Source organism: Streptomyces mirabilis (genome assembly GCF_018310535.1).
Taxonomy (GTDB): domain Bacteria; phylum Actinomycetota; class Actinomycetes; order Streptomycetales; family Streptomycetaceae; genus Streptomyces.
In genome coordinates this window covers 8,075,267-8,131,648 of the sequence record NZ_CP074102.1, presented here as the reverse complement: position 1 = coordinate 8,131,648, position 56,382 = coordinate 8,075,267, and the positions used below count along the sequence as shown (strand labels likewise).

54 protein-coding genes and 2 pseudogenes (2 of these 56 only partly in view) are annotated in these 56,382 nt (G+C 71.0%); 24 read left to right on the top strand and 32 right to left on the bottom strand.

Features of this window, described 5'->3' with window-relative positions; translation table 11 throughout:
- The 4 genes from SMIR_RS35995 to SMIR_RS35980 form a co-directional block, all read left to right on the top strand.
- Positions 1–817, top strand: the 3' portion of a protein-coding gene (locus tag SMIR_RS35995) for an FAD-binding oxidoreductase (RefSeq protein WP_212727897.1). Its footprint begins 554 nt before the window's first position; the window shows 817 of its 1,371 coding nt (coding positions 555–1,371); the start codon falls outside the window, past its left edge; it ends in the stop codon at positions 815–817.
- A 3-nt stretch (positions 818–820) separates the two neighbouring features.
- A complete protein-coding gene (locus SMIR_RS35990) occupies positions 821–1,777 on the top strand; it encodes a fumarylacetoacetate hydrolase family protein (protein WP_212727896.1) in 957 nt (318 codons plus the stop codon).
- 154 nt (positions 1,778–1,931) lie between these two features.
- Positions 1,932–2,912 carry a LysR family transcriptional regulator gene (locus tag SMIR_RS35985; protein WP_212727895.1) on the top strand — a complete coding sequence of 327 codons (981 nt, stop codon included), beginning with the start codon at positions 1,932–1,934 and terminating at the stop codon, positions 2,910–2,912.
- 36 nt (positions 2,913–2,948) lie between these two features.
- Positions 2,949–3,719 (top strand): SDR family NAD(P)-dependent oxidoreductase, encoded by a 771-nt coding sequence (locus SMIR_RS35980; RefSeq protein WP_212727894.1) that lies wholly within the window; start codon positions 2,949–2,951, stop codon positions 3,717–3,719.
- A gap of 34 nt (positions 3,720–3,753) precedes the next feature.
- Here SMIR_RS35980 and SMIR_RS35975 read toward each other — a convergent pair whose 3' ends face one another.
- From SMIR_RS35975 to SMIR_RS35945, 7 genes are all read right to left on the bottom strand, one after another.
- Positions 3,754–5,004 (bottom strand): RNA polymerase sigma factor, encoded by a 1,251-nt coding sequence (locus SMIR_RS35975; RefSeq protein WP_422664535.1) that lies wholly within the window; start codon positions 5,002–5,004, stop codon positions 3,754–3,756.
- 5 nt (positions 5,005–5,009) lie between these two features.
- Positions 5,010–5,351: a YciI family protein gene (locus tag SMIR_RS35970; RefSeq protein WP_168489548.1), complete on the bottom strand. Its 342-nt coding sequence runs from the start codon at positions 5,349–5,351 to the stop codon at positions 5,010–5,012.
- Positions 5,348–6,085 (bottom strand): nuclear transport factor 2 family protein, encoded by a 738-nt coding sequence (locus tag SMIR_RS35965; protein WP_168489549.1) that lies wholly within the window; start codon positions 6,083–6,085, stop codon positions 5,348–5,350. Before SMIR_RS35965 ends, SMIR_RS35970 begins: the two co-directional genes overlap by 4 nt.
- Positions 6,086–6,207: 122 nt before the next feature.
- Positions 6,208–7,752: an MFS transporter gene (locus SMIR_RS35960; RefSeq protein WP_212727892.1), complete on the bottom strand. Its 1,545-nt coding sequence runs from the start codon at positions 7,750–7,752 to the stop codon at positions 6,208–6,210.
- A gap of 11 nt (positions 7,753–7,763) precedes the next feature.
- The gene (locus SMIR_RS35955) at positions 7,764–8,177 is read right to left on the bottom strand and encodes a VOC family protein (protein WP_212727891.1); all 414 of its coding nucleotides are present in this window, start codon (positions 8,175–8,177) and stop codon (positions 7,764–7,766) included.
- Between the two features lie 6 nt (positions 8,178–8,183).
- Positions 8,184–8,963 carry an SDR family NAD(P)-dependent oxidoreductase gene (locus SMIR_RS35950; RefSeq protein ID WP_248002820.1) on the bottom strand — a complete coding sequence of 260 codons (780 nt, stop codon included), beginning with the start codon at positions 8,961–8,963 and terminating at the stop codon, positions 8,184–8,186.
- A 143-nt stretch (positions 8,964–9,106) separates the two neighbouring features.
- Entirely contained in the window at positions 9,107–10,336 is a 1,230-nt protein-coding gene (locus SMIR_RS35945) for a cytochrome P450 family protein (RefSeq protein ID WP_180362782.1), read from the bottom strand.
- A gap of 190 nt (positions 10,337–10,526) precedes the next feature.
- Here SMIR_RS35945 and SMIR_RS35940 point away from each other — a divergent pair, with 190 nt between their 5' ends.
- The 3 genes and pseudogenes from SMIR_RS35940 to SMIR_RS43815 form a co-directional block, all read left to right on the top strand.
- Positions 10,527–11,357, top strand: coding sequence for a class I SAM-dependent methyltransferase (locus SMIR_RS35940; RefSeq protein ID WP_212727890.1), 831 nt, complete (start codon positions 10,527–10,529; stop codon positions 11,355–11,357).
- Between the two features lie 286 nt (positions 11,358–11,643).
- Complete coding sequence (rho, locus tag SMIR_RS35935; protein WP_212727889.1) at positions 11,644–12,786, top strand: transcription termination factor Rho; 1,143 nt, start codon at positions 11,644–11,646, stop codon at positions 12,784–12,786.
- A 124-nt stretch (positions 12,787–12,910) separates the two neighbouring features.
- Positions 12,911–13,744: pseudogene (locus SMIR_RS43815) on the top strand (D-alanyl-D-alanine carboxypeptidase family protein); the annotation flags it as partial.
- Between the two features lie 59 nt (positions 13,745–13,803).
- Here SMIR_RS43815 and SMIR_RS44655 read toward each other — a convergent pair.
- The 13 genes from SMIR_RS44655 to SMIR_RS35870 form a co-directional block, all read right to left on the bottom strand.
- Positions 13,804–15,189 (bottom strand): glycosyltransferase 87 family protein, encoded by a 1,386-nt coding sequence (locus SMIR_RS44655; protein ID WP_212727888.1) that lies wholly within the window; start codon positions 15,187–15,189, stop codon positions 13,804–13,806.
- Positions 15,186–16,598 (bottom strand): polyprenol phosphomannose-dependent alpha 1,6 mannosyltransferase MptB, encoded by a 1,413-nt coding sequence (mptB, locus tag SMIR_RS35925; protein WP_212727887.1) that lies wholly within the window; start codon positions 16,596–16,598, stop codon positions 15,186–15,188. Before mptB ends, SMIR_RS44655 begins: the two co-directional genes overlap by 4 nt.
- A 207-nt stretch (positions 16,599–16,805) precedes the next feature.
- Positions 16,806–17,753 (bottom strand): glutaminase, encoded by a 948-nt coding sequence (locus SMIR_RS35920; RefSeq protein WP_168489554.1) that lies wholly within the window; start codon positions 17,751–17,753, stop codon positions 16,806–16,808.
- Positions 17,754–17,786: 33 nt separating this feature from the next.
- A complete protein-coding gene (gene aspA / locus SMIR_RS35915; protein WP_168489555.1) occupies positions 17,787–19,205 on the bottom strand; it encodes an aspartate ammonia-lyase in 1,419 nt (472 codons plus the stop codon).
- 185 nt (positions 19,206–19,390) lie between these two features.
- On the bottom strand, positions 19,391–20,398 hold the full coding sequence (locus SMIR_RS35910; RefSeq protein ID WP_212728458.1) for an asparaginase: 1,008 nt from the start codon (positions 20,396–20,398) through the stop codon (positions 19,391–19,393).
- Between the two features lie 8 nt (positions 20,399–20,406).
- A complete protein-coding gene (locus SMIR_RS35905; protein ID WP_212727886.1) occupies positions 20,407–21,855 on the bottom strand; it encodes an amino acid permease in 1,449 nt (482 codons plus the stop codon).
- Positions 21,852–22,529: a FadR/GntR family transcriptional regulator gene (locus tag SMIR_RS35900; RefSeq protein WP_101407454.1), complete on the bottom strand. Its 678-nt coding sequence runs from the start codon at positions 22,527–22,529 to the stop codon at positions 21,852–21,854. The genes SMIR_RS35905 and SMIR_RS35900 overlap by 4 nt, the downstream gene beginning before the upstream one ends.
- A 170-nt stretch (positions 22,530–22,699) precedes the next feature.
- Positions 22,700–23,536: an undecaprenyl-diphosphate phosphatase gene (locus SMIR_RS35895; protein ID WP_075025643.1), complete on the bottom strand. Its 837-nt coding sequence runs from the start codon at positions 23,534–23,536 to the stop codon at positions 22,700–22,702.
- A gap of 93 nt (positions 23,537–23,629) precedes the next feature.
- Positions 23,630–24,004: a fluoride efflux transporter CrcB gene (gene crcB / locus SMIR_RS35890; protein ID WP_168489557.1), complete on the bottom strand. Its 375-nt coding sequence runs from the start codon at positions 24,002–24,004 to the stop codon at positions 23,630–23,632.
- 2 nt (positions 24,005–24,006) lie between these two features.
- Positions 24,007–24,381, bottom strand: a complete 375-nt coding sequence (locus SMIR_RS35885; protein WP_101407457.1) for a putative PII-like signaling protein — start codon at positions 24,379–24,381, stop codon at positions 24,007–24,009.
- Positions 24,378–24,854: a fluoride efflux transporter CrcB gene (gene crcB, locus SMIR_RS35880; RefSeq protein ID WP_168489558.1), complete on the bottom strand. Its 477-nt coding sequence runs from the start codon at positions 24,852–24,854 to the stop codon at positions 24,378–24,380. Before crcB (SMIR_RS35880) ends, SMIR_RS35885 begins: the two co-directional genes overlap by 4 nt.
- A 393-nt stretch (positions 24,855–25,247) precedes the next feature.
- Complete coding sequence (locus SMIR_RS35875; protein WP_212727885.1) at positions 25,248–26,810, bottom strand: glycosyl hydrolase 53 family protein; 1,563 nt, start codon at positions 26,808–26,810, stop codon at positions 25,248–25,250.
- A 155-nt stretch (positions 26,811–26,965) separates the two neighbouring features.
- Positions 26,966–28,987 (bottom strand): beta-galactosidase, encoded by a 2,022-nt coding sequence (locus tag SMIR_RS35870; RefSeq protein WP_212727884.1) that lies wholly within the window; start codon positions 28,985–28,987, stop codon positions 26,966–26,968.
- A 186-nt stretch (positions 28,988–29,173) separates the two neighbouring features.
- On the opposite strand from SMIR_RS35870, the gene SMIR_RS35865 reads away from it, so the two are divergent.
- The 7 genes from SMIR_RS35865 to SMIR_RS35835 all read left to right on the top strand — a co-directional run bounded on the left by SMIR_RS35865 (position 29,174) and on the right by SMIR_RS35835 (position 35,492).
- Positions 29,174–30,493: an extracellular solute-binding protein gene (locus tag SMIR_RS35865; protein WP_212727883.1), complete on the top strand. Its 1,320-nt coding sequence runs from the start codon at positions 29,174–29,176 to the stop codon at positions 30,491–30,493.
- Positions 30,490–31,413: a carbohydrate ABC transporter permease gene (locus tag SMIR_RS35860; RefSeq protein WP_168489561.1), complete on the top strand. Its 924-nt coding sequence runs from the start codon at positions 30,490–30,492 to the stop codon at positions 31,411–31,413. The genes SMIR_RS35865 and SMIR_RS35860 overlap by 4 nt, the downstream gene beginning before the upstream one ends.
- Positions 31,410–32,315, top strand: a complete 906-nt coding sequence (locus tag SMIR_RS35855) for a carbohydrate ABC transporter permease (RefSeq protein ID WP_168489562.1) — start codon at positions 31,410–31,412, stop codon at positions 32,313–32,315. The genes SMIR_RS35860 and SMIR_RS35855 overlap by 4 nt, the downstream gene beginning before the upstream one ends.
- Positions 32,312–33,343, top strand: a complete 1,032-nt coding sequence (locus SMIR_RS35850) for a LacI family DNA-binding transcriptional regulator (protein ID WP_099924312.1) — start codon at positions 32,312–32,314, stop codon at positions 33,341–33,343. Before SMIR_RS35855 ends, SMIR_RS35850 begins: the two co-directional genes overlap by 4 nt.
- A 108-nt stretch (positions 33,344–33,451) precedes the next feature.
- Positions 33,452–33,805 carry a VOC family protein gene (locus SMIR_RS35845; protein WP_168489563.1) on the top strand — a complete coding sequence of 118 codons (354 nt, stop codon included), beginning with the start codon at positions 33,452–33,454 and terminating at the stop codon, positions 33,803–33,805.
- Between the two features lie 71 nt (positions 33,806–33,876).
- Complete coding sequence (locus SMIR_RS35840) at positions 33,877–34,272, top strand: MarR family winged helix-turn-helix transcriptional regulator (RefSeq protein ID WP_168489564.1); 396 nt, start codon at positions 33,877–33,879, stop codon at positions 34,270–34,272.
- A gap of 98 nt (positions 34,273–34,370) precedes the next feature.
- Positions 34,371–35,492 carry an IS630 family transposase gene (locus SMIR_RS35835; protein ID WP_249938521.1) on the top strand — a complete coding sequence of 374 codons (1,122 nt, stop codon included), beginning with the start codon at positions 34,371–34,373 and terminating at the stop codon, positions 35,490–35,492.
- A gap of 45 nt (positions 35,493–35,537) precedes the next feature.
- On the opposite strand, the gene cpt is transcribed toward SMIR_RS35835, so the two are convergent.
- The 3 genes from cpt to SMIR_RS35820 form a co-directional block, all read right to left on the bottom strand.
- Positions 35,538–36,068 (bottom strand): chloramphenicol phosphotransferase CPT, encoded by a 531-nt coding sequence (gene cpt, locus SMIR_RS35830; protein WP_168499318.1) that lies wholly within the window; start codon positions 36,066–36,068, stop codon positions 35,538–35,540.
- A 142-nt stretch (positions 36,069–36,210) separates the two neighbouring features.
- Positions 36,211–37,098 (bottom strand): pyrroloquinoline quinone biosynthesis protein PqqB, encoded by an 888-nt coding sequence (gene pqqB / locus SMIR_RS35825; protein WP_168500855.1) that lies wholly within the window; start codon positions 37,096–37,098, stop codon positions 36,211–36,213.
- Positions 37,099–37,161: 63 nt separating this feature from the next.
- Positions 37,162–38,274, bottom strand: coding sequence for a hypothetical protein (locus tag SMIR_RS35820; RefSeq protein WP_211118629.1), 1,113 nt, complete (start codon positions 38,272–38,274; stop codon positions 37,162–37,164).
- A gap of 68 nt (positions 38,275–38,342) precedes the next feature.
- Here SMIR_RS35820 and SMIR_RS35815 point away from each other — a divergent pair, with 68 nt between their 5' ends.
- Positions 38,343–38,852 (top strand): FAD-linked oxidase C-terminal domain-containing protein, encoded by a 510-nt coding sequence (locus tag SMIR_RS35815; protein ID WP_249938520.1) that lies wholly within the window; start codon positions 38,343–38,345, stop codon positions 38,850–38,852.
- Positions 38,853–38,865: 13 nt separating this feature from the next.
- On the opposite strand, the gene SMIR_RS35810 is transcribed toward SMIR_RS35815, so the two are convergent.
- Both SMIR_RS35810 and SMIR_RS35805 read right to left on the bottom strand, forming a co-directional pair.
- The gene (locus SMIR_RS35810) at positions 38,866–39,288 is read right to left on the bottom strand and encodes an SseB family protein (protein ID WP_168489565.1); all 423 of its coding nucleotides are present in this window, start codon (positions 39,286–39,288) and stop codon (positions 38,866–38,868) included.
- 151 nt (positions 39,289–39,439) lie between these two features.
- Positions 39,440–40,681: an acyl-CoA dehydrogenase family protein gene (locus SMIR_RS35805; RefSeq protein WP_212727881.1), complete on the bottom strand. Its 1,242-nt coding sequence runs from the start codon at positions 40,679–40,681 to the stop codon at positions 39,440–39,442.
- A gap of 266 nt (positions 40,682–40,947) precedes the next feature.
- Here SMIR_RS35805 and SMIR_RS35800 point away from each other — a divergent pair, with 266 nt between their 5' ends.
- Positions 40,948–42,210: an alpha-L-fucosidase gene (locus tag SMIR_RS35800; RefSeq protein ID WP_212727880.1), complete on the top strand. Its 1,263-nt coding sequence runs from the start codon at positions 40,948–40,950 to the stop codon at positions 42,208–42,210.
- A gap of 13 nt (positions 42,211–42,223) precedes the next feature.
- Here the strand turns inward: SMIR_RS35800 and SMIR_RS35795 are convergent, their stop codons facing one another.
- Positions 42,224–44,221: an ArnT family glycosyltransferase gene (locus SMIR_RS35795; RefSeq protein ID WP_212727879.1), complete on the bottom strand. Its 1,998-nt coding sequence runs from the start codon at positions 44,219–44,221 to the stop codon at positions 42,224–42,226.
- Between the two features lie 154 nt (positions 44,222–44,375).
- Positions 44,376–44,573, bottom strand: a complete 198-nt coding sequence (locus SMIR_RS35790) for a DUF2180 family protein (RefSeq protein WP_054228718.1) — start codon at positions 44,571–44,573, stop codon at positions 44,376–44,378.
- 173 nt (positions 44,574–44,746) lie between these two features.
- Between SMIR_RS35790 and SMIR_RS45015 the strand changes: the two are divergent.
- Together SMIR_RS45015 and SMIR_RS45010 are read left to right on the top strand one after the other, a co-directional pair.
- Positions 44,747–45,115: pseudogene (locus SMIR_RS45015) on the top strand (PAS domain-containing protein); the annotation flags it as partial.
- 166 nt (positions 45,116–45,281) lie between these two features.
- Positions 45,282–45,503: a SpoIIE family protein phosphatase gene (locus tag SMIR_RS45010; RefSeq protein WP_422664486.1), complete on the top strand. Its 222-nt coding sequence runs from the start codon at positions 45,282–45,284 to the stop codon at positions 45,501–45,503.
- 27 nt (positions 45,504–45,530) lie between these two features.
- Here the strand turns inward: SMIR_RS45010 and SMIR_RS35780 are convergent, their stop codons facing one another.
- Positions 45,531–46,004, bottom strand: coding sequence for an NUDIX hydrolase (locus SMIR_RS35780; RefSeq protein ID WP_168489568.1), 474 nt, complete (start codon positions 46,002–46,004; stop codon positions 45,531–45,533).
- Between the two features lie 40 nt (positions 46,005–46,044).
- Positions 46,045–47,673, bottom strand: a complete 1,629-nt coding sequence (gene lnt / locus SMIR_RS35775; protein WP_212727878.1) for an apolipoprotein N-acyltransferase — start codon at positions 47,671–47,673, stop codon at positions 46,045–46,047.
- A gap of 253 nt (positions 47,674–47,926) precedes the next feature.
- Between lnt and SMIR_RS35770 the strand changes: the two genes are divergently transcribed.
- Complete coding sequence (locus SMIR_RS35770) at positions 47,927–49,000, top strand: O-antigen ligase family protein (RefSeq protein WP_212727877.1); 1,074 nt, start codon at positions 47,927–47,929, stop codon at positions 48,998–49,000.
- A 12-nt stretch (positions 49,001–49,012) separates the two neighbouring features.
- Here the strand turns inward: SMIR_RS35770 and SMIR_RS35765 are convergent, their stop codons facing one another.
- Positions 49,013–49,558, bottom strand: a complete 546-nt coding sequence (locus tag SMIR_RS35765; protein WP_168489570.1) for a hypothetical protein — start codon at positions 49,556–49,558, stop codon at positions 49,013–49,015.
- Between the two features lie 139 nt (positions 49,559–49,697).
- A complete protein-coding gene (locus SMIR_RS35760; RefSeq protein ID WP_168489571.1) occupies positions 49,698–50,483 on the bottom strand; it encodes a glutamate racemase in 786 nt (261 codons plus the stop codon).
- A gap of 58 nt (positions 50,484–50,541) precedes the next feature.
- Between SMIR_RS35760 and SMIR_RS35755 the strand changes: the two genes are divergently transcribed.
- Positions 50,542–51,717 (top strand): glycosyltransferase, encoded by a 1,176-nt coding sequence (locus SMIR_RS35755; RefSeq protein ID WP_212727876.1) that lies wholly within the window; start codon positions 50,542–50,544, stop codon positions 51,715–51,717.
- A gap of 4 nt (positions 51,718–51,721) precedes the next feature.
- Here the strand turns inward: SMIR_RS35755 and SMIR_RS35750 are convergent, their stop codons facing one another.
- On the bottom strand, positions 51,722–53,134 hold the full coding sequence (locus SMIR_RS35750; protein ID WP_212727875.1) for a TerD family protein: 1,413 nt from the start codon (positions 53,132–53,134) through the stop codon (positions 51,722–51,724).
- A 302-nt stretch (positions 53,135–53,436) separates the two neighbouring features.
- Here SMIR_RS35750 and SMIR_RS35745 point away from each other — a divergent pair, with 302 nt between their 5' ends.
- The 4 genes from SMIR_RS35745 to SMIR_RS35730 all read left to right on the top strand — a co-directional run.
- Entirely contained in the window at positions 53,437–53,880 is a 444-nt protein-coding gene (locus SMIR_RS35745) for a DUF6643 family protein (protein ID WP_075025618.1), read from the top strand.
- 68 nt (positions 53,881–53,948) lie between these two features.
- Positions 53,949–54,773: an MOSC domain-containing protein gene (locus SMIR_RS35740; RefSeq protein WP_212727874.1), complete on the top strand. Its 825-nt coding sequence runs from the start codon at positions 53,949–53,951 to the stop codon at positions 54,771–54,773.
- 161 nt (positions 54,774–54,934) lie between these two features.
- Positions 54,935–55,540 (top strand): Rv1733c family protein, encoded by a 606-nt coding sequence (locus tag SMIR_RS35735; RefSeq protein ID WP_212727873.1) that lies wholly within the window; start codon positions 54,935–54,937, stop codon positions 55,538–55,540.
- Positions 55,541–55,698: 158 nt separating this feature from the next.
- On the top strand, positions 55,699–56,382 hold the 5' end (the start) of the coding sequence (locus SMIR_RS35730) for a right-handed parallel beta-helix repeat-containing protein (RefSeq protein ID WP_212727872.1). It continues 1,752 nt past the right edge of the window; only the first 684 of its 2,436 coding nucleotides appear in the window; its start codon is at positions 55,699–55,701; its stop codon lies beyond the right edge, outside the window.

Genomic DNA, 56,382 nt, shown 5'->3' with positions numbered 1-56,382 from the left:
CGGCGCGGGCCCGGGGTTCTTCGGGGTCGTGACCCGCTTCCATCTGCGCACCCGCCCGCTGCCGAAACATCTGGCGCACACCGTGTACGCGTACCCGCTCGCCCTCTTCGACGAGGTCATGACCTGGCTGCACGGCATGCACCACACCGTCTCCGACCTGGTCGAGATCGTCGCCCTGACACAGACCCCGCCCGCCGGGGACGGGCCGGTGCTGCTGGTCACGGGCGTGTCGATGACCGACACCGCCGAGCAGGCCGCCGAGGCACTGGCCCCGCTGCACGCCAACCCGTACGCGGACCGGGCGCTGTTGCGGATCGAGGCGCAGCCGACGACCCTCGCCGAGCAGCTTCAGGGCCAGCGTCTCGCCAACCCCGAGGGGCACCGCTATCTCGTCGACAACGCCTGGCTGACCGGGTCCGCCGACGAGGTCGTGCCGGCGATCCGGAAGGCGTTCACCGAGCAGCCGACCCGGCAGACCTTCACCATCTGGTTCTCGATGGCCCCGCTGCGTGAACTCCCGGACATGGCCTTCTCCTTGCAGTCCGAGATCTACTGCGCCACCTACGTCATCCACGACGATCCCGGGCGCGACGCCGAACTGCGCGGCTGGCTCGACGAGGCGATGGCGGCGATGCGGCCGGTGACCGCGGGCCAGTACCTCGGGGACTCCGACTTCACCGTGCGGCAGCTGAGGTTCATGGGTGACGCGCAGTGGGAGCGGCTTCGGGAGATCCGGGCGGCTCGCGACCCGAAGGGCCTCTTCGTGGGCCATCTGAGCGCCGGGACCGTCACCAACACCAACGACTGGGAGCGATAGGGCATGCGGTTCACGACATACGCGTACGAGGGCGTGGAGCGCGCCGGGGTCGTCCAGGAGGGGATCATCCATCCGCTGCCGCCCGGCACCACCGTCCTGTCGCTCGTCGAACAGGAGGCGCTGCATGCCGCCGGCAGCGAAGCGCTCTCCGTCGAGAGCGACTTGACGGTGGATCAGGTACGGCTGCTGCCCCCGCTGAAGCCGCCGTCCATCCGGGACTTCGTCGGTTTCGAGGCGCACATCGAGGGTGTCGCCAAGTCGCTGGACGGTCTGGAGCAGGTGCCCGAGGAGTGGTATCGGGCGCCGAACTTCTACTTCACCAACCCGCACGCGGCCTACGGCGCGCACGACGACGTTCCGGTACCGGCGGGCTGCTCGGTGCTCGACTTCGAGCTGGAGGTGGGCGCGGTCGTCGGCCGTGCGGGCCGGGACCTCACGCCCCAGCGGGCCCGCGAGCACATCGTCGGCTATCTCGTCTTCAACGACTGGTCGGCGCGCGATCTGCAGAAACCGGAGAAGAACCTCGGGCTCGGCTTCTCCAAGGGCAAGGACTTCGCGAACACCCTCGGCCCGTATCTGGTCACGGCCGACGAGGTGGCGGACCGGCGCGACCCGGACGGCTTCCTCGACCTGGAGATGACGGTCGCCCTCAACGGCGAGCTGATCGGCCGCGACACCCTCGCCAACGTCTCCTGGACCTTCGAGGAGATGGTCGCCTACGCCGCCCGCGACACCTGGGTGCGCCCCGGCGACATCCTCGGCTCGGGCACCTGCGGCTGGGGGGCGCTCGCGGAGTTCTGGGGGCGCGTCGGGGAACGTACGCCGCCGCCCCTGAAGCCCGGCGACGAGGTGACGCTCACCGTGGAGCGCCTCGGCAGCGTCTCCAACCGGATCGTCCCCGGGCGCACGGACGTGTACCTGCCACGGGCCCGCAAACGCGGCCGTACGCCCCGGCCGTAACCCTCCGTACCCCTTTCGACCTGCACACATCCGGGGATCCGATGGCTGCCATCGGATCCCTGTGAGTTGCCTCCCGGACCCTTCCTCGGCGGGAACCCGGTCGTTACGCTCCCGTTTCACCGAGCTTCAACGACGCGGCCGGAAGGAGACACACATGGGTCTCGGAGCGATCGACCTGAATCTCCTGGTGGCGCTGGAAGCCCTCCTGGAGGAGAAGAACGTCACCCACGCGGGGGTGCGGCTGTCCACCAGCCAGTCCGCGATGAGCGGCTCACTGGCCCGGCTGCGGCGGCACTTCAACGACGAGCTGCTGGTGCGGGTGGGGCGTGAGTACGAGCTGACGCCGCTCGCGGAGCGCCTGCTGCCGGTCGTCCAGGCCTCCCTGCACAAGGCCGAGGAGGCACTCTCGCTGACCCGGCACTTCGAGCCCGCACGCAGCCGGCAGCGCTTCTCGGTGGTGATGTCGGACTATGTGATGACGGTGTTCGTGGAGCCGCTGCTGCGGGCCATCGCGCAGGAGGCGCCGGGCGTCCGTATCGACTTCCACCCCATCGTGGACGGGCAGCTGGAGACGGAGACCCATCTGCGCTGTCACGACCTGATGATCGTGCCGCTCGGGTACCAGCTGCCGGGCGTCAGCGAGGCCGTGATGCACGACCGGTTCGTGTGTCTCGTCGACCCCGACAACCCGCGCCTGGTGGACGGGCGGCTCGTCCTGCGTGACCTGGCGGAGATGCCGCACGCGGCGTGCGGCATCGGCAAGCTCACACCCGCCGACCGCCAGCTGGAGACGCTCGGCATCACGCCCAGGGTGCAGGTCAGCACGCCCGGCTTCAACGTGCTGCCGTTCCTGGTGAGCGGCACCGACCTGGTCGCCCTGGTGCCCGAGCGGCTCGCCCGACGCTACGAGGGCTTCGCCCGCTGTGCCGTCGTACCGACGCCGTTCCCGGACGTGCCGCTCGTGGAGGCCATGTACTGGCACCACAACCGGCACGCGGATCCCGCGCACCGGTGGCTGCGGGAGACGGTCCGCAAGGTGGGCGCGTCGCTGGACGATCCCGCGCCCGCGGAGATCGTCGGCGTGAATGCCAGCCATGGCGAACATGCGTTTCCGGAGCCGGCCCCGGTTTCCTAGCGTGGGGAGCGAACCCACGCCCCCTTGGAGGAAGCCGTGAGCCGCACGCGCCTGGCCGGTCGTACCGTCGTCATCACCGGAGCCGCACAGGGCCAGGGAGCCGTGGAGGTGGCGGCGGCGGCCCACGAGGGGGCCTCGGTGGTCGCCACGGACGTCCTCGACGAGCCCGGCGAGAAGCTCGCCGCCGCCCTGCGCACCGACGGCCTCGACGTGCGCTACCACCACCTGGACGTGTCGTCCCCGGACGACTGGGCGGCCCTGGCGAGCTCACTGGAGGCCGTGCACGGGCTCGTCAACAACGCCGGGATCCCCATGCGGGCCCGTCTCGGCGCGGTGGAACTCGCCGACTGGAACCGGGCGTTCGCGGTGAACACCACCGGCCCGATGCTCGGCGTCCAGGCCCTCGCCCCGCTGATGCCCCCCGGGTCCTCGATCGTGAACGTCGGCTCGGTGGCCGCTCTCACCGCCCATCACGCGGTCGCGTACACGGCGAGCAAGTGGGCGCTGCGGGGCCTGTCGAAGGTGGCCGCGCTGGAACTGGCACCGCGCGGCATCCGTACGAACCTCATCCACCCCGGCTACATCGAGACCCCCCTGATGGCGACGGCGAACCCGGTCTTCACGCGGGCGCACCTCTCGATGACTCCGCAGGGCCGCCCGGGCAGCTGCGAGGAGGTCGCGCCGCTGGTCGTGTATCTGCTCTCCGACGAGTCGTCCTACGTGAACGGCGCCGAGATCACCGTGGACGGCGGCTACTCGGCGCACGGCGGCGTGAAGGCGATCACGAACGCGCTCGACTCGGTGTGACCACCCGGTCCGGAGACGGTCGCCGCGGACGGTCCTACGCCGATCGGCACTCCGCGAGCCGCTTCTCCAGAAAGCGCCGCTCGGCCGCGTTCTCCACGAGCTCCAGCGCCCGGGCGTACGCCTCGGCCGCCTCCACCGGGCGTCCCATCCGTCGCAGCAGGTCCGCGCGGGTGGCGGGCAGCAGGTGGTAGCCGTCCAGCTCGCCCTCCCGCTCCAGCTCCGCGACGAGCGCCAGCCCCGCTTCCGGGCCCTCGGACATGCCCACCGCCACCGCACGGTTGAGCCGCACCACGGCGGAGGGCACGAAACGCGCCAGTTCCCCGTACAGCGCGGCGATGTCGGCCCAGTCCGTGTCCCCGGCCGTCGCGGCGGTGGTGTGGCAGGCGGCGATGGCGGCCTGGATCTGGTAGGGCCCCGGGCGTCCGCGGCGCAGTGCGGTCTCCAGGAGGGCGGCGCCCTCGTCGACGGCGGACCTGTCCCAGGCCGTACGGTCCTGGTCCTCCAGCGTCACCAGCTCGCCCGTCGGGTCCACCCGGGTGGCACGCCGGGCGTCGTGCAGCAGCAGGAGGGCCAGCAGACCGAGCACCTCGGGTTCGTCGGGCATCAGGCGGGCCAGGACACGGGCGAGCCGGATGGCCTCCGCGCAGAGGTTCGTACGCACCAGATCGGCGCCGGACGTGGCGGCGTACCCCTCGTTGAAGAGCAGGTAGACCACGCCGAGAACGCCGGTGGTGCGTTCGGGCAGCAGATGCGCGGGCGGTACGCGGTAGGGGATGCCGGCGTTGCGGATCTTCCGTTTGGCGCGCACCAGGCGCTGCGCCATGGTCGCCTCGGGCACCAGGAAGGCGCGGGCGATCTCGGGGGTGGTGAGCCCGGCGAGGGTGCGCAGGGTCAGTGCCACCCGGGCCTCGATGGGGAGCGCCGGGTGGCAGCAGGTGAAGATCAGACGCAGACGGTCGTCGCGGACGCCGCTGTCGTCGCCGTCGTACTCCGGGTCGCAGGGCCCGTCGTCCCGCGCCAGCACGGCCACCTCCCGCAGTTTCTGGGCCCCCACCGCCTCGCGGCGCAGCACGTCCAGGGCCCGGTGGCGTGCGGTCGTGGTCAGCCAGGCGCCGGGGCGGCTCGGCACTCCGTCGCGCCGCCACCGGTCCAGGGCCTGCGCGAAGGCGTCCTGCGCGCACTCCTCGGCGAGGTCCCAGTCGCCGGTCACCCGGATCAGGGTGGCGACGACCTGGCCCCATTCCTCGCGGAAGGCGGCGGCGACCGCCGCCTCCACGTCACCGATGTCGTTCACTCCCAGACCGGCCGCACCTCGACCGAGCCGCCGCCCAGCGCCGCCGGATGCCGGGACGCGAGCGCGATGGCCTCGTCGAGGTCGGCGACCTCGATGAGGTCGAAGCCGGCCACGTACTCCTTGGACTCCACGAACGGCCCGTCGGTGAGCAGGACTTCGTCGCCCTGGACACGGACGGTGGTGGCGTCGGTGGAGGGCCGCAGCCGTGCGCCGCCCTTGACGATGTCGCGGCTTCGGACCTCGTCAATGTACGAGGTGAAGCGGGGGTCGTCGGCGATCTCGGCGGGGCTCAGCTCCTCGCCGCCGACGGGGGTGCAGATGAACAGGACGTACTTCATGACCGGACCTCCTCGATGCCCGCGTCGAACGGGACCGACGCGTGCTCGTGGGCGATCAGCCAACGGTCTCCCACGGCACGGTAGCCGGTCGTCACGCGCACTGTGCTGTCGAGCGGCTCGCCCGTGGTGAACGTGCCCCGGATCCGGACCAGCCCGTGGCTGAAGGCGACGCTCTCGTCGACGCGGAGACGGAAGGCGAGCACCTCGCGGCGCACGGGCCCGGTCACGGTGGAGTAGAACCACTCCTGGGCCTTGCGGAGGGCGTCGGTTCCGCTTTCCTCCAGGCCGCTCATCGGGTGGAACACCTCCGTGTCCGGCGTGTAGCAGGCCAGCCATCGGTCGACGTCCCGCTCACGGAAGGCCGCCGTCAGCTCGTCGTCGAGTCGGCGGATCTCCCCCTCGGCGTCCTCGTCCTCCCAGAACGCGCGCACCTCCATGGCCCCCACGGATGCCACGGGGTGCTCGGCGGCCGCCTCGATAGCCTCTTCCATACTGTCGCACTCGAGGATGTCGTATCCGGCGACGTACTCCTTCGTCTCCGCGAACGGCCCGTCGGTGCGCAGCACCTCGCCGCCGCGGACCCGTACGGTGACGGCGTCGGCGGGATCGCTGAGGCGGTGGCCGTGCAGCCGCACGCCCCGTTCGGCGCCGAGCTCCTCGACCCAGGGTTCGACGGGTGCCATGCCGGAGGCGTCAGCCGTGTCGTCGCCGCAGACCAGCAGCATGTACTTCATGGTTCCTCCCGGTGCTCATGAACTTCCTACACCCCACCGACGAACGGGACCGCGACGAATCGACACCCCGGGCACACGAAGAGGCCGGGACCCGGGTCCCGGCCTCTTCGTGACGATCCGCGCTAGGCGGTAGCCGTCCGCACCGACGGCTCACCGGTGGCGCCGACCGCCGCTCGGGCGGTGTTCTTGCGCACCAGCAGGAGGGTGACCAGCGCACCGAGCAGGGAGGCGCAGCCGCAGATCACCACGCCGAGGGCCATGCCGTGGCCGAGCGCGGTCTGCGCGGCGGCCCTGGCGCTGTCGCTGCCCGCGTTGACGACGGCGAGCGGGCCCGCGGCGGCCTCCATGCCGGCGTCCGGGCCGTTGAGCTTGCCCACCAGGGCGGCGGACGCGGCGCTCATCGCGATGGTGCTGATGACGGCCGGGCCGAGGCCCTGGCCGAACTCGCGGACCAGGCTGGTGGCACCACTGGCCATGCCGGTCATGTGGATCGGTACGGCGTTCACGGCGGCCGAGGTCAGTGAGGAGACGACGCAGATGAAACCGACGCCGAGCAGCAGCACCGGGCCGATGAAGGCGGCGAGGGAGGTCGTGGTGATGGGCAGCGCGGCGATCCAGAACTGTCCCGCGGCCATCGGCAGCAGGCCGCCCATCAGGAGCCAGCGGGCGTCGACGCGGGTGAGCATCCTGCTGAGCACCGGTGCCAGGAGCAGCGGGATCAGCTGGAGGATCACGAACGGCATGCCGGCGCGCAGCGCGCTCAGATGCATCACGGCGCCGAGGCGGATGGAGACGCAGTACGCGGTGCCGATGAAGCCGAACATGCCGGCCAGGGCGACGACGGCCGCCGCGGCGAAGGACGGGATCCTCAGCAGGTCCAGGTTGAACATGGGTGAGGCGGCGCGGGTCTCGGCGACGACGAAGCCGACGAGAGCCACCGCCGCGAGGGCCAGCGCGCCGACGATCGCCGCGCTGCCCCAGCCGCGGTCGCCGCCCTCGATGATGCCCCAGAGCAGGGCGGTGAGGCCGACGGCGATGGTGATCTGGCCCGGCCAGTCCAGGGCGCGGCCCTCGGGGGCCTTGGAGTCGGTGACCAGTTTCCAGCAGGCGACGGCGACCGCCAGGCCGAGGACGACGGGCGGCACGAACGCCCAGCGGAAGTCGGCGACGGTGGCGAGCACACCTGAGGACAGCGGTCCCACAGCGGAGGCGAGGGAGATGCTGAGCGCCCAGGTGGAGACCGCCTTGGCACGGTCCTTCCCGTCCGGGGTCGCGGCCGCGATGACCGCGAGGGAACTGGGGAAGAGCGCCGCGGCGCCGATACCGGCCAGCGCCTGCCCGGTCCACATCATGGTGATGTTCTGGGAGGTGGCGTTGAGGAGTTCGCCGAGCGCCAGGACGAGCCCGCCGAGCACCAGCAGGCGCTTGCGGCCGAAGAGGTCTCCGACCACACCGAAATTCAGTTCAAGAATGGCGGTGGGGAGAATGAAGGCGGACGTGACCCAGGCGACCTGGGAACCGGACGCCCCGAAGGCAGCCTGGATTTCGCCATTGATGGGGGACGGAACGGTAATGCACAGTTGCGCGGCGGCAACTGCGAGACAGCAGGCTATGAGTGTTCCGAGGTCCAGTTTCTTCAAAGAGCTCGTGGAGATCGAATCCGTCATCGTGCGTGCCCTCACTCTGCGTTTTTCTCTATGAGTTCGATGAGATTTCCCTCGGGGTCGGTGACCCAGGCCATGCGAATACCGGGTTCGGGGGAAGGACCCGGTTTCATGGCCTCGCCCGCTCCGTGCGCCACCAAGGCCGCGTAGACGGGGTCGAGTTCGGGGGTGGTGACCGCGAAGTGTCCGTATCCCTCGGTGAGGGCGGCGGTCAGCGGGTCCGGGGCCCGCAGCCCCGGCGCGGATCCGGGCCTGGCGAGGAGTTCGACGCGCCAGCCGTGCGGATGTTCCAGGACGACGGCGCTCAGACCGGGTCCTTCGAGGGTGAACTCGAAGACGGTCCTGAGCCCGAACGCCCCCTGGTACCAGATGGTTTGGGCGGGCAGATCGCGTACGTTGACGCCCACGTGGTCGAGTCGGACGGTCACCGGCGCTCAGCCCGCCATCGCGCTGTCGCCGCCGTCGACCATCAGGTTGGCGCCGTTGACGAACGCCGCCTCGTCGGAGCAGAGGAAGGCGGCGGCGCGCGCGATGTCCTCGGGCTCGCCCACCCGGCCCACCGGGATCCGCGCCTCCAGCTGCGCCTTCGGTCCATCGGGGTCGTCGAGGAAGGGCGCGGTCGCGGCCGTGCGGGTCATGCCGGGGGCGATGGTGTTGACCCGGATGTGGTGCGGGGCGCCGGCCGCGCACAGGTGCTTGCTCATCGCCAGCACCCCGCCCTTGGCGGCGCCGTGCGGGACCATCGGCATGAAGGGGGCGCCCCGGACGGCGGCCACCGAGGCGACGTTGAGGACGGCTCCGCCGCCGCGGGCGATCAGGTGCGGCCAGGCCGCCTGCGTGCAGAAGTAGGGGATGTCGAGCTCGTTCTTGATGGTGAAGTACCAGTCCTCGGCCGGCATGGTCGCGAACGGCCCGTTCCGCAGTGCGGAGGCGTTGTTGTAGAGGATGTCGATCCCGCCGAGGGCCTCGATGCCCGCGTCGATCCACTCGCGGGCGCCCTCCTCGGTGGAGAGGTCCACCGGGGCGAGGGACCGCATGACGCCGCCGGCCTTCTCGACGAGTTCCACCGTTTCCGCGGCGGCGTCGGCATCGAGGTCGCAGCCGAATACGGTGGCGCCTTCCGCGGCGAATACCTGGGCCGCGGCCCGCCCTATTCCGGCCCCCGTTCCGCTGATGAAAGCGATTTTTCCGGCCAGTCGACCCATGATTGCCATGTCCCTTGTCCAGTACCGCCCGTGTGCGGTGCTGGCAGCGTAGGGACGGCCATTGCCCAGAACAAGAAAAGGGTCGGCGCAGGGGCATCGCGGTGTCGTATGGCTGGTATGCGGCGCGCTGTCGTACGGCGGTATGCGCGCGGTCAGCCGTGGGAGGTACCGAGCCGTACCGGAAGTGCCCGCACGCTGTTGCCGACGAAACTGGAGTGCCGGGAGAGTTCCGCCTCCGTCACGGCGAGGTCGAGGTCGGGGAAGCGGGTGAACAGCCGCTCCAGGGCGATGGTCGCCTCCATGCGCGCCAGCGGGGCACCGAGGCAGTAGTGGGCGCCGTGGCCGAGGGAGAGGTGCCGGGCGGCGCCGGGCCTGCCGGGCCGGGTGACGTCGAAGCGGTCGGCGTCCGGACCGTGCACGGCCGGGTCGCGCCCCGCCGCCGAGTAACCGGCCAGCACGGGCGTCCCCTTGGGGATCACCGTGCCGTCGACGGTCAGGTCCCGCACCGGATAGCGGAAGGGGAAGTAGCTGACGGGCGCGTCCCAGCGCAGGGTCTCCTCGACCACGTCCGCCCAGCCCACCCCGCCCTCGCCCTTCATGACCAGCTCCAGCTGGTCCCGATGGCCGCAGAGCGCCCGTACGGCGTTGGTGAGGAGGTTGAGCGTGGTCTCGTGCCCCGCGATGATCATCAGTACCAGGGTGCCGATGAGCTCCTCCTGGCTGAGCCGGTCACCCTCCTCGTCCCGGGCGGCGATCAGCGCGCTGGTGAGGTCGTCGCCCGGCCGCTCGCCCCGCGCGACGGCCACGGCGGCGAGCACGGCGACGAGTTCACGGTTGGCCGCCAAGGCCTTCTCGGGGCCGATGTCGGTGGCGACCACCTGGTTCGACAGGTGGTGCAGCCGGTCGCGGTGCTCCGCGTCCACTCCGAGCAGTTCCCCGATGACCCCCATGGGCAGCGGCATCGCGAAGTGCCGCCGCAGATCGGCGACTCCGCCGTCCCGCTCGGCCGCGGCCCGGAGGTCGTCGAGCAGTCCCGCCGTCAACTCCTCGATCCGGGGCCGCAGTTCCTCGACCCGGCGCGCGGTGAACGCCTTGCTCACCAACGACCGCAGCCGCCGGTGGTCCTCACCGTCCGCCGTCGTCATCCCGCGTACGGTCGCGAAGGTCGCGAGCGGCCACCCCGGCGCTATCCGCCCCTCCCGCAGCTCGGTGAAGTGCTCGGCGCCCTTGGCTACTTCGGGATGCGCGAGGAACTCCTTCAACGCCTCGTGCCCGAGCACCGCCATCCCCTCCACCTCGCCGGGCAGCACCACCGCCGTGACGGCGCCGCGCTCGAGCAGCCGCGCGTTGTCGGCATGCGGGCAGCCGCCGGCCGGGTCCATGCGGTGCGGCGTGCCGGGAGAGGTTTCCACCGGAGGTTCTCCTTGCGGGGGTGGGGAGTCGGGCGCAGGCGCCGCGAGCCGTTACGACGAAGGATTCTGCCCGCTCGACCGCGTGACCGACAGCGATGGCGTACGCGCCGATCCGCGGTTCTTGCCCCGGATCCACCTCCGTCCACGGTTGGATGGTTCCATGACCGACGAGCACGAGCGGATGATGCGGGCCAACCAGGCCAACTGGGACGCGCGGACCCCCGTCCATCTCGCCAGCCGGTTCTACGGGCTGGGCGAGAAGCTCGACCCGGCGCGCTGGTTCGCCGCCTTCGAGTGGGAGGACCTCGGGGACCTGGCCGGCCTCGACGTGCTCCATCTCCAGTGCCACCTCGGCACCGAGACGATCGCCTTCGCCGAGCGCGGTGCGCGGACCGTCGGCCTGGACATCTCCGAGGCGTCCGTGGCGGCCGCGGCCGACATCGCGGCACGGGCGGGCGCCGACGTGACGTACGTACGAGCCAATGTGTACGACGCCGTAGAAGCCCTGGACGGGCGGCGGTTCGACGTGATCTACACCGGCAAGGGCGCCCTGTGCTATCTGCCCGACCTGGGCCGCTGGGCCGCTGTCGTCGCTCGACTGCTGCGCCCGGGAGGGCGGTTGTACATCGCCGAGTTCCATCCGCTGCTCAACGCGCTGGGCCCCAAGCCCGCCGAGGGCGAGGGCACCGAACTGCTGCTGCGCCACGACTACCTGGGCGGCCGGGACGCCGTGCACAGGAACGCGACCTACACGTACACCGACGGACCGGCCGTCGAGGGCGCGACCGACAGTTACGAGTGGATGCACGGAATGGACGAGGTCGTCAACGCGTTGACGGGAGCGGGACTGGGTATCCGCCGGCTCCGGGAGAGCGAAGAGCTTCCCTGGCCGCGCTGGCCACAGATGGTCCGTACGCCGTCCGGCTGGTGGCGCCTGCCGGAGGACGAGCCGCGCATTCCGCTGCTGTACGGCCTCCTCGCGAGCCGCTGAGAGACGGATCACAGCCACTTCGCCACAAGCCGTGGTATTCTGCGGTCAGCACTTGTGTACGCCCCGTCTCGGGCGCCGGTGCCGAGTCTCCTTCTTTCGCTGACACGCCCGTCGTCTTCCGGACCGGGCGACCAGCTTCTTCACATCACCTTCCGAGCACGGTCATCCGTAGCTCCTTCAGGTGATCTTCCCCGCCGCACCGAGGCGTGAGCACGCCGCCTCCCCCCGGCACATCCCCTCCCTTCTTCATGACCTCATGAATCCGTCCTCGAAAGGACCCCCTCTCATGACCACCACACTCGAACACCCTCCCGTACAGAAGCAGCTCCCGGCCCACGCCACCGGTGTCCTCGACATCGCGCACAACGGGCAGGGGTACCTGCGCGCCGCCGAGAGCTGCCTGCCCACGCCGACCGACGTCCAGGTCTCCGCCGCACTGATCCGCCGTCACGGCCTGCGCAAGGGCGACACCGTCGAAGGCGTACGCGGCGGACCCCGCGCACTCGCCGAGGTCGAACGGATCAACGGCCGTACCCCCGAAGAGCTGCGCCGCCGCCCTCACTTCCGCGACCTCACCCCGCTGCACCCGCGCGACCGGCTCCGCCTGGAGCACCCGGCGAGCGGCATGGCCGGACGCGTCGTCGACCTGGTCTCCCCCGTCGGAAAGGGCCAGCGCGGTCTGATCGTCGCCCCGCCCAAGACCGGCAAGACGGTACTGCTCCAGCAGCTCGCCGCCGCCGTCGCGGGCAACCACCCCGAATGCCACCTGCTCGTGCTGCTCCTCGACGAGCGGCCCGAAGAGGTCACCGACATGCGGCGCTCCGTCCGCGGCGAGGTCTACGCCTCCACCTTCGACAAGACGCCGAAGCAGCACATCGCCCTCGCCGAGCTCGTCGTCGAGCGCGCCAAGCGGCTCGTCGAACAGGGCGAGGACGTCGTCATCCTGATGGACTCGCTCACCCGGCTGTGCCGCGCGCACAACAACGCGGCCGCCTCCGGTGGCCGCACCCTCAGCGGCGGCGTCGACGCCGCCGCGGTGCACGGCCCCAAGCGGTTCTTCGGCGCCGCGCGCCTCGCCGAGGAGGGCGGCTCGCTCACCATCCTCGCCACCGCCCTGGTGGAGACCGGCTCCCGCGCCGACGACTACTTCTTCGAGGAGCTCAAGAGCACCGGCAACATGGAGCTCCGCCTCGACCGGACCCTCGCCTCACGGCGTGTGTTCCCGGCCGTGGACATCACCCCGTCCGGCACCCGCCGCGAGGAACTGCTCCTGCCCGGGGCCGAGTTGACGGCCGTACGCGGCCTGCGACGCGCCCTGCAGACCCGGGACGCCCAGGCCGCGCTGGAAACCCTCCTGGAGCGGCTGCGCGCCACGCCGGACAACGCGACCTTCCTGCGTCAGGTCCAGCCGACCCTGCCCACCGCCTGATCCCACCCCGAATCCACCGCGCGGGACCTCCCGGACCTCTCCCGCGTGTGGCATCCGGGTACTGCATCCCCTCGCTCGGGCCTGGCACCATGGCGCACGGCGACTCCGTTCCTACGTTTGCGGTATGACAATCGGATTCCCATCCCGCATGGTCGTCTCGCTGACCGCCTTCTCCTGCTCCGCCCTCTGTGTGGCCGGAGCACTGGCCCTCGCGCCGAGTCCGGCCTTCGCCCGCCTCGGTACGGGCCTGCCGAGACCCATGGCCTCCCAGACGCCCTACCTCCAGCGGGCCGGGACGCAGGTACGCACACGGTCCGACGCTCCCGCGCTGCCGGACATCTCGGCGCTGTCGTGGGTGGTGGCCGACTCAGGCAGCGGCGAGGTGCTCGCCGCGCACGACGCGCACCTCAAGCTGCCGCCCGCCAGCACCCTCAAGACCCTCTTCGCGCTCACCGTGCTCCCGTCGCTGCCCGCCGGCACCCAGCACACCGTCAGGGAGGAGGAACTGGAGGGCATCGGCGACGGCAGCAGCCTGGTGGGCGTGGCCGCGGGCCACACCTACCGCGTGTCCGACCTGTGGCGCGGTGTCTTCCTCAACTCCGGCAACGACGCCGTGCACGTACTGGCCGCGATGAACGGCGGCTGGCACCGGACGGCGGCCCGAATGCAGGCCAAGGCCCGCTCACTGGGCGCCCTCGACACCCATGTCGAGTCACCCGACGGTTACGACACCCCCGGCCAGGTCTCGTCGGCGTACGACCTCGCGGTCTTCGGGCGGGCCGGCCTGCGCAACCCGGAGTTCGCGCGCTACTGCTCCACCGCCGAGGCCACCTTCCCCGGCGACGGCTACCCGTACGAGATCCAGAACACCAACCGGCTGCTGACCGGCGCCGACGGGGTGGCGCCCTATCCGGGCCTGATCGGCGTCAAGAACGGCTACACCACCAACGCGGGCAACACGCTCGTCGCCGCCGCGCACCGGGGCGGACGCACCCTCGTCGTCACGGTGATGAACCCTCAGGCGGGCGGCGGCACCACGGTGTACGAGGAGGCCCGCTCGCTGCTCGACTGGGGCTTCGCGGCCGCCGGACACGTCGAACCCGTCGGATCGCTCCCCGACACCCGGTCCGTCCCGGCGGCGGGCGCCTCGCCCGTACAGGCGAGGTCCGGGTCCGCGGACGGCCCCGACGGCGGCTGGCCGGAGACGGCGGGGATCCTGGGCGCCGCGGGTCTGGGCGCGGGCGGCGTGGCCCTCGCCCTGCGTCTCAAGGGCGTGCGGGCCACCCGCGACTGACCGGCCGGCAGCCACAGCAGCAGCCCCAGCGTGATCCACGTGTACGTGTTGCTGCCGAGGAATCCGTCGAGGCCGGAGGAGTCGTCGAACCAGAGCCACACCACGCTGCTGCACAGCACCGCGTACAGGGCCGACGCGGCCCGAGCACGGTGCCGGTGCAGCAGTACGGCGAAGGACGGCAGCAGCCAGACGAGGTGGTGCACCCAGGTGATCGGGCTGAGGAGGCAGGCGGCGAGACCGGTGAGGGCGAACGCGGCCGTCCAGTCCTCGTCGGCCAGCGCCCACGAGGTGCGCCACGCCCACACGCACAGGATCAGCAGGGCGGCCGCCGCCCACACGGCCCGGTTCGGTTCGCCCGGTGCGGCGAGGCGGGCCAGAACGCCCTGCAACGACTGGTTGGAGACATAGGCGAGACGTCCGATGCGGTTGGTGTCCCACAGCGCCTCGGACCAGTAGAAGCGCGAGGCGTCCGGCGCCGCCCAGGCGGCAAGACCGGTGGCCGCCGCGGCGACCGCCGTCGCGACCCCGGCGGCGCGCCAGCGGCGGCCGAGCAGCAGCAGGCCGATGAAGAGCGCGGGGGTGAGCTTGATCGCGGCGGCCAGCCCGATGCCGACGCCCGCCCGGCGGCCCCGGCCGGTGGACAGCAGCCAGGCGTCGCTCAGGACGAGGGCCAGCAGCAGGAGGTTGACCTGCCCGAAGCTGAAGGTGTCGCGGACCGGTTCGAGCAGGGCCAGCAGACAGGCCGCGAGGGCGCAGCCGTACCAGCCGTAGCGGCGCAGCGCGGGCTCGACCAGGATCCACACCACGACCGCCAGCGCCGCGAGATTGAGCACCACGGAGACGGCGATCGCCGTACGCAACCCGACCAGCGCCATCGGCAACATGGTCAGGGCCGCGAACGGCGGATAGGTGAATCCGTACGTGGTTCCCGGCACCCAGTAGTCGTAGATCCGCCCGCCGTGGTGGACCCAGGCGTCGACGGTGCCGTAGTAGACGCGCAGATCGAACCAGTCGCGCAGCAGCGGCACGGTCGCGGTGAACACGCCCACCGCGACGACGAGTGAGAGCAGGCCGAGCAGCCGTCGGCCGTCGGTGTCCAGATGTCTCATGCCGTCCGCCCCAGCACCGGCGGCCGCGCCGGCTCCTCGGCCCGGGCGGCCTGATGGGCCTGCCAGAGCACGACGAGGGCGAGCGCACCGCCGGAGACGGCCAGCACCACCTGATCGACGTCCGGCGGGCCGCCGCTCGGCAGTACGGCGAGCGCGAGTACCGCACTGGCCGCCGCGACCCGGTGGCGCACCGAGCCGTTGGGCGCCGCGGCGGCGATGAGGAACAGGCCCCACAGCGCGTACCAGGGCCGGATCGCGGGGCCGAACACGGCGACCGCGCCCAGGCTCAGGCCCAGCGCGTAGATGGGGCCCGGCCGCAGGCGCAGCCATATGAACAGGACGACCAGGACGGTCACCACCAGCCCGGTCGCGTGCCAGGCGGGCATCGCCAGCGGGGCGAGGCCGCTGCCGAGATCCTTCAGCAGGGCGCCGGTGGCGCGGCCGAGCACGCTGGTGGGCGACCAGTTGTGCGGGGAGACGGGGGTCTTCAGGGCCGCGATCCAGCCGTACCCCGTGCCCGCCACGGCGGTCACCACGGCCGTGGTGGCGAGCGCGACCCCGGTCGTGGTCAGGACCGTGCGCAGTACTCCGCGGCGCCCGCGCAGCGCCACCACCGCCAGCAGGCCGAGCACGGCCGGCGCCTTGACCAGTGCGGCGAGGGTGATGAGGACGACGCCCAGGAGGTGCCATCGGCCGCGCGCGGCGACCAGGCCGACGCCGAGCAGTCCCAGCATGATGGCGTCGTTGTGCGCACCGGCCACCAGGTGCAGCAGCACGAGCGGGTTGAGCGCGCCGAGCCACAGCGCGGCGGCCGGGTCGGCACCGCTGTGCCGGGCGAGGCGGGGCAGCGCCGCCGCCATCAGGCCGACGCCGAGCAGCGCGACCAGCCGCATGCCGAGGAGCCCGGCCGGTATCTCGCCGCGGGTGAGGCCGGACAGCGCGGAGGCGACGGCGAGGAAGACCGGGCCGTACGGTGTCGCGGTCTGCTGCCACACCGGTGCCACCTCGTCGGCGAGCGGCCCGCCGAGCTGCGCGGGCCCGTTGGCGTACACGTCGATGTGCGCGTCGACCATGGCGCCCTGCGCGAGATAGCTGTACACGTCCCTGCTGAACAGCGGCGGCGCGAGCAGCAGCGGCGCCGCCCACGCGGCGAGCACCAGCAGCAGTGCGCGCGGCGTCGGCGGCTGCGGACCGCGTACGACCTTGCCGAGCAGCACCCATGCGGCGATCAGCAGGACGACGCCGAAGTAGACCCCGACCACGCCGAGTACGGCACGCGCGGAGCCGGGGTCGAGGAAGTCCCGCGTGGGCAGGGCGCCGGCCGTCTCACCGCCGAGCGCGAGGAAGGCGGTACCGGTCAGGCCCAGGGCCTGACAGCGGTGGAGATCGAGGGGAGCCTTGGCCAACACTTGGCAAGTGTGTCAAGGGCGGGTGGCCGGAAGGCGACGGGGCGCCCTCCGGGCGGGGGATGCGGCGTTACCTCCGGGTGGCTTGTCGGGTGCGGGTTCGGATGTGGCTGGTCGCGCCCACGCGGCGGAGCCGCAGATTGTCACAGCCCCGCGCCCCTTGACCGGCGCCCTGCTGGGCCGGAGTGGGCAAGCCCCGCCGGTACTGACTCAGAAGACCGACACGCCCGTCAGTGTCGTGAAGCGGTCCAGGGCCGCCACGCCCGCCACCGAGTTGCCCCGCTCGTCCAGACCTGGGCTCCACACGCACAGGGTGCAGCGGCCGGGGACCACCGCGATGATGCCGCCGCCGACGCCGCTCTTGCCGGGGAGGCCGACGCGGTAGGCGAAGTCGCCCGCCGCGTCGTACGTGCCGCACGTCAGCATGACCGCGTTGACCTGCTTGGCCTGGCTCTGGGTGAGCAGTCGGGAGCCGTCGGCGCGGATGCCGTGCCGGGCCAGAAAGCTCGTGGCGAGGGCGAGGTCGGCGCAGGACGCCTCGATCGAGCACTGGCGGAAGTACTGGTCGAGCAGGGCCGGCACCGGGTTGTCGATGTTGCCGTACGAGGCCATGAAGTGGGCGAGGGCCGCGTTGCGGTCGCCGTGGGTGGCCTCGGAGGCGGCCACCTCCTTGTCGAAGGTGAGCTCGGCGTTGCCGCTCTCCGCACGGAGGAAGGCCAGCAGGGTGCCGGCCGCGTCGCCGGTACGGGTCTGGAGCCGGTCGGTGACGACCAGGGCGCCCGCGTTGATGAACGGATTGCGCGGGATGCCGTTCTCGTACTCCAGCTGCACCAGCGAGTTGAAGGGGTTGCCGGAGGGCTCGCGGCCGACGTGTTCCCACAGTTCGTCGCCCTCACGGGCCAGGTCGAGGGCGAGGGTGAAGACCTTGGTGATGGACTGGGTGGAGAACGGCTGCCGCCAGTCACCCACCCCGTACACCGTGCCGTCGAGCTCGGCCACGGCCATGCCGAAGCGCCGGGGGTCGCAGGCGGCCAGCGCCGGAATGTAGTCGGCGGGCCGCCCGCGGCCGGGTGTCTGCCCGATCTCGGTGGCGATGCGCTCCAGGACCGGCTGGAAGGTCGGGGACGACGGATACGACGAAGCAGCCATGATCACCATTGTGCCGCCGGGCCGGTCCGGGTGCGCATCGGGTCACACCGCCTGCGGGGTGCCGCTGCCCGCGAGCACCTCGGGCCGCAGCAGCGCCGCTAGCCGCTCGGCGGGCAACAGGCCCTTCTCCAGGACGAGTTCGGCGACGCCGCGCCCGGTGGCGAGGGCCTCTTTGGCGATGTCGGTGGCAGCCGTGTACCCGATGTGCGGGTTCAGGGCGGTCACCAGGCCGATGGAGTTCTCGACCGCGGCGCGCAGCACCTCCGTGTTGGCGGTGATCCCGATGACGCAGCGCTCGGCGAGCGTCAGGCAGGCGGTGCGCAGGTGGGTGATGCTCTCGGACAGGGAGTGCAGGATGATCGGCTCGAAGGCGTTGAGCTGGAGCTGCCCCGCTTCCGCGGCCATCGTGATGGTGACGTCGTTGCCGATCACCTCGAAGGCGACCTGGTTGACGACCTCGGGGATCACCGGGTTGACCTTGCCGGGCATGATGCTCGAACCGGCCTGCACCGGCGGCAGGTTGATCTCGTTGAGGCCCGCACGCGGCCCGGAGGACAGCAGCCGCAGGTCGTTGCAGCTCTTCGAGAGCTTCACGGCGATCCGCTTGAGCACGCCGGACATCTGGACGAAGGCGCCGCAGTCCTGGGTGGCCTCGACCAGGTTGGCGGCGGTGACCAGGGGCAGCCCGGTGATCGCGGAGAGGTGGCGGCGGGCGGATTCGGCGTATCCGGCGGGCGCGTTGAGGCCGGTGCCGATGGCCGTGGCGCCGAGGTTGATCTCGTGGATCAGCTCGACGGCCTCGGCGAGCCTGCTGCGGTCCTCGTCGAGCATCACCGCGTACGCCGAGAACTCCTGCCCGAGGGTCATCGGCACCGCGTCCTGGAGCTGGGTACGCCCCATCTTCAGTACGTCGCGGAACTCGAATGCCTTGGCGGCGAAGGCGTCCTGGAGCACGGCCATCGCCTTGAGCAGCTCGCGCACCGCGAAGACGGTGGCGACCTTGACGGCGGTGGGGTAGACGTCGTTGGTCGACTGGCCGAGGTTGACGTCCTCGTTGGGGTGCAGGTACTGGTATTCGCCCTTGGCACGGCCGAGGAGCTCCAACGCCCGGTTGGCGACGACCTCGTTGGCGTTCATGTTCGTCGAGGTGCCGGCGCCGCCCTGGATGACGTCGACCACGAACTGGTCGTGCAGCTTGCCGGCGCGGATCTCCCGGCAGGCCGCGACGATGGCCATGGCCTTCTCCGGTTCGAGCAGGCCGAGTTCCTCGTTGGCACGGGCGGCGGCCTCCTTGACGGCGGCCAGGGCCTCGATCAGATGCGGGTAGGCGGAGATCGACGTTCCCGTGATGGGGAAGTTCTCGGTGGCGCGCAGGGAGTGGATGCCCCAGTACGCCTCGGCCGGGACGTCACGGTCCCCGAGCAGATCGTGTTCACTGCGGTGCGCTGCGGCGACGGTCATGACTGAGCGGTCCTCTTTCGGAGGGGTGAAGGTGGGTGGGGTGAGGCGTAGGGGCGGGTCGGTCGGGGGCGAGCTGCTGATCCGGCCCTGAGGCGCACGGACGCAAGGGGCGCGGGGAACTGCGCGACCAGCCACGACGAACCCGCACCTGCCACCGCACCCCCACGGCCGTGGTCGCGCACCGCTCAGGCCGGGAGCGGATCGAGCACTCGGGCGGGGCGAAGCCCGCCCACAACGGCACCACCCCCGAGCAGCGGCACGGATCCGAACTCCGCGAGCAACGCCGGGGCAACACCCGCGCGCGCCAGCGCCGCCGCGGCCACCGGCCCACGCGCCCGGTCCGCACCGTCGGCGATCTTCACGGCGACGGCCCGGCCGTCCGGCAGCGCGGCCATCTGGACGCCTTCGAAGCCGTCCTTCGTGAGCAGCCCCGGCACGGCCCGCATCAGCGCGGCGACATCGCGGCCGGAGCCGGACGCCATCTCGGCGTGCGCACGCATCGCGTCGGCGACCCGCGCCTCGGGGGTGCCGGCCGGTGCGGTGGTGATCCGGGCGGCGGCGCGGGCGAGCCCGTGCAACGAGACGGAGAAGAGGGGCGCGCCGCAACCGTCGACGGTGACCTGGGCGATCGCCTGCCCGGTGAGGTCCTCGACGATCTCCGCGACGGCCTGCTGGAGGGGGTGGCCCGGGTCGAGGTAGTCGTCGAGGGACCAGCCGTTGAGCCGGGCGGTCATCAGCATGGCGGCATGCTTGCCGGAGCAGTTCTGCGCGAGCCGGGACGGCAGCCGCCCCTCGCGGATCCAGGTGTCCCGCACGACCGGGTCGTACGGCAGGTCGGGCACGTTGCGCAGGTCGTCCTCGGTGACGCCGGCCAGTTCCAGGATCCGCCGGGTCCCGGCGAGGTGCCGTTCCTCGCCGGAGTGACTGGCCGCGGCCAGCGAGAGCAGCTCGCCGTCCAGCGGCAGTCCCGCCCGCAGCATCGCCACCGCCTGGACGGGCTTGAGCGCCGAGCGCGGGTAGAACGCGGCCTCGATGTCCCCGATCTGGAGATCGACGCCGCCGTCGGCTGCCAGCACGACCGCCGAGCCGTAGTGGACGCCTTCGACGACTCCGCCGCGGACGAGCTGGGCGACGGGAGCGTGCAGAGGTTCGCGGATCACCGGGGCGGCGGCGATCGAAGCGGCGTACGTCATGCTCGTGCTCACGCGTCCGCTCCGTCACGGATGCCGGAGACCCGGCGGCGCACCCCGTACCACCCGGCGACGAGCGTCACGGCGATCAGCGGCAGACACAGCACGGTGGTGCGCCCCGCTCCCCCGTCGGCGTACATCAGGACGAGGACGGAGACGAGGAAGCCGATCGTCACGATCTCGGTCCACGGGGAGCCGGGCAGGCGGTAGCTCGGCCTGGTCAGCTCGCCGCGCTGGGTCTTCCGCCAGAACAGCACATGACAGAGCATGATCATGCCCCAGGTGGCGAGGATGCCGATGGCGGCGAAGTTCAGGACGATCTCGAAGGCGTCGGCGGGGACCACGAAGTTGAGGCCGACACCGAGGACACAGATCCCGCTGGTGAGCAGGATGCCGCCGTACGGGACCTGGCTGCGGCTCATCACGCCGGTGAACCTGGGCGCGGAGCCCGACATCGCCATGGAGCGCAGGATGCGGCCGGTGGAGTAGAGGCCGGAGTTGAGGGACGACATGGCCGCGGTGAGCACGACCAGGTTCATCACGCCGCCCGCCGCCGGGATGCCGATGTTCGACAGGACGGTCACGAAGGGGCTCTGGCCCGCGCTGTACTTGTTCCAGGGCAGCAGCATCGAGAGCAGGACGACCGAGCCGACGTAGAACAGGCCGACACGCCACATGATCGAGTTGATCGCCCTCGGCATGATCTTCTCGGGGTTCTCCGTCTCGCCCGCCGCGACACCGACCAGCTCGACGGAGGCGTAGGCGAAGACGACGCCCTGGATGATCAGCAGCATCGGCAGCAGGCCGTTGGGGAAGATTCCGCCGTTGTCGGTGATCAGGGACGGGCCGGGGGTGGTGCCGTCGACCGGGTGCTGGGTGACCAGCAGGAAGATGCCGATGAGCATGAAGACGACGAGCGCGCTCACCTTGATGATCGCGAACCAGAACTCCAGTTCGCCGAACATGCGTACGGATATCAGGTTCACCGTGAGGACGACGGCGAGCGCGATGAGCGCGATCACCCACTGCGGGATGTCGGAGAACATGCCCCAGTAGTGGGTGTAGACGGCCACGGCGGTGATGTCGGCGATCCCGGTGGTGGCCCAGTTCAGGAAGTACATCCAGCCGGCGACGTACGCGCCCTTCTCCCCCAGGAACTCCCGGGCGTACGACACGAAGGCGCCGGAGGACGGCCGGTACAGGACGAGTTCGCCGAGCGCGCGCACGACGAGGAAGGCGAAGACGCCGCACACCGCGTACGCGACGAAGAGGGAGGGGCCGGCGTCGGCGAGCCGGCCGCCCGCGCCGAGGAAGAGACCGGTGCCGATGGCGCCGCCGATGGCGATCATGTTGACGTGCCGGGACTTCAGGGACTTGCTGTAACCCGCGTCTCCGGCGTCGACGTGCGCGGCCGGTTTGCCGGCCGATGTGGCCTCGTCTTTGAGGGACTGCTCGCTCACGCCTCGGGTCCGCCTTCCGTGGGGATGTCCGTACGCGCGGGGCGCACGATGTCGGTGAGGGTGGTCTCCACGCGGTCGAGGTGATGGGACATCGCCTCCACCGCGTCGTGTTCACTGCCGTCGATCAGCGCTTCGACGATCGCCCGGTGCTCACGGTTGGACTGTTCGCGCCGCCCGCCGAGCTCGTTGAGGAAGGCGGACTGGCGGGCCAGCGCGTCCCGGATCTCTTCGATCACCCTGCGGAAGACCGGGTTCTGCGAGGCCTCGGCGACCGCGATGTGGAAGATCGTGTCCATCGCGACCCACGCCGTGGTGTCGGTCTCGCGCTCCATCCGGTCCAGCAGATGGGCCAGGTGGTCGAGGTTCTCCGGGGTGCGGCGCACCGCCGCGTAACCGGCGACCGGGATCTCGACGTGGCGGCGCACCTCGAGCAGGTCGCTCGCCGCGTAGTCGCCGAAGGTGGGGTCCTCGACCGTGTTGGCGACCACGAAGGTGCCCTTGCCCGTACGGGACACGGTCAGGCCCATCACCTGCAGGGCCCGCAGCGCCTCGCGGAGCACCGGCCGGCTGACCTCCAGGCGGCGGCACAGCTCGGCCTCGGAGGGGAGTTTGTCACCGATGGCGTATTCGCCGCGCTCGATGGCGCCGCGAAGGTGGGTGAGCACCGCTTCCATGGCGCTGACGCGCCGCGGCACCGATCCACCTGTCTGGCTGTCTGACAGGTTCACGGGGGTGATCCTGCGGGTGACAAGAGGGGGCTGTCAAGGGGAGTGAAAAGAAACATTCAGGGGGTGCGAAGCCTGTAAACCGGCTTCGCACCCCCTGTGAGCTGCTGTTTCCGCGATCAGCTGGCGAGGGTTCCGCTCGCCAGCAGTCCGAACAGTGCCAGACCGATCACGATCCGGTAGATCACGAAGGCGTTGAAGGAGTGCTTGGCGACGAACTTCAGCAACCAGGCGATCGACCCGTAGGCGACCACGAAGGAGACGATCGTGCCGACCGCGAGCGGCGCGGCGCCCACCCCCGTACCCAGGGCGTCCTTCAGCTCGTACAGGCCGGCGCCGGTGAGGGCGGGGATGCCGAGGAAGAAGGAGAGCCGGGTGGCGGCGACCCGGTCCAGGTCCAGGATCAGCGCGGTCGACATCGTGGCGCCGGAGCGCGAGAAGCCCGGGAAGAGCAGCGCGAGGATCTGCGAACAACCGACCAGCATCGCGTCCTTGAAGGACGTGTCGTCCTCACCGCGCTTGTGGCGCCCCATCTGGTCCGCCGCCCACATCACACCACTGCCCACGATCAGCGAGCCCGCGACCACCCACAGGGAGCCGAGCGCCCCGTCGATGAGCGGCTTGGCGGCGAGGCCCACGATCACGATCGGGATGGTGGCGTAGATGACCCACCACGCGAACTTGTAGTCGTGGTGCTGGCGCTCCTCGCGATTGCGCAGCCCCCGGCCCCACGCGGAGACGATCCGCACGATGTCCTTGAAGAAGTACACCAGTACGGCGGCGATCGCACCGACCTGGATGACCGCTGAGAACCCGACGACGGCCTTGTCGTCGACCGGGATGTTCATCAGCCCCTCGGTGATCTTGAGGTGGCCGGTGGAGGAGACGGGGAGGAACTCGGTCACTCCCTCGACGACTCCGAGGACGACGGCCTGACCGACGTTGATGACGCTCATGGGATCCAGTTCTAGGTCTGAGGGGTTGATGGTGAGGAGGGTTGGTCGACAGTGCTGTAGACAGTCTTACTATGCGCGAGTGACGTCCGGTGCCTACGCCCACAACGCCTGGGCGAACGAGACACCCGCGAACGCCGCGCCGAGCCCGGCCGTCACGCTCACGAGCACGTTGGCCGCAGCGTAGAACCCCGCACCCGTCTCGGTCAGCCGTAGTGTCTCGTACGAGAACGTCGAGTACGTGGTCAGCGCCCCGCACAGGCCGGTCCCGAGGAACAGCTGAAGAGGGGAACCCGCGGCCCCCGCGGCGACCGCGCCGGTCAGCAGGCCGAGGATCAGACAGCCGACGACGTTGACCGCGAAGGTGCCCCAGGGGAAGACGGTGTCATGCCTGGTCTGCACCGCACGGTCGGTCAGATAGCGCAGGGGTGCGCCGACCATTCCGCCGACGATCACCAGCAGCCAGTTCACAACTACCTCTTACCTTTCTTGCCCGTTTTGCCGGATTCGGCGTCTCGACCGGCGTACCTGATGACCTCGCAGTCGTCGAGGATCACCAGCCCCTCCCCGACGAGTTCGTCGAGCTGGGGCAGGAAGGCGCGGACGCGGTCCTCGGTGTCCACGATGACGATCGCCACCGGCAGGTCCTCGCTCAGTGACAACAGCCGTGAGGTGTGGATCAGCGAGGAGGCTCCGAAGCCCTCGATACCGCGGAAGACGCTCGCGCCGGCCAGGCCCGCCGCGTGGGCGCGGTGCACGATCTCCGTGTACAGCGGCTTGTGGTGCCAGATGTCGTTCTCGCCGATGAAGATCGTCACCCGTAGTGCGCTGCCCGTCAGCCGTGTCATCGCTGCCTCCGTACCAGGGCGCGGCGGGTCGCGGTCACCGCGAGCCACACCGCCGTGAGCGCCGCGCACAGAGTCGCGACGAGATAGGCGAGGCCGATTCCGGGGTGGCCCGAGTCGACCAGTTTCTGGATGTCCACGGCGTACGTCGAAAAGGTGGTGAACCCGCCCAGCACACCGGTGCCGAAGAAGGGCCGCACGAGTCGGTGGGCCGCCCACACGTCCGTGATGACGACCATGAAGACGCCGATCACCGCGCAGCCGATGACGTTGACCCAGAACGTGGTCCAGGGGAACCCGCCCGTCTCCACGGGCCACAGCCGCGCGGCCCCGTACCGGGCGGTGGCGCCGATGGCTCCGCCGAGCGAGACCATCGCCACGACCGGGGCCTGTCCGTGCCAGGGGGACGCGGGGCGCGGGGCCGGCCGTGCGGCGGCACCCGGCTCGTCGACGCGCTCGGGATGCGGGACTGTCATGACGTACTTCTCCTACTCGCCGGGCCCGGGCCCCCGGGCACACCTCATCGCAAGTAGGGACCGTTGGCGGCATCAGCGCCGCGGTTCGGGTACGGCGGGCCCCACCGCCGCGCCGCGACACATGATCGCGGCCGCTGAACAGGGTAACGCCGACCCCACCGCCCTCGCACACTCGACCGGGGTGCGCGGCGCCCCCACTGCCCCTCCCCTTCCTCCCCTCCCCCGCTTCCCCTCCCCGCCCTACCAACCCTTCTCGAACAGGGAGCGGACTTCCCGTGCGTGCCGCCCCGGGCTGCGGGACAGTGGTGACACAGCGCCACCATCACGAAGAGCGACACCACAAGGGCCCGGCCGCCTGGGCAGCCGGGCCCTCATGTCATCGACGGTGGCTGATCAACGGTGGCCGAACTGCGACATGGCGGGCAGCGCCTTGTCGTCGAAGCCGAACAGCGCCTGGTTCTCCCAGCCGTTGCCGGACGCGGCGTCGGTCGGGTCCCAGCCGTTGCCCGTGACGGCGGTCCAGGTGGCCTCCCAGTAGAAGACACCGAGGCCGCGGCCGTTCGGGACGGCCTCCACGACGTTCATCACGTCCCGTAGCCACGCGGACTGTCCGGCGGTGGTGGCCGGGTAGCCGGAGACCAGCTCACCGGTCGTGTCGATCTGGTTGACGAGCGAGTCGTCGCTGTCGAGACGGAAGGGGTAGGCCGTCTCGGCCAGGAACACCGGCTTGCCGTAGCGCGCGGCCGCGTCGTCCAGGGTCGTCTGGAAGTCGGAGAGCGGGCCGTGCCAGTAGCCGTAGTAGGACAGGCCGATGGCGTCGAACTTCACGCCGTTGGAGACCGCGTTGTCGAACCACCAGCGGGTGCCGGCCAGGTCGCCGCCCTTGGCGAGGTGCAGCGCGACGGTCGTCGACGAGCTGACGGCCTTGACGGCGTCGTAGCCGGAGTTGAGGAGCCCGGCGAGCTGCGACCAGTTGTCGGTGGAGCCCTCGGACCACAGCATGCCGCCGTTGATCTCGTTGCCGACCTGGACCATGTCGGCGGTGGTGCCCTGCGCCTTCAGCGCGTTGAGGACGTCGTACGTGTGGTTGTAGACGTCCGTCTTCAGCTGACTGTAGGAGTGGCCCGCCCACGCGGCCGGCTTGGTCTGGGCGCCTGGGTCGGCCCAGGTGTCCGAGTAGTGGAAGTCGACCAGGAGCTTCATGCCCTGCGCCTTGATGCGCTTGGCCATCGCCAGGACGCGCGCCTTGTTGTTGTAGCCGTCGGCGGGGTTCACCCAGACCTTCAGGCGCGCGTAGTTCATACCGGAGGACTTGAGGATGGCGAGCGCGTCACCGGTGGTGCCGGAGCTGGTCTTGTAGACGCCGCCGAGCGCCTCGCTCTTGGCGAGGGAGGAGATGTCGGAGCCCTTGACGGACAGCCCGGTGGCGCTGCCGGAGGCGAACGTCAGATCGTCGACGTTGATCCAGTTGCCCGCGTTGGCATCGGAGTTGATGCTGATCGTGCACTGGTTGTTGGTCACCGCGACGGGGACGACGAGGTGTATCCATCCGCTGCTGGAGACCGGCAGGTCGGTGCGCTGCTCGGTGCCGCCGCAGTTCTTCAGCGCGAGGTAGGCGGAGTTCTGGCCGCCGCCCGAGCGCACCCAGGCGGTGAGCCGGTAGTTCCCGTTGGTCAGTCCGGAGAGGTACTGGTACGTCTCCACCTTGTAGGCGGCGGAGGAGTACTGCGTGAGGCGGTAACCACCGCTGTGGCCCCCTGCCTCCACGTAGGAGGCGCCGGTGTCGCCGTACTCCGACCAGCCGCCGGGCGTGGCCGTGCCGGCGCCGTCGGCCTCGAATCCGGCGTTGGTGAGGGTGCTCGCCGCCTGTGCCGTCTGCGCGGGCAGGGCGGTGAGGGCCAGCCCGGCCGCGAGCGGCAGCAGCAGGGTCCTGAGTGTGCGTCTGGGATGGAACATCTTCGTCCGTCGTCCCTTCGACGTGATGGGAATGGGGGTGCCCCCGGGAGTGGCTCTGGGGGGGCAGGCCCCTCCGCCCGCGGCTCTCGTGGCACTCACGGGCGGAGGGGAGTTCGGCTCGGCCGCCGGGTCCTGAGGCCCGGACGGCCGTCGGCTCAGCCGTCGAGTCGTACGACCCGGACGGCCCCCGCGGGCAGCGCGAGGCGGCCCGCGGCGCGTTCGCCCGTCAGCAGCTCGGTGCCGGCCGCGTCCAGGGGCACCTTGGCGTCCGACGAGGTGTGGTTGATCGCGAACAGGAAGGTGCCCGACTCACCGCTGCGGCGCACCACTTCGACATCGCGGGGCAGGTCGGCGCGCGGCGCGATCCGCGCGTCGTCGGACGCCCAGCCGATGAGGGCGTCCAGGCCCTGCGCGCCGAGGCGGGTGGAGACGTACCAGGCGGAGCCCGCGCCGAGGCGGTGGCGGGTGACGGCCGGGTGACCCGCGGTGAGTCCGTCGGCGTACGTCCACACGGTCTCGGCGCCGCGCGGCACCACGAACTCGGTCCAGACGTCGCCGGTGAGCTCGGAGCCGTCGGGACCGGTGATCCGGACCCGGTCGTCCTTCAGGAGCGGTGAGAACTCCTCGACGGTCAGGCCGAGCACGTCCCGCAGCGCGCCGGGGTAGGCGCCCTCGTGCACGGCGTCGTGCTCGTCGACGATGCCGGAGAAGTACGAGACGACGAGGGTGCCGCCGTTCTCGACGTACTCCCTGAGGTTGTTCCCGGCGGCCTCGGTCATCAGGTAGAGGGCGGGGACGACGACAAGGGGATAGGCCGACAAGTCGGCTTCCGGGTGGGCGAAGTCGACCGTGAGATGGCGGTCGTAAAGCGCCTCGTAGAACGCGTCGGCGCGCTCGCGCGGGTCGTGGTCCTCGCTGGGGCGCCAGTCGAGGGTCTGCGCCCACCAGGAGTGCCAGTCCCACAGCACGGCGGCGTCGGCGACGGTGCGGCTGCCCTTGACCGGGGTCAGCGAGTCGATGGACGCGCCGAGTTCGACGACCTCGCGCCAGACCCGGGAGTCGGTGCCGGCGTGCGGCAGCATCGCCGAGTGGAACTTCTCGGCGCCGCGCCTGGACTGCCGCCACTGGAAGAACATGGCGCCCTCGGAGCCGCGCGCCACGTGCGCGAGGGAGTTGCGGGCCATCTGGCCCGGGGCCTTCGCGGGGTTGCGGGGCTGCCAGTTGACGCCGGACGTGGAGTGTTCCAGCAGCAGCCAGGGGGCGCCGCCCGCGACGGAGCGGGTGAGGTCGGCGGCCATCGCGAGGTTGACGTGGGTGCGGCGGCCGTCGGTGATCAGGTAGTGGTCGTTGGTGACGAGGTCGACCTCGCGGCCCCAGGCCCAGTAGTCGACGGAGTCGCACTGGCTGAGGGCGGCCATGAAGTTCGTGGTGACCGGGATGCCGGGGGCGAGGCGGTGCAGGATGTCCCGCTCGGCGACGAAGTTCTCGCGCATGGTCTCGTCGGCGAAGCGCTTGTAGTCGAGGGCCTGGGCCGGGTTGCCGACCGTGGGGGTCACGCGCGGCGGGTTGATCTGCTCGAAGTCCGCGTAGCGCTGGCCCCAGAAGGCGGTGCCCCAGGCCTCGTTGACCGCGTTCACGCTCCCGTACGTGCGGGCCAGCCAGCGGCGGAAGTGGGCGGCGCAGGACGCGCAGTAGCAGGCCGAGACGGGGACGCCGTACTCGTTGTGGACGTGCCACAGGGCGAGCGCGGGGTGGCCGGCGTACCGGGTGGCGAGTGCGGTGGTGATGCTCGCCGCGGCGGCGCGGTAGTCGCTGTTGCTGTGGCAGATGGCGCCGCGCGAGCCGAACTCGTAGCGGGTGCCGTCGGCGGCCACCGGCAGCGCCTCGGGGTGCTCGCGGTAGAACCAGGCGGGCGGCGCGACGGTCGGGGTGCCGAGGTCGGCACGGATGCCGTTCTCGTGCAGCAGGTCGAGCAGTCGGTCCAGCCAGCCGAAGTCGTGAGTCCCCCGGGCGGGTTCGAGCAGCGCCCAGGAGAAGATCCCGACGCTCACCATCGTGACCCCCGCCTCGCGCATCAGCCGGACGTCCTCGCGCCAGACGCTTTCCGGCCACTGCTCGGGGTTGTAGTCCCCACCGAAGGCGAGCCCGGTGAGGCCCTTGGGTGTGGTCTCCGGCATGGATCTTCTCCCGTTTAATCGATCATTTGGGAACGTGCACACACTCGATCAGCGGCGCGATCCCAACATAACCGCACAGCAACAACCATTGACAAGTGTCCGGGATGTTTCTCTACTGTGAACGCTCACAGAAGCATGGCACGGTCGCCGCAGCAGGCGGGGACCCAGGTCAGGGGAGAAAGATCCATGCCAAACACGAAGCTGCGTCGCCTCGTGGCCACCTCCATCGCCGTCACGCTCGGCGGCACCGCACTCGCCGCCTGCGGCTCGTCGGACGACAAGAGCTCGTCCGAATCGGGTCCGGCGTCCCTGACGTACTGGTCCTGGACTCCGGGCATGGACAAGGTGGCCGACCTCTGGAACAAGGGGCCGGGCAAGCAGCAGAAGATCACGGTCACGGTGAAGAAGCAGGCGTCGGGCGACACGCTGGTCACCAAGATCCTCACCGCGCACAAGGCGAAGAAGGCCCCGGACCTGGTCCAGGCCGAGTACCAGGCGCTGCCGACCCTGGTCAGCAATGACGCGCTCGCCGACATAGCGGGCGAGTCGAAGGACGCGAAGAGCAAGTTCGCCGACGGTGTCTGGCAGCAGACGACCCTGGGCTCGGACGCCGTGTACGCGATCCCGCAGGACATCGGCCCGATGATGTTCTACTACCGCCAGGACCTCTTCAAGAAGTACGGCCTGACGGTTCCCACGACGTGGGAGCAGTTCGCCGAGACCGCCCGCGCGCTGAAGAAGAAGGCCCCGGACAAGGACCTGACCACCTTCTCCGCCAACGACTCCGGCCTCTTCGCCGGTCTCGCCCAGCAGGCGGGCGCCAAGTGGTGGACCGCCTCGGCCGACAAGTGGAAGGTCGGCATCGACGACGCGGCCTCGGAGAAGGTCGCCAACTTCTGGGGCGGTCTCGTCAAGGAGGGCGCGATCGACAACCAGCCGATGTACACGCCGTCCTGGAACAAGGCGCTGGACACCGGCAAGCAGATCGCCTGGGTCAGCGCGGTCTGGGCGCCCGGCACCCTCACCACCGCGGCCCCCGACACCAAGGGCAAGTGGGCGATGGCCCCGCTGCCGCAGTGGGACAACAGCACGGACGTCACCGGCAGCTGGGGCGGCTCCTCGACGGCCGTCACCACGGACTCGCAGCACAAGGCGGCCGCCGCGAAGTTCGCCACCTGGCTGAACACGGACCCGCAGGCGGTGGCCGCGCTGGCGAAGGAGGGTGGCATCTACCCGGCCGCCACCACCGCGCAGACCAGTGACGCCTTCTCCCAGCCGCCGGCGTTCTTCTCCAACCAGCCGGACTTCTACACGAAGGCCGCGGAGATCGCCAAGACCACCGCGCCCTCCGCCTGGGGCCCGAACGTGAACGTCGCCTACACGACCTTCAATGACGCCTTCGGCGCCGCCGCCAAGGACAAGTCGGACTTCACCGCCGCTCTGAAGAAGATGCAGGACGACACGGTCGCCGACCTCAAGAAGCAGGGCTTCGGGGTCGCTCAGTGACCACGGCACGTCGGAAGTCGTACGGGGTCAAGGGGGCCCCGTACGCTTTCCTCCTCCCCGCGACGATTCTCTTCGCCCTCTTCTTCGCGCTGCCCATCGGCTACGCGCTCTGGCTGAGCCTGCACAAGGTCCAGGTCAAGGGCCTGGGCCTGGGCTCGGGCGCCCGCAAGGAAGTCTGGGCGGGGCTGGAGAACTACAAGGACGCCCTCTCCGACTCCGAGCTGCTGAGCGGCGCGGTGCGCGTGGTGGGCTACGGCGCCATCGTGATCCCGGTGATGCTCGGTCTCGCGCTGCTGTTCGCGCTGATGCTCGACACGGACAAGGTGCGCCTGGCCCCCTTCACCCGGCTCGCGATCTTCCTGCCGTACGCCATTCCCGGCGTCGTCGCCGCGCTGCTGTGGGGCTTCCTGTACCTCCCGGACGTCAGCCCCTTCTACTTCGTCCTCGACAAACTGGGGATGCCGCAGCCGAACCTGCTGGACGGCGGCCCGCTGTATCTCGCCCTGTCCAACATCGCGGTCTGGGGCGGCACCGGCTTCAACATGATCGTCATCTACACCTCGCTGCGGTCCATCCCGGCCGAGGTGTACGAGGCGGCGAAGCTGGACGGCGCCACGCCCCTGCAGATCGCGCTCAAGATCAAGATCCCGATGGTGGCGCCCTCGCTGGTGCTCACCTTCTTCTTCTCGATCATCGCGACGCTCCAGGTGTTCAGCGAGCCGACCACTCTCAAACCCCTCACCAACTCCGTCTCCACGACCTGGAGTCCGCTGATGAAGGTGTACCAGGACGCCTTCGGCAAGGGCGACATCTACGCGGCCGCCGCGGAGGCGGCGATCATCGCCGTCGTCACCCTCGTCCTGTCCTTCGGCTTCCTGCGGGCCGCGAACTCCCGTAACAAGCAGGAGGAAGCACGATGAGTTCTCTTGCCGTACGCAAGGCCGCACCGGCCGCGGGTACCACCCCCGGCACCGCCCAGGGCCCGCCGCTGCGCCGCCGTATCGCCTTCGTCCCCACCCTGACGCTGCTGCTCGGCGCGCTCTACTGTCTGCTGCCCGTCGCGTGGGTGCTGATCGCGGCGACCAAGTCGGGCCGTGAGCTGTTCTCGACCTTCACGTTCCTGCCGGGCTCCGGCTTCACACAGAACGTCAAGGACCTCAACGCCTACCGCGACGGGATCTACTGGAAGTGGATGGGCAACTCCGCCCTCTACGCGGGCCTCGGCGCCCTCCTGTCGACGGCCGTCTCGGCGCTCAGCGGCTACGCGCTCGCGATCTACCGCTTCCGGGGCCGCGAGACCGTCTTCAGCGTCCTGATGGCGGGCGTGCTCATGCCGCCGGTGATCCTGGCGATCCCGCAGTACCTGCTGCTGGCCAAGGCGGACCTCACGGACTCCTACGCGTCCGTGCTGCTGCCCCTCGTCCTCTCCCCGTACGGCGTCTACCTCGCCCGGATCTACTCCTCCGCGGCCGTGCCCGGTGACGTGGTCGAGGCCGGACGGATGGACGGGGCCAGCGAGTGGCGGATCTTCACCCGGATCGCGCTGCCGATGATGGTGCCCGGACTGGTGACGGTGTTCCTCTTCCAGTTCGTCGCCGTGTGGAACAACTTCCTGCTGCCGTACATCATGCTCAGCGACGACGAGAAGTTCCCGATCACACTGGGTCTGTTCACGCTGCTCGAACAGGGCTCCAACACCCCGGCGCTGTACACGCTGGTGATCACCGGCGCGCTGCTCGCGATCATTCCGCTCATCGCTCTCTTCCTGGTCATCCAGCGCTTCTGGAGCCTCGATCTGCTCTCGGGAGCCGTAAAGTCGTGACCATGACCAACGCGGGGGGCAGGCGCAGACCGCCGACGATCCATGACGTCGCGCGTGAGGCCGGCGTGTCCCGGGGCACGGTGTCGCGGGTGCTCAACGGCGGGCACTACGTGAGCCCGGCGGCGCAGGAGGCGGTCAACGCCGCCATCCGCAGAACGGGCTACGTCGTGAACCGGCACGCCCGCTCGCTGATCACCGGCCGCTCCGACTCCATCGGCTTCCTGCTCACCGAACCTCAGGAGAGGTTCTTCGAGGACCCGAACTTCAACGTCCTGCTGCGTGGCTGCACCCAGGCGCTGGCCGGGCACGACATTCCCCTCCTGCTGATGCTCGCGGGCACCGAGGACGAACGGCGGCGCATTACGCGGTACATCACCGCGGGCCACGTCGACGGAGTGCTGCTGGTCTCCAGCCACTCGGGCGACCCGGTCGCCGAGCAGCTGCGTGAGGCGGGCGTGCCGCTGGTCGCCTGCGGCAAGCCCATCGGGCTCGGCTCCAAGGTGAGTTACGTCGCCGCGGACGACCGCGACGGCGCCCGGGACATGGTCAAGCACCTGGTCTCCCTGGGCCGTCGCCGCATCGGCATGGTCACGGGTCCGCTCGACACCCCCGGTGGTGTCGAGCGGCTCGCGGGCTACCGGGAGGTGCTCGCCGAGGCGGGCATCGAGGCCGACGACCGCCTCGTCGCCTCCGGCGACTACAGCCGGGCCAGCGGTGAGGCGGGCGCCGAGCAGCTCCTCGACCGCGCTCCGGACATGGACGCGGTGTTCGTCGCCTCCGACCTGATGGCCCAGGGTGTGCTGGCCGCGCTGCACAAGGCCGGCCGCCGGGTCCCCGAGGACGTCGCCGTCGGCGGCTTCGACGACTCCCCTGCCGCCACCGCGGTCACCCCCGCCCTCACCACCATCCGCCAGCCCTGGGACCGCATCAGCAACGAGATGGTGCGGGTGCTGCTCGCGCAGATAGGGGGCGACGACCCGGCGGCGGTGATCCTGCCGACGGAACTGGTACGACGCGACTCGACCTGAGCCGCACCCCCGACGCCGAGGGGCTGGGACCGGTCAGGATTCGAGAAGCCTCCAGGCACTCCCCCGCCCTACCGTGAAAGCACCGGAACACACCACGGAGGAGTCACCATGACCGCAGGGCTGAAGACCATCATCTATCCCGTCAAGGACCTCGCGCGGGCGAAGGCCCTGTTCGGCGCGTTGCTCGGAACGGAGCCCTATGCGGACACCGCGTACTACGTCGGATTCAAGGACTCCGGGCAGGACGTCGGCCTCGACCCCAACGGTCACGCCAAGGGCATGACCGGACCGGTCCCGTACTGGCACGTCGACGACATCCGGGCGACGCTGGCCGGCCTGCTGGAAGCCGGGGCCGAGACGCTCCAGGACGTCCAGGACGTGGGTGGCGGCAGGCTGATCGCCTCGGTCAAGGACACGGACGGGAACCTCGTGGGGCTCCTCCAGGACGGCTCCGGCGAGTAGCCCCGCCGGGTTGTTGCAACCGCACTAGTTGCACACTCAATAAAACCCCGGACCTCTGTTACCGTGCACATATGGCAGTGAACACGGTGAGCGAGGCCCCGCTCGAGGACCGGTGGCGGGACATCCTGTCGGTGCACGCGCGCACGATGTGCGAGATCGACCGCGCGCTGCACCCGCACGGTCTCGGGGCCAGCGACTTCGAGGTGCTGGACATCCTCGTCTCGAGCGAGCTCGCGCACGAGGGCGAGCACTGCCGGGTGCAGAACATCGCCGATCGTGTCCATCTGAGCCAGAGCGCCCTGTCCCGCCTGATCGGGCGGCTGGAGAAGGACGGCCTGGTGGAACGCACCGTCTGCCTGGAGGACCGACGCGGCGTGTGGGTCGCGCTCACCCGCAAGGGACGCGACCTGCACACCGAGGTACGCCCCCTGCAACGCGCCGTACTGGCGCGCATGCTGAACGCCTAGTGCTCTGACCGCGAAGGTTCACCGGGTTGCCGTTCGCGGTGCGGGACTTGCGCGCGGTTGGATGTGTGCCGACATCCAATCTGGTGCGTGGAGGCGCGGTGGCAGAGCCGGTCAAGGTCCGCAGACTGACCGACCAGGAAGGGCAGAGGCTTCAGCAGATTGTGCGCCGGGGCAGCACCAGTACGGTGCGCTACCGGCGCGCGATGATGATCCTGGCCTCGGCCGGAGGTAACCGGGTTCCGGTGATCGCCCAGCTGATCCAAGCCGACGAGGACACGGTGCGCGATGTGATCCACCGGTTCAACGAGATCGGCCTGGCCTGCTTGGACCCTCAGTGGGCGGGAGGCCGTCCCCGCCTGCTCAGCCCTGACGACGAGGACTTCGTCATCCAGACGGCCACCACCCGCCCCCGCACACTCGACCAGCCCTTCACCCGCTGGTCCATCCGCAAACTCGCCGCCTATCTGCGCAAAGTCCACGGCAGGGTGATCCGCATCGGCCGTGAGGCTCTGCGAATGCTACTGGCCCGCCGCGGGGTCACCTTCCAGCGCACCAAGACGTGGAAGGAGTCAACCGACCCCGCCCGCGACGCCAAGCTCGACCGGATCGAGCACGTCCTGGAGCACTTCCCGGACCGCACGTTCGCCTTCGATGAGTTCGGCCCGCTGGGCATCCGGCCCACCGCAGGATCCTGCTGGGCCCAACGCAGCCGGCCCGACCGGCTGCCGGCGACTTACCACCGCGCCCACGGCGTCACCTATTTCCACGGCTGCTACTCCGTCGGTGACGACACCCTGTGGGGCGTCAACCGCCGCCGCAAAGGCACGGCCAACACCCTCACGGCCCTGAAGTCGATCCGGGCAGCCCGCCCCGACGGCGCCCCGATCTACATCATCCTGGACAACCTCTCCGCCCACACGGGCAACAAGATCCGCCGCTGGGCGAAGAAGAACAAGGTCGAACTGTGCTTCACCCCGACCAACGCCTCCTGGGCCAACCCGATCGAAGCGCACTTCGGACCGCTGCGGCAGTTCACCCTTGCCAACTCCCACCACCCCAACCACACCGTCCAGACCCGCGAGCTGCACCGTTACCTGCGCTGGCGCAACACCCATGCCCGCCACCCCGACGTGCTGGCCGCCCAACGCCGCGAACGCTCCCGGATCCGCAGCGAGAAGGGCATCCGCTGGGGAGGACGGCCCCTGGCCCCAGCGGCCTGATCGTCACGGCGCCCCGGTCATAGCGGCAGACAGCCGCGCTGTCGATCACCTGACACGTGCGGCGATGGCCCGTGCGCACTCCATCGACTCGGCATGCGTGGTGTCCACCTCCAGGTCATAGACCACGCCTCGGTGGACCACATCCGCCTGGGACACGGCCATCCCGATGACCCGATCGCCTCGTGCGACCTCACGGCCTGCGGCAACCGCACTGTCACACCGGACGCCGACCCACAGCACCCGCAGGTCACGCAAAGTCTTCTGCCACCGCTGCTGCGAGTCCGCTCCGCCGAGGAAGACCTCATCGACGATGACCCGGGCGCCCGCACGGGCCATCGCGGCGACTCCCTCGATCCATGCCGCTTCCAGCGTCCGGAACTCCGGCCCGACGACCACCTCTCCGTCCGGAGCGAACTCGATCCCCGCATCCGACGCCTGCATGGACGCTGGCATCGCGTCAACCAGCGTGTCGGTCCCGAGAGCCAGCCACGGATCCGGCAGGACCGCCTGCAGACACCGGGCGATCCCGGACTTCCCGGAGCTGGAACCACCGTTGAGAACGATCACCTCAGTCATCACCGCGCCACAGTAGAGGCACCGCAGCAACCCCCGAAACGGATTTCCGCGAACGCTGCCGCCTCCTACAACCCGGTGAACCTTCCCGGTCAGAGCACTAGCGTCACCCCTCCACACCCCGGTCCTCCACACCACGAACGCTCTACACCACGAGCTCCGCCCCGTCCGGCAGCACTTCGACGCCCGCCGCGCTCACCCGCGCACGGGCGTCCGAGTCCGGGTCGAGCAGCGGGTTCGTGTTGTTGAGGTGGGTGTAGATCCGCCGGGGGCCGGGATGGTGGGCGAGGGCCGCGAGGCTGCCGCGCGCGCCCGCCACCGGAAGGTGCCCCATCGCGGCCTGCCGCCCGCCCCGCGAGCGCACGGCCGTGCCCATCTCGTCGGCCGCGTAGAACGTGCCGTCGAGCAGTGCGCAGTCCGCCGAGGCGAGCAGGTCGTCCAGCTCCGGGGTCCAGGCGCCCAGACAGGGCGCGTACAGGAGCACTCCGCCGCCCGCCAGGTCCTCGATCCGGTACGCGGTCACCCAGCGGTCGTCCGGGGCGGGGCCGGCGACGTACTTCGGGGCCTTGGGGCCGACAGGGTGCGCGGTGACGACCAGACCGCCGGACAGCACGAACCCGCCCTCGGCCAGGCAGTCCGCCCATTCCCAGGGGGCGTAGCGGTCGAGCAGGTCACGCAGTGGGGCCAGGGTGGCGAGGACGGGCCGTGCGGCGTAGACCTTGAGTCCGGCGCCGCCGCGCAGCACGGTCAGCCCGGCAACATGGTCGGCCTCCGCGTCGGTCAGGAGCACGCCCCGTACGGGTGTGTCCCGTGGCCCCGGTCCGGGTGCGAGCGCGGGGGTGGTGGTCAGCTGCGTACGGATGTCGGGCGAGGCGTTGAGCAGCCACCAGTCGCGGGAGTTGCCGCTCAGGGCGACGGACTCCTGGGTCCGCGCGGGCAGTTTTCCGTCGCGGGCGGCCGCGCAGAGCGCGCACGCGCAGTTCCACTGTGGGAAGCCGCCACCGGCGGCCGTACCCAGCAGGACGACTTTCAAGGGGACCCCCATCCCTCCGCATCGAACCGTACCCCGGGGATCTTCCCCACTCGGCGGCCAGAACTACGCGGCAGCCGGGGGTAGTTCGGGACGATCTTCGCCTGGGCGCCGGTCCGCGGGGCGCGCGGGCGGGATCGGTGTCGAGGGGAAGTCCCGCGTCCCGGTCCACAGCGCCGGGACCGCGTCGCCGCGGCGGCACAACTCGTGGGCGATCGTCTCGTAGTTGACCCGCCAGCCGCGGAAGTGCGGCCACGCCTGTTCGGCCGTCCGCTCGGCGGGGAAACCGGCCGCCTCCACCATCGCGACGGCGGCGTCGAACTCCAGGTAGGTGAGCTGGATCGGGGTGTCGGGTGCGGGGTCTGTGTCGTACGGGAAACGCAGGGAACGGGCGATGTCGCGCAGTGCGGTGAATCCGGCGCGCAGCATCAGGCGGGCCTCGGGCGGGGCGCTGCTCGGGGTGAGGGCGAGCTGCATGGCGGCCGCGTCCATGACGGCGACGAGGGCGACGATCCAGCTGCGGTAGGGCCGCGGTGAGCGGAACGCGAGCAGGACGGGGTACGTGGAGTGGCTCTCGCCGATGTCGGAGGCGAGCCGTTCCCAGGAGCGGTACAACTCGGGCAGCGCGGTCTCGGTGTCGACCAGCCACTGCCGGGCGAGGATCTCCGGTCCCCAGGCGGGTTCGCCCGCGCGCGACTGGAGCAGGGTCACCTCCAGCTCGCGGCGGCTGTAGGCGGCGTACAGGGTGGGCAGGTAGGCGATCTGGAGGGCGATCACGACCGGACCGGTGGCGGCCGCGATGAAGTCCACCACGGACAGGTGCAGTCGGTCGCCGCTGGCGAAGCCGAGCGTGAACAGGCTGGAACCCGCCTCCCGGACCGACTGGGTCCAGGTCAGCGAGGAGATGGCGTGCAGCAGCAGTCCGAAGCCGATCAGGACGCCGCCGAGCCAGCTCACGAGCATGCCCATCAGCATGAGCGGGGCGAGCCAGGTCTGCGCGCGGTCGATGGCACGGTAGCCGCCGCCGGGGGCGGCGAGGCGCAGCAGGAAGCGCAGGGAGCGCCACCAGCGGATCACCATCGAGGAGTACAACCCGCGGGGCACGACGAGGGTGCGCAGGATGCTGGCGAACACCAGCACCAGGAGCAGGCCGCCGGCCACGCCCGAGATCCATTTCATGCGGTCATTCTCACGCCCGGCACGGACGTCTTCAGCGCAACAGATCCCGTACGGCGTCGAAGGCGGCGGTGACGGTCGCCGGGTCGGGCCAGCGCGCTCATGGGGATGGGGTACGAAGCCGCTCAGAGACGACGGCGGATCCGTCGGAGGCGGAAGCCCTGCTCGCCGCCCGCCGTCTCGCGCTGCCCGCGTTGGAGCGCCTCGGCCGTCCGCTGATCGAGGACATCGCGGTGCCCCGCTCCCGGCTGGCGGAGGCGGCGCGGGAGATCCGTGCCGTCTCCGCACGCCATGACGTGCCCGTCTTCACCCTCGCGCACGCGGCGGACGGGAACCTCCACCCGATCATCGTCGTGGACCCGTCGCTGCCCCGCCTCCCCGACGCGGCCTGGGAGGCAGCGGGTGAGATCTTCGCGCTGGCTCTGCGGCTGGGCGGCACGCTGACCGGTGAGCACGGTGTGGGCGTACTCAAGCGGCAGTGGGTGGCGGACGAGCTGGGGCCCGCGGCCCACACGTTGCAGCACCGGCTCAAGGAGGCGTTCGACCCGCGGGGCATCCTCAATCCGGGCAAGTGTCTCTAGGGCCGGACGGCGGTCAGGCCCGTGGCCGGACCAACAGGGTGCGCACACCCTCCGAGGTGAGGGTCAGGCCGTTCGGCGAACTCGGGTCGATGGTGAGCGACAGATCACCGGTCGGCCATTGGGAGGCGAGCGCGCCCAGCGGAACCAGGCGGTAGCGGGAGACGAACGGCAGCAGTTCGGCCATCGCCGGCTCCGAGGTGAACACCGGCACCACCTGCTCCCCGCCCGGCTGCTCCAGCACGGGCAGCGCCACGGCGGCGGGATCGCGCACGTCTTCCTCACTCGCGTCGTCCGGCACGGGGACCAGTACCTCGCTGCCGGCCAGGGTGTCCAGGGCCAGCGGGTTCTCGGTGTTCTCCGCGAGTGCGTTCAGTGCCTCCTGGGCCGGTGTCGTGGCCGTCGGCAGGTAGTGGTGGTGGTTCGAGGGTGTATCCATTGGCAGATCCCAGGTAGTGACGGACAGGCCGCCCGGGGCGGGACTCGCCCCGGGCGCGGCTCCTGTCGCGCGTACCCACTCGCGGCCGGGGCATTCCCCGCAGCCGCCCGCCGGCGCTCAAGAGATCAGGAGATGCAGGAGATCAGCGGGATCAAGAGATCAGCGGGATGTCGTCCGACGGCAGGCCGAGGCGGTCGCGGCCGACGCGGCGGGCCAGCGGTTCGGCCATCGTGGGGCCGAGGTGCGACCAGATCGTGGCGGCATCCCGGAAGTAGCGCTGCATCCGCGCGCCGTCGCGGGCGTGCCGGGAGCCCGCCGTGCGGAAGAGGATGCCCTGGAGCGCGTCCCAGGCCAGGCGCCCGGCGGTGACGAAGACGAGCGCGAGCCGGTTGTCGACGGCGGTGGTGAAGGGGGCCCGGCCCGACACGTTGTCGCAGCAGGCCTCCATCCAGTCGTCGGCGGTGGCCCGCAGCGCAGCGTCCGCCGTGCGGATCGCGGCCAGCGCCTCCCCCAGGTGGCGCTGGTAGTCGTGGAGGTCGGCGCGGGTGCGGCCGGGGTCCAGGACGAGCGGCCGTTCGGCGATGATCCGGGCGTACTCGTCGGCGGCCGCGTACGCGGTACCGATCATGAGGGCGGCCAGCTCGCCGTGGAAGAAGCTCGCCGCGCGCCCCGCGTACATGGGATGGCCGTGCAGCTTCGAGCCGTGGGAGCCGCCCTCGACGGGCAGGTCGAGCAGGCTCGCCTCCCGGGTGAAGTGCGCGGGGATGCGCGCCTCGTCGAAACGGATGCTGTGGGAACCGCTGCCGCGCAGACCGAGGACGCCCTGCCAGTCGTCGAGCAGGGTCCAGGCGGAGCGCGGCGCCACGAACAGTACGAGCGGCCCCGGCGGGTCCTCCGGCTTGTCGGGGGCGCGCAGGGTCTGACCGACGTAGTGGGTGGAGTACGGGGAGCCGGAGGAGTAGGACCAGGTGCCGTCGAGGATCACGTGACCGTCGCCGTCGGGCCGCGCCACCCCGACGGGAGTCGCGGTGGAGGCCGCCCGGAAGTCGCCCTCGTCACCGAAGAGTTCGTCCTGCGTCTTCTCCTCGAAGACCGAGGCGACCTGGAGGACATGGGCGGCGGTGAGAGACAGGGCCCAGCCGGTGGAGGGGCAGCCGCGCGCGACCTCCGTCACGACGCGGTAGAAGGTCGGCAGGCCGAAGGCGTACCCGCCGTACCTGCGCGGTTGCAGCATCCGGTAGAAACCGGCGCGCAGGAACTCCTCGTGGGTGTCCTTGGGGTAGATCGTCAGCCGCTCGGTCTCCGGCTGCCGTTCGAGCAGCGCGGGCCGCATCGCCACGGCTCGCTCGATCACTTCGCGTTCGGTGAGTTCCGGTTCGGGAACGGCGATCACGGGGCCTCCTGATGGGTGGGACTGTCCGTACGTGTGGCAATACCATTGATTGAACACGCAGATCCGCCACGGTGTACCACCGGATAACGCCAAGTACGCCGATCCGCCCACCGGTTGAAGCGCCTGCCTGCCCGCCCGGGGGCGCGAAGTCAGCGCCTTGCCCACCCGTCGGCCGGTGCTTCAAGACGATGGCCGGGGTGAAAACGAACCAGTAATGGTGACCGGAGCCCACGCGCCCCGCGAGCCCCGCGGCCTACCGTGGGCGCATGCCGATGCAACCCTGGTTTCCCGACGCCAAGCTGGGCGTCTTCATCCACTACGGCGTCTACGCCGTGGGCGGAGCGGCCGAGTCCTGGTCGTTCTACACGGGCGAGATGACCCACGAGCAGTACATGAAACAGCTCGAAGGCTTCACCGCGTCGAAGTACGATCCAAACGCCTGGGCCGAGCTGTTCGCCCGCATCGGCGCCCGGTACGCGGTCCTCACCACCAAACACCACGACGGCGTCGCCCTCTGGGACACCGACCACCGCAGTCTCGACGTCGTCCGGGACACCCCGGCCGGACGGGATCTGGTCACGGGTTTCGTCGACGCGCTGCGCGAACGGGGGCTGAAGGTCGGGCTCTACTACTCGCACTCCGACTGGAACCACCCCGACTACCCCACCATCCGGCACGTGAGGCCAGGTGAACCGCCGAGCCCCTACTCGCACGCCGAGCCCGGCAAGGAGGACCCGGCCGCCTGGGAGCGCTACCTCGCCTACCGCGACGGCCAGGTCGGCGAGCTGATGGACCGCTTCCGCCCCGACCTGCTCTGGTTCGACGGCGAGTGGGAGCGCACGGAGGAACAGTGGCGGATGGACGAGCTCGCCGAGTTGATCCTCGCGGGCAACCCCGACGCCGTCCTCAACGCGCGGATGCTCAGCCACGGCGACTACGCCACTCCTGAGCAGGGCACCCCGCTCCAGGCCCCGGAGGGCCCGTGGGAGCTGTGCCTGACGATCAACGACTCGTGGAGCTACCGGCCGCAGGACCGCGACTTCAAGTCGGTGCGCCAGCTGGTGCGCTACTTCACGGAGACGATCGGCATGGGCGGCAATCTGCTGCTCGGAGCCGGGCCCCGCGAGGACGGGACCATCCCCGAGGAGCAGATCGAGCGCCTGGAAGGGCTCGGCACCTGGATCGGACGGCACACGGACGCGGTGTACGGGACGGTCGCCGGGCTGCCCGCCGGGCACCACTACGGTCCCAGTACCCTCTCCGCCGACCGGCGCACGCTGTACCTGATCTGCTTCGACGCACCCCGTGACAACGTCTCGCTGCGCGGCCTGCGCAACGAGGTCAGGCGCGTCACGGTCCTGGGCACCGGCACCGAACTGGGCCACCACGTCACCGGCGGCCTCGACGCCGTCCCGGGCGTGACCTGGATCGACGCGCCCGCCGCGGCCGACCTCGACGAGTACGCCACCGTCCTCGCCGTCGAGCTGGAGGGCGAGCTGGACCTCTACCGGGGCACCGGCCGCGACTGACGACGGGAACGCGTCAAGGGAGTACGGCAGCAGAACCGGGCGAGCAACGGTAGAGGCGTGACATCGGGAGCGGTACGCGTGCGCAATGGGCGCGCACCCAGCGGGCGTTGGTCCGGCCGGGGACGGTCACCGCGCCGCCGAGGACGACGTAGTGCAGACGGCCGGTGGCGACGAGGTGACGGAACTGGGCTCCGGTGGGCGTGGGCGCGGCCCCGGTGAATCCGCCCATGGGAAGCACCTTGGCGCCCGCGTAGAGGATGTACGCGGCGGCGGACCGCCAACTCGTCGTCGCGAAGAGGTAGGTGGCTCCGTCCTGGTGGGCCCGGGTGTAGGCCAGCAGCCGCTGCTGGTCCTCGTCGAGTCCGTCGGTGGACTCGGGGGCTTTGCCACCCGCGTTCCGGGCGGCGGGCGGTGCGGAGAAGGTCCGCTGCCGCGCGTTGTGATGGTGCCACGTGGACACCGGCCCGGCGGAGCCCATGCCGGAGTGCCCGTACGCGGGGTCCAGGACCGAGGAGGCCCAGGCCGCGGAGGGCCCCAACATGGCCGCGACGGCCAGGCCGAGGCCCAGCACGGCGACGCGCCGTCGCGCCCCTTCGGCGCCATCGGTTCGGGACAGTGCCAGCAGCGCCAGCGCGCCCGCTGCGAGGATGATCGCGGCCGGGGCCAGCCACGGCAGGAACGTCGGGTACTGTCCCGCGACCACCGCCGACCAGGCCACCGTGGTCACCACGGCGACGGGCAGCGCCCACGTCCGCGCCCCGCTCCCCTTGCGCCAGGCACGCCAGAACTGCACCGTCCCGGCGCCGAAGAGCGCCGCCAGCGGTACGGCCACGACACCCATGTAGTACGTGTGGCCGCCGACCGCTCCGGCGCTGAACACCAGGAAGTACGTGGCCAGCCAGACCGCCCAGAGCAGGAAGCCCGCCCGCAGCGGGTCCGTACGCGGCCTGCCGCGCAGCCACACCAGACCGCACACCGCGGCGAGCGCGGCCGCCGGGTACAGCCAGCCGACCTGCGAGGCCAGCGACGGGCCGACCATCTTGGCCCACTGCGTGGCGGCGTGTCCGTGCCCGGGCTCCGTGGGGGCGGTGCCCGCCATGGTCTGCGCCGCCACGCTTCCGGTGTCCTTGGCGTCGATGCCGAGGCTGGAGAAGCGGGTAAGGAAGTTGTATCCGACGACCTGGCTGACGGCCGAGTTGTTCGTCGTCCCGTCCACGTACGGACGGTCCTTGGCCGGGGTCAGCGTCACCAGCAGCACCCACGAGGCCGAGACCGCCACGCACACCGCGCCGGCAGCGGCCAGGTGCGCCAGGCGGCGGCGCAGCACCGCCGGTGCCGAGACCACGTACAGCAGGCCGAGCGCCGGGAGTACCGCCCAGGCCTCCAGCATCTTGGCCTGGAAGCCCAGGCCGACCCATATCCCGGCCGCGAGCAGCGGGCGCAGCCGGGCCTCGCGGGCCGCGCGCAGCGTGGCGTCGGCGGCCAGCAGGACGAGCAGGGTGAACGCGGGGTCCTCGGCCTGCGTGCGGAAGAGCCCCGCGACCGCCGGAGTGAGCGCGAACGCGCCCGCCGCGAGCAGGCCCGCGCTCTCCCCGGCCCAGCGGCGCACCGCGCGGTACAGGACGGCGACGCTGAGCACGCCCTCGATGGCCTGGGGCAGGGTGAGCGCCCACGGATGGAATCCGAAGATCCGCGCGGACAGCGCCTGGGGCCACAGGAAGCCGGGCAGTTTGTCGATCGTGATCGAGTTGCCGGGGTCGAAGGAGCCGAACAGGAAGCCCTTCCAGCTCTCGGACATGCTGCGCGCGGTCTGCGCGTAGAACGCGTGGTAGCCACTGTGTTGGATGTCCCAGGTGAACAGCAGGGCCGCCACCGTGAGGATCGCGAGCAGCGCGGGTCTGGCATGGGCCGGTCCCCCCACCGGGCTGCGGCCGGACGTCCCGGGACGGGCGAGCAGCCGCCCGCCCGTACGCTGGGCCGACGCGAGGATCGCTGCGGTGGTGCTGACCATGGACGTACCTTCCCGGTGTGCTCGCCGTTCGCTCAGAAAGAGGGCGGAACGGCCCACCGGGATGCCTGGGGGCGGTAGCTGTTCAGGTGACGTTCATGTCGTGGGACGGACGCCGCGGCTCACGCCATGGGTCGCGGCCGGTGCGCTGCCGGACTCAGCTCGTCTCCGCCGCGCGGCAGGAGCCGCAGGTGATGTGGCGGGCCGGCTTCTCGTGGGTGGCCCGGCCGGTTCCGGTGATGTCCTGGGTCGGCGGGTGACTTTCGTGCACATGCGTGCGACAGAGCGCCGCGCCGCAGCGGATGCATACGGCGACCGCGGGACCGGGGGTGCCGAGGCAGTCGTAACAGTTCATGTCCTCACCTCGTTCTTTGGTGAGCACGGCCCTGTTGGGGGCTGCGACCTTTCCTCCATCATCCTTCCGAACATCGCACTCTGCCAGAAGGCCCGGCCACGAGCCGTGCACTCGGTCGGGCGGGAAACGGTCACCGTGTCGCATCGGACGAGGGGGCGGAGTAGACATGGGACATGAGTGACAGTGATGCGCCGGCCGGAAGACGCGGCAGGGGCATCGACTACGCGGAGGTCTTCCAGGCCCTGCCCAGTCACGTGTTGCTGCTCACGCCGGACATGGTGCCGGTCGACGCCGATCGGGCCTATGCGAGGGTCTCCGGACGGAGCCTCGCGGAACTGCTCGGCCGGTGCGTCTTCGACGTGTTCCCCGACAACCCCTCCGGCTCCCGGGCCAGTGGTCCCCAGGCGGTGCGCGCCTCGCTGGAGCGGGTGCCGGCCACCGGCGGGCCGGACACCATGACCCTGCAGAAGTACTCCGTGGAGGTGCCCGACCGGCCCGGCGTGTTCGAGGAGCGTTACTGGAGCCCCGTCAACATCCCTCTCCTCGACGCCGAGGGCCGGGTGTCACTCATCGTCCACCGCGTCGAGGAGGTCACCGCGCTGATACGCGCACGGCGGGCGCTCGGCGCCGCACCGGAACTGCCCCTCACCGCCGAGGACGCGATGACCGCCGATCTGCTGAACCGCTCCTCCCCGCTGCGAGGCGACGGTGGGCTACCGTCCCGGCAGCACCCTCGTCCTCTACACCGACGGTCTGATCGAGCGCCGGGGCGAGGACATCTACGCCGGTCTGGACCGCCTCGCCCACAGCGTCGAACACCATCATCTGCTCGGCCCCGAGCCCCTCGCCGACGCCGTGCTCGCCGATCTCGTCCCCGCGCCTCAGCGCGGCCCCGACGACGACACCGCGCTCGTCGTCATCCGGCTGTGAGCCGTCCGGTCCCCGGTGCGCCCGTGCTCAGGTCGTGGGGTCGAACCACGTGGGCGCGTCCGACAGGGCCTGCTTGATCCGGAACATCCCGAACTCGTTCAGCTCGGGCAGGGCGTCGACCGCGAACCAGCCGACGTCCAGCGACTCGTCGTCGTTGACCCTCGCCTCGCCGCCGACGGCCCGGCACCGGAACGTGGTGTCCATGAACTGGCAGGTGTCGCCGTTCTCGTAGGTGACCCGCTCCAGGGCCTGGACCAGCACCACGCGCTCGACGACGCAGTGCACGTTGGTCTCCTCGAAGACCTCCCGCACGGCGCAGGCCGCGGGCTGCTCGCCCGGGTCCGGAATGCCGCCGATGATCGACCACTTCCGGGTGTCGGTGCGCCGGCCCAGGAGCACTCTGCCCTCGTCGTCGAGGACGATGGCGCTGACTCCGGGGAGCCAGAGCAGCTGGTGGCCGGCCGAGGCCCGGATGGTGCGGATGAAGTCAGGGGTAGCCATGGACCGACCCTAACGGCCGGATTCCGGCACCCGGCCGAGGTCAGGCAAGATCGCCCGGAACGGCGCCGTTGCGGCGCCCGCGGACCACCGTCGTACCCGCCCAGCCGAGACCGCCCACCGCGACCGCCACCAGCAGCATCTCCGGCAGGATGCCGAGCCGCGTGGCGGGGGTCTCGGAGGAACGCAGCGGCACCTTCTGGACCAGGGAGTCCGCCACAAACATCCCGGTCCGCTGGGTGATCCTCCCGTCCGGCATGATCACGGCGCTGACGCCGCTGGTCACCGGAACCGTGACGGTCCGGCTGTGCTCGACGGCGCGGACGCGGGACATGGCGAGCTGCTGGTAGGTCATCTCGCTGCGGTCGAAGGTCGCGTTGTTGCTCGGCACCGAGATCAGCTGCGCGCCGTCGGTCACGGTGCTGCGCACTGCCCAGTCGAAGGCGGCCTCGTAGCAGGTGACGAGTCCGACCCTGGAGCCGTCCATGGTGAACACGCCCGGCTTGTGGCCCCGGCTGAAGTCCTGGCGGACCATCGAGGTCCAGTTCTTGTTGATCGCGCCGAGCAGGGAACGCAGCGGAAGGTACTCGCCGAAGGGCTGGACCTGTCGCTTGTCGTACGTGTCGAGGGGGCCCTTGACCGGGTCCCACAGGATCTGCTCGTTGTAGAGCTTGCCGTCGCGCTCGACGACGCCGCCGACCGAGATGGGCGCGCCGATGGCCTTGGCGGCGTTGTCGATCACGAGGCGGGCGTCGGCGCTGGTGAAGGGGTCGACGTCGGAGGAGTTCTCCGGCCACAGCACGAAGTCCGGCCGGGCGACCTTGCCCGCCTTGACCTCGGCGGCCAGCCGCTCGGTCTCCCGTGCGTGGTAGTCGAGCACGGCGCGCCGCTGGGAGTTGAAGTCGAGCCCCGCACGCGGCACATTGCCCTGGATGACGGCGACGGTCGCCGTGCCGTTCTCGGCCTTGTCGCTCACCAGCGACCGCGCGGCGAGCGCCCCGCCCACGGGGACGGCCACGCTGAGCAGCGCCGCCGCGGCGGCCCCTCGGCGTACGGCACCGGTGCGCCGGCCCTCGACGACCTGGCGTACGACCTCGTACAGCCCGAAGCCGCAGAGCACGACCGCGAAGCCGAGCACCGGAGTACCGCCCACCGCGGCCAGCGGAAGGAAGATGCCGTCCGCCTGGCCGAAGGCGATCTTGCCCCAGGGGAAGCCGCCGAACGGCGCACGCGCGCGTGCCGCCTCGCCCGCGATCCAGACCGCCGCCGCCCACAGCGGCCAGCCGGGCAGCCGGGAGACGAGGGTGATGCCCGCGCCGACGAGCGCCACATACACCGCTTCTACGGCCACGAGTGCCAGCCACGGGCCGGGGCCGACCTCGACACCGGTCCACACGAGCAGCGGCAGCAGGAAGCCGAGGCCGAACAGATAGCCGAGCCCGAGGCCCGCCTTCCAGGAGCGACCGCGCAGAAGCCAACCGAGGACCGCGAAGGCCGGCAGGGCCAGCCACGAGACGGTGCGCGGCGGGAAACTGACGTAGAGCAGCACTCCGGAGAGCGCCGCGGCGGCGGCCGGAGCGTATCGCCGAGCCAGTCTGGCCCCGCGCGATGCGGGCGCGGCCTGGGGTTCGAGCTGATCCGGCTCGTCTACGGAAGTTGCGGTGGCGGTCACTCGGGGAGTGTACGGCGCGTGACCTGGGCGCCGACAGCACGGTCCGCACCATGAACCTCCCGACGCCCGGGGGCGGTCCGTCCGCTCCACAGACCGTCGCATGCCCGCCTGATGCACCGTTCCTGCGCAACTCATCCACAAACCGGCGCAACAGCCGTTACGGTGTGCCCGAGCCTCTGACGTGCGGCCGGATGCGGCCGTGTCGGTCGGGGTCCGGCACAGGTCGGGGGGCGACGGGGTGGGGTCCACGGGGATGAGGTCCGCGGCCGGTTCGGCGGCCGAAGGCGAGAGACGAAACGTTTCGGACGCCACGGGAGTGATCGTGCTCGGGGCCTGCGCGGCGTGGGCCCTGCTCACGGCGACCGCGCACGACGGGCGGCCCGAGGGCGTGCTCCTGGCCGTGCTCGCCGTGGCCGCGGGGTACGCGTCGGGCCGGATCCTCGGCGCTCTCCTGCCGGTCGCGGCGCCGGGTGCCGGGGCCCTCGCCGGACTGGGCCTCGCGCTGACCGCCGCGCACACCACCCCGGGCCCACAGCTCACGGCGCCGCTCGGGCACGGCGGCGCCACGGCCGCGCTGCTCGCCCTGTCCACCGGTGCGGCGTGCTGCGCGGCCTGGGCGGCACGCAGGCCGGCCCAGCGGCTCGCGCTGCGTCTGCTCGCCGTCGGGATCGTGGTGAGCGCGGCGGTGCTCGGCTCGACCACGGGATGCGCCGCCGGCGCCGGAGTGCTGCTGTGCTCGCTCGCCGCCGACCGCGTGCGCCGCCGCGCCCTCGGACTCGGGGGTCTCGCTCTCACCGCGGCGCTGGTGGCGGGCACGACCTGGGCGATCGCGGAGAACGTGCTTCCGGACGGTCTGACCGCCTCCCTGGAGGGGCAGCTCACCGAGCACCGGATCCTGCTCTGGCGCGACGCGCTCCACCTGGCCGGACACCATCCCGCCCTGGGCGTGGGGCCGGGGCGGTACGGGGAACTCAGCCCGACGGCCACCCAGTCGCTGCTGCCCGACGGCAAGCCCCACTCGGCACCGTGGCAGCAGGCGGCCGAGCAGGGTCTGGTCGGCGTCGCGCTGCTCGCCGCGGTCTTCTGCTGGGTCCTTTATTCACTGTGGCGTTCGCCGCGGTCCACGACGATCGCGCTGACGGCGGGCGCGGCCCTCACGGCGCTGGCCGTGATCGCCTCGCTGGGCAACGCGCTGAGCTTCACCACGGTGACGGCAGGTGCGGGGCTGCTCGCGGGGATCGCTTCGGCACGGCCCCTGGTCGACGAGGACCTGGAGAGCGTCCTGAACGCGGGAGACCAACCCCTGAGGAACCGGCTGGATCCGTGAACCGCGCGTAGGTCAGATGACCGCGCCGGGCGTGGCCGGCCGCAGCCGGTCCCGGATGATCCGGACCATCGCCTCCGCGTTGTCCACCGTGATGGTGAACGTGTGTCCGTCGCCGAGTCTGAGCACCACGCCCTCGCCGCGCCGGACGATGACCGCGGTGCCCTTGTCGGGACGCCAGCGATAGCCCCAGCCGCCCCACTGCCGCGGGGTGACCCGGGGGGCGAAGTCGGCGCCGACGACACTCGAGAGCGGAATACGTCGGCGGGGCAGACCGATGTGGCCGCAGCGCACCTCGAGGCAGTCCTTGTCGACCTTCACGGCGACGTGCACGAAGGCGAGCGTGCCGAAAATGATGAGCAGTCCCGCCGCGATGCACCCGACAACGGACATGGCGAGCGCCGCGACACCCGACGTCCACGTCGAGTCGACGGCCAGTTCGACGCCCAGCGCGATGCAGGCGGCCCCGCCTATGGCGGGCAGCCACTGGACGCGATTGGTCGCACGCCCGGTCCAGACATCAGGGTGCGAGAAGTTTTCGCCGCGGGAATGGTCCCTCATGTTTACGAGACTACTCAGGTTCCGCACCGCGGGCACCGGGTCGCGGAGGGGCACTGCTCCGGGTGGGCGCGCGGCGCACGCAGGGCGCTCGGGCGGTGACGGGCGGTCGCCGTTCGGAGGCCTCCGCCCGGCGACAGGCTCAGCGGACGGTGCTGACCGCCTGAAGAAGGCGGCCTTCCTCGTACGCCAGCGCGGTCGTCGACAGACCGCCCTCGCTGCCGGTGAGGAGCACGGTGAGGGAGCCCTCGGCGGGGGCCGACGGGTCCGGGAGCTCGCCGATCCTGCGCAGTGCCTGCGCGGCGACCGCCCCGGCGGAGCCATGCAGCGCGAGCGGCGGGAGGCCGGGCTGCTGCACGGCCGTACGGATGCGTTCGGCGACCAGCTCGTAATGGGTGCAGCCGAGGACGACGGCCCTTACATTGCCGGGGGTGCGCCCGGCCGCCGCGGCGATCGCGGCGTCGATGCCCTCCTGGTCACCGTGCTCCACGGCGTCGGCGAGCCCGGGGCAGGCCACTTCGGTCACGGACACCCCGTCCGCGAACTCGCCGATGAGCCCGCGCTGATAGGGGCTGCCGGTGGTGGCGGGCGTGGCCCAGATCGCTACGGGTCCCCCACCGGCCGCGGCCGGCTTGATCGCCGGGACCGTGCCGATGACGGGCACCTCCGGCTCCAGCCGGGCCCGCAGCGCCGGCAGGGCTCGTACGGAGGCGGTGTTGCAGGCGACGATCAGGGCGTCGGGACGGTGCTGCGCGGCGGCCTCGGCGACGGCGAGGGCGCGGGCGGTCACGTCCTCGGGCGTACGCGGTCCCCAGGGCATGCTGCCGGGGTCCGAGGAGAGTACGAGATCGGCGTCGGGCCGCAGTCGACGTACCGCGGCGGCAGCAGCGAGCAGTCCGATTCCGGAGTCCATGAGCGCGATCTTCACCCGGTCACCATAGACGATCCGCCTCGGCGGACCCCCGGGGTGGGGCAGACTGCGGCGGGTGAGTGCCGTCGCGTGGATCACCGTGGGATCACTGGCCGCCTGGCTGTGGCTGCTGCTCGGCCAGGGCTTCTTCTGGCGTACGGATCTGCGGCTGCCCCCGCGTCGGGAACCGGACGACTGGCCGTCCGTCTGCATCGTCGTACCGGCACGCGACGAGGCCGCCGTGCTGCCCGAGAGCCTGCCCTCGCTGCTCGCCCAGGACTATCCGGGGCGGGCCGAGGTCTTCCTCGTCGACGACGGCAGCGCGGACGGCACCGGGGAGCTGGCCCGCGAGCTGGCCCGTACGCACGGCGGGCTGCCGCTCACCGTCGGCTCGCCCGGGGAACCGCCCGCGGGCTGGACCGGCAAGCTCTGGGCCGTGCGTCACGGCATCGGACTGGCACAGGCGCGTGGCCCCGAATACCTGCTGCTGACGGACGCGGACATCGCGCACGCGCCGGACAGCCTGCGGACGCTGGTCGCCGCGGCGCGCACCGGCGGCTTCGACCTGGTCTCGCAGATGGCCCGGCTGCGGGTGGAGAGCGTGTGGGAGCGGCTCGTCGTCCCCGCCTTCGTCTACTTCTTCGCACAGCTCTATCCCTTCCGGTGGATCGCGGTGAAGGGCTCGCGGACGGCGGCCGCGGCGGGCGGCTGCGTACTGCTGCGCGCGGACGCCGCGGAGCGGGCGCGGATTCCGGACGCCATCCGCCACGCCGTCATCGACGACGTGGCGCTCGCGAGGGCGGTCAAGGGGAGCGGGGGGCACATCTGGCTGGGGCTGGCCGAGCGGGTCGACAGCGTGCGTCCCTATCCCCGGCTGCACGACCTGTGGCGCATGGTCTCGCGCAGCGCGTACGCCCAGCTGCGGCACCACCCGCTGCTGCTCCTCGGTACGGTCTTCGGCCTCGCCGTGGTGTACCTGGTACCGCCGGTCGCCCTCTTCACAGGTCTCTTCTCCGGGCATACGCGGATCGCGGCGGCCGGAGGACTCGCGTGGCTGCTGATGACGGCGACGTATCTGCCGATGCTGCGCTACTACCGGCAGCCCCTGTGGCTCGCCGCGTCCCTGCCCCTGACCGCGTTCCTGTACCTCCTCATGACGGTCGATTCCGCGGTGCAGCACTACCGGGGGCGGGGCGCGGCCTGGAAGGGCCGCACCTACGCGCGCCCGGACACCGCGCTCGACGAGCGCTGACCGGTCACTTCCTGCCGGGGGTCCAGTTCATGCCCCACCCGTAGACGCGGTCCACCGTGCGCTGCGGGCTCACGCCGCGCTCGGGGACGAGGTAGCGGGCTTCACGCTGGACGATCAGGTCGCCGCCGTTGTTGGTGATGAGGGCCAGGGCGCAGACCGTCGAGGGCACTGTGCACTCGTCGAGCGAGAAGTCGACGGGGGCACCGTTCAGCGGTTGCAGGGTGACCGTGGCGTGCAGGTCGGCGAACGAACGTGCCCCTTCGTAGATGGTGACGAAGATGAGGATGCGCCGGAAACTCTGCTTGTGGTCGAGGTTGACGGTGAGGTTCTCGCCGCTCGCCACGGCACCGGTGCGATCGTCGCCGTCGAGGTGGATGTACGGCGGCTGGTGCAGCGCCCCGAAGGCGTTGCCGAGCGCCTGGACGACTCCCTTACGGCCGTCGGACAGCTCGTACAGGGCGCAGAGGTCGAGATCGAGGTCCCTGTGCGCCGCGACGGCCCGGCCCCGTTTGCTGCCCCACCCCGAGAACTGCTTGCGGACCTGCCAGTTGAGGTTGACGCGCATGGCGCCGGACGTGCCGCCCTGCTTGGTCAGCGAGACCGAGGGCGCCTCCTTGGTGAGCGTGACCTTGGAGAGGCGGACCGGGGCCCCGGGCCGGGCGGGCGGCGGAGCGATGGTGGGGGGCGACACGGTGACGGGCGGGGCGACCGGCGGGGGCATGTTCACCGGCGGCCCGACCGGTGGCGGACCGGCCACACGTGTACCGGGCGCGGGCGGCATGGCGGCGGGGGGTGTGGGGCCAGGCGATGCGGGGGCATGGGGTACGGGGGCGATCCGCGCGGTGGCGGGCGGCGCGGGCGGGGGTGGCGGCGCGTGCTGCGGCTCGTCCACCGTGATTCCGTAGTCCTTCGCCAGCCCTTCCAGTCCGCTGCTGTAACCCTGTCCGACCGCGCGGAACTTCCAGGCACCCTGGCGCCGGTAGAACTCGCCGAGCACGAAGGCGGTCTCGACGGTCGCGTCCTTGCTGTCGAAGCGCGCGATCTCCGTGCCCTGCCCCGCGTCGAGCACGCGGATGTACAGACCGGGCACCTGCCCGAAGGTGCCGCCGTCCGCGGAGGCGGCCAGCACCACGGTCTCGATCGCGCCCTCCACGCGCGCGAGGTCGACGAACAGTGTGTCGGTCACCTGACCGCCGTCGCCCCGCTTGCCCTCGTGCCGCACGGCGCCGGAGGGGTGTGCCGGCTGGTTGTAGAACACGAAGTCGCCGTCGGAGCGGACTTTTCCGGAGACCAGCAACAGTGCGGAGGCATCCGCGTCGGGCACTCCGGGCCCCGAACGCCACCCCATTTCGACGCGCAACGCACGCGTCGGCACAGGAACATTCGAACCTTTAGGCATTGTCATGTCCGCCCCCATCACGTGTCACCGCGCCAGGCCGCGCCTCCGGCCGTCCCTCGGGCCCTTTCCCGACCAACCTATTCCCCCAAAGCGGCGAACTCCTGTGAGGTACTCCGGAAGATCGCACGAGGGACCTCGAAGACTGCTGGCCAACCACCGGTAACCCCCTCGGAACTCGGCCTTTACACGATCTGAACCCTGCTTGACGCCCTTTTTTGCCGAGTTCGCTCGCATTGGGGATCCCGCGTCACTGCCGACACGGAAAACAACCCTCTTATCGGTCTCCCCAACCAGCACATCGTGGGCTTAACTTATGTGCCATGACCTCCCCCCGCTCCACCTATGGCGGCGGTTACTACTCCGCGCCGTCCTTCCCGGACACCCCGATCTACGACTCCCTGGTCGCCGAGCGGGGCACTCCCCAGATCGCCCCGATCAGGGTTCCCGCCGCCTACGACACGGGCAGCAGCTACCTTCCCGCGCTCCCCTCGGCACTTCCCGCCCTGCCCGCCGGGCCCTCGCAGCAGGCCCCCATGTACGGCGGCTACCCGCAGGCCCAGCAGCCCGCACCGCTGCAGCAGGCCCCGGCGCCGTACATCCCGCAGCAGGCCGGCGCCCCGCGCGGCTATCCGGGACCCCAGCAGCAGCCGCAGCGCCCGATGGCGGCCGGCACCGGCTACGAGGCGATGCGCCCGGCGGCCCCCCGCCCCGCCCCGGCTCCCTACCAGGACCCGTACAACAACCAGCAGTACCGCGGGTACTGAGGGGCTGAGGTACGCGGGCACCACGGCATTCGGACCGGAATGTCGGTGCCCGATGGCACGATGGAGTCATGGGGAATGCGGAGCTGCACTCGATCCATGTCCATCCGGTCAAGGCATTCCGGGCTCTCTCGCTCCGGGAGGCCGTCGTGGAGCCCTGGGGGCTGGCCGGAGACCGACGCTGGGTACTGATCGACGACGGGGGAAAGGTCGTCACCCAGCGTCAGCAACCACGGCTGGCACTGGCCGCCGCCGAGCTGCTGCCCGGCGGCGGCATACGTCTGTCCGCACCCGGCCGTGAGCCACTGACCGTCCTCGTGCCCCAGCCGGCCGGCACGACGCCGCTGGATCTCTTCGGCGACAAGGTGGAGGCGGTCCTCGCCGACGCGGGCGCGCACGCTTGGTGCAGTGACTATCTGGGGACCGAGGTGCGTCTCCTCCACATGGACGATCCCGCCACACGCAGGCCGGTGGACCCGGACTACGCACGTCCGGGCGAGACCGTCAGCTTCGCCGACGGCTACCCCCTGCTGGTCACCACCCTCGCCTCGCTGGACGCGCTCAACTCCTTGATCGCGCGGGGCGACCGCGCCGACGAGGGCCCCCTCCCGATGAACCGTTTCCGGCCGAACGTGGTGGTGGCGGGCACGACGGCATGGGCCGAGGACGGCTGGCGGCGGATCGCCATCGGCGAGGTCGGCTTCCGGGTGCCCAAGATGTGCGGCCGCTGCGTCGTGACCACCACCGACCAGGACACCGCCCGGCGCGGCAAGGAGCCGCTGCGCACGCTCGGACGCCACCGTCGTTTCGGCTCCCAGCTCGTCTTCGGACAGAACCTGGTGCCGGAGTCCCGCGGCACGGTGCGGATCGGCGATCCGGTCACGGTCCTCGAATGACCCGCCCGCAGGGAACCCGGGCCCCGGGCACGGTCGTTGAGACTGCGTGAGAAGTTCATGAAAGACCCGTGGGAAGGGTGATTTCGCTCTCTCTTTCCCGGGGCTCGCATATGAACGGCTCCGCCGGGGGTTATCACGGAGGCGAATGGGGGTGCGGGACGGTGCGAGCTATCGGCGGACTCTGGCGTTGGCGGCACAATCCGCTGCGCCGCACGACCGATCTGATCGAGGCGTGGCTGGCCCTGCTGACCGTCCTGCTGATCCTCACCCTCGCACCCCTGCTCGGCGCCCTCACCGGAGCGACGGCGCAGGACGCCCTCCAACAGGCCGTTCGGGACCAGCACCTGGCCCGCCACGAAGTGACGGCCACCGTGGTCGGCAAGGCGGACCGGGCCCCGCTGGACCCCGATCCCGAGGCCTCGTCGGCGCAGGATCCGCACAGCCGTGTGCTCGCCGACTGGACCGCTCCGGACGGCACGGCGCATCACGGCAAGGTGATAGCCGCCCTCAAATCACCGCACAAGGGCGACCACTTCACCCTCTGGACCGACGAGCACGGTGACATGGTCGCCCGCCCGCTGGATTCGGCCACCGCGACGACGCACGCCGTGCTGGCGGGCATCGGCGCGGCCCTGCTCACCGCCGGGCTCCTCGACAGCGGCAGACGTCTGATCGTGTGGCGCATGACCCTTCGCCGGTACGCCCGTTGGGATCAGGCATGGGACAGGGCGGGTCCGGACTGGGGCAGGACGGGCACCGGCAGCTGACCGCCTTCCGGCTCCGGTCAACCCACCGTGCCCGCGCACGCTACGGTGGACCGACCGAATCGTTCGGCGCCGTCGTGAGAAGCTGTTCTTGATCGCGACGGGGTTTCAGCACGGCCTCGCAGGACCCGCGTACGACGAGGTGGGGGCACAACAGCGCCATGGCACAGGGCACGGTCCAGGTGACGCACACCGGCACCTCGCGGTGGCGGCGCCGCACAGGAGAGTACGCATCGCTGGCCGCCGCCCTGGAGGCCGCGGCCGACGGGGACGTGCTCACCGTCGCACCCGGCACCTACCGGGAGAATCTCGTGGTCCAGCGCGCGGTGACGCTGCGCGGCCCGGAGGGCTCCCCTGGCTCCGTGCGCATCGCGCCGGTGGACGGTGTGCCGCTGACCGTGCGCGCCTCAGCCGTGGTCCAGGACCTGCACGTGGAGGGCCAGGACTCGGCGGCGCCCGCGCTGCTCGTCGAGGAGGGCACCCCGGAGCTCCTCGACGTGCGGATCGTCACGCGCTCCGCAGCCGGCATCGAGGTGCGAGGCGGCGCCCGTCCGACCGTGCGGCGCTGCACGGTCGACAATCCGGCCGGCATCGGCATCGCCGTACTCGACGGCGGCGGTGGCGTGTTCGAGGAGTGCGAGGTCGTCGCGGCCGGACAGTCCGGCATCACGGTCCGCGGTGGCGCGCATCCCCGTCTGGAGCGCTGCCGGGTGCACCACGCCTCCGGCGCGGGCCTGTCGGTGACCGGCGAGAACTCCTCGCTGGAGGCGGTCGGCTGCGAGGTGTACGAGGTCAAGGGCTCCGGTGTGCAGATCACCGCGCGCGCCGCGGCCCATCTCACCGAC

Coding starts and splice junctions, on each gene's coding strand:
- SMIR_RS35990 (WP_212727896.1), top strand. CDS start 821: ATGCGGTTCACGACATACGCGTACGAGGGCGTGGAGCGCGCCGGGGTC.
- SMIR_RS35985 (WP_212727895.1), top strand. CDS start 1,932: ATGGGTCTCGGAGCGATCGACCTGAATCTCCTGGTGGCGCTGGAAGCC.
- SMIR_RS35970 (WP_168489548.1), bottom strand. CDS start 5,351: ATGAAGTACGTCCTGTTCATCTGCACCCCCGTCGGCGGCGAGGAGCTG.
- SMIR_RS35965 (WP_168489549.1), bottom strand. CDS start 6,085: ATGAAGTACATGCTGCTGGTCTGCGGCGACGACACGGCTGACGCCTCC.
- SMIR_RS35960 (WP_212727892.1), bottom strand. CDS start 7,752: ATGACGGATTCGATCTCCACGAGCTCTTTGAAGAAACTGGACCTCGGA.
- SMIR_RS35950 (WP_248002820.1), bottom strand. CDS start 8,963: ATGGCAATCATGGGTCGACTGGCCGGAAAAATCGCTTTCATCAGCGGA.
- SMIR_RS35945 (WP_180362782.1), bottom strand. CDS start 10,336: ATGGACCCGGCCGGCGGCTGCCCGCATGCCGACAACGCGCGGCTGCTC.
- SMIR_RS35940 (WP_212727890.1), top strand. CDS start 10,527: ATGACCGACGAGCACGAGCGGATGATGCGGGCCAACCAGGCCAACTGG.
- rho (WP_212727889.1), top strand. CDS start 11,644: ATGACCACCACACTCGAACACCCTCCCGTACAGAAGCAGCTCCCGGCC.
- SMIR_RS44655 (WP_212727888.1), bottom strand. CDS start 15,189: ATGAGACATCTGGACACCGACGGCCGACGGCTGCTCGGCCTGCTCTCA.
- SMIR_RS35920 (WP_168489554.1), bottom strand. CDS start 17,753: ATGGTGATCATGGCTGCTTCGTCGTATCCGTCGTCCCCGACCTTCCAG.
- aspA (WP_168489555.1), bottom strand. CDS start 19,205: ATGACCGTCGCCGCAGCGCACCGCAGTGAACACGATCTGCTCGGGGAC.
- SMIR_RS35910 (WP_212728458.1), bottom strand. CDS start 20,398: ATGACGTACGCCGCTTCGATCGCCGCCGCCCCGGTGATCCGCGAACCT.
- SMIR_RS35900 (WP_101407454.1), bottom strand. CDS start 22,529: ATGGAAGCGGTGCTCACCCACCTTCGCGGCGCCATCGAGCGCGGCGAA.
- SMIR_RS35895 (WP_075025643.1), bottom strand. CDS start 23,536: ATGAGCGTCATCAACGTCGGTCAGGCCGTCGTCCTCGGAGTCGTCGAG.
- SMIR_RS35885 (WP_101407457.1), bottom strand. CDS start 24,381: ATGACACGGCTGACGGGCAGCGCACTACGGGTGACGATCTTCATCGGC.
- crcB (WP_168489558.1), bottom strand. CDS start 24,854: ATGACAGTCCCGCATCCCGAGCGCGTCGACGAGCCGGGTGCCGCCGCA.
- SMIR_RS35875 (WP_212727885.1), bottom strand. CDS start 26,810: ATGTTCCATCCCAGACGCACACTCAGGACCCTGCTGCTGCCGCTCGCG.
- SMIR_RS35870 (WP_212727884.1), bottom strand. CDS start 28,987: ATGCCGGAGACCACACCCAAGGGCCTCACCGGGCTCGCCTTCGGTGGG.
- SMIR_RS35865 (WP_212727883.1), top strand. CDS start 29,174: ATGCCAAACACGAAGCTGCGTCGCCTCGTGGCCACCTCCATCGCCGTC.
- SMIR_RS35855 (WP_168489562.1), top strand. CDS start 31,410: ATGAGTTCTCTTGCCGTACGCAAGGCCGCACCGGCCGCGGGTACCACC.
- SMIR_RS35845 (WP_168489563.1), top strand. CDS start 33,452: ATGACCGCAGGGCTGAAGACCATCATCTATCCCGTCAAGGACCTCGCG.
- SMIR_RS35840 (WP_168489564.1), top strand. CDS start 33,877: ATGGCAGTGAACACGGTGAGCGAGGCCCCGCTCGAGGACCGGTGGCGG.
- cpt (WP_168499318.1), bottom strand. CDS start 36,068: ATGACTGAGGTGATCGTTCTCAACGGTGGTTCCAGCTCCGGGAAGTCC.
- SMIR_RS35820 (WP_211118629.1), bottom strand. CDS start 38,274: ATGAAATGGATCTCGGGCGTGGCCGGCGGCCTGCTCCTGGTGCTGGTG.
- SMIR_RS35810 (WP_168489565.1), bottom strand. CDS start 39,288: ATGGATACACCCTCGAACCACCACCACTACCTGCCGACGGCCACGACA.
- SMIR_RS35800 (WP_212727880.1), top strand. CDS start 40,948: ATGCCGATGCAACCCTGGTTTCCCGACGCCAAGCTGGGCGTCTTCATC.
- SMIR_RS35795 (WP_212727879.1), bottom strand. CDS start 44,221: ATGGTCAGCACCACCGCAGCGATCCTCGCGTCGGCCCAGCGTACGGGC.
- SMIR_RS35790 (WP_054228718.1), bottom strand. CDS start 44,573: ATGAACTGTTACGACTGCCTCGGCACCCCCGGTCCCGCGGTCGCCGTA.
- SMIR_RS35780 (WP_168489568.1), bottom strand. CDS start 46,004: ATGGCTACCCCTGACTTCATCCGCACCATCCGGGCCTCGGCCGGCCAC.
- SMIR_RS35770 (WP_212727877.1), top strand. CDS start 47,927: ATGAGGTCCGCGGCCGGTTCGGCGGCCGAAGGCGAGAGACGAAACGTT.
- SMIR_RS35765 (WP_168489570.1), bottom strand. CDS start 49,558: ATGAGGGACCATTCCCGCGGCGAAAACTTCTCGCACCCTGATGTCTGG.
- SMIR_RS35750 (WP_212727875.1), bottom strand. CDS start 53,134: ATGGGGGCGGACATGACAATGCCTAAAGGTTCGAATGTTCCTGTGCCG.
- SMIR_RS35745 (WP_075025618.1), top strand. CDS start 53,437: ATGACCTCCCCCCGCTCCACCTATGGCGGCGGTTACTACTCCGCGCCG.
- SMIR_RS35740 (WP_212727874.1), top strand. CDS start 53,949: ATGGGGAATGCGGAGCTGCACTCGATCCATGTCCATCCGGTCAAGGCA.